General features: G+C 68.6%; 58 protein-coding genes, 8 tRNA genes and 3 pseudogenes (2 of these 69 running past the window's edge). 54 read left to right on the top strand and 15 right to left on the bottom strand.

Annotation, left to right across the window (positions count from 1 at the left end):
- The 7 genes in view from rsxC to RA210_RS05960 are tightly spaced (at most 50 nt apart) and all read left to right on the top strand, a layout consistent with a single transcriptional unit that may run on beyond the window.
- Positions 1-1,147: the 3' portion of an electron transport complex subunit RsxC gene (gene rsxC, locus RA210_RS05990; RefSeq protein WP_201485719.1), read on the top strand. It extends 320 nt beyond the left edge of the window; 1,147 of the gene's 1,467 nt are visible here — the last part of the coding sequence; its start codon lies beyond the left edge, outside the window; its stop codon occupies positions 1,145-1,147.
- Positions 1,144-2,235 carry an RnfABCDGE type electron transport complex subunit D gene (locus RA210_RS05985; protein ID WP_201485718.1) on the top strand — a complete coding sequence of 364 codons (1,092 nt, stop codon included), beginning with the start codon at positions 1,144-1,146 and terminating at the stop codon, positions 2,233-2,235. Before rsxC ends, RA210_RS05985 begins: the two co-directional genes overlap by 4 nt.
- Before the next feature lie 2 nt (positions 2,236-2,237).
- Positions 2,238-2,915 (top strand): electron transport complex subunit RsxG, encoded by a 678-nt coding sequence (gene rsxG, locus RA210_RS05980; protein ID WP_201485717.1) that lies wholly within the window; start codon positions 2,238-2,240, stop codon positions 2,913-2,915.
- Positions 2,912-3,625 (top strand): electron transport complex subunit E, encoded by a 714-nt coding sequence (locus RA210_RS05975; RefSeq protein ID WP_136489269.1) that lies wholly within the window; start codon positions 2,912-2,914, stop codon positions 3,623-3,625. The genes rsxG and RA210_RS05975 overlap by 4 nt, the downstream gene beginning before the upstream one ends.
- Before the next feature lie 22 nt (positions 3,626-3,647).
- On the top strand, positions 3,648-3,899 hold the full coding sequence (locus tag RA210_RS05970; RefSeq protein WP_201485716.1) for an RnfH family protein: 252 nt from the start codon (positions 3,648-3,650) through the stop codon (positions 3,897-3,899).
- A 50-nt stretch (positions 3,900-3,949) separates the two neighbouring features.
- Complete coding sequence (locus tag RA210_RS05965) at positions 3,950-4,354, top strand: NifB/NifX family molybdenum-iron cluster-binding protein (RefSeq protein ID WP_201485715.1); 405 nt, start codon at positions 3,950-3,952, stop codon at positions 4,352-4,354.
- 48 nt (positions 4,355-4,402) lie between these two features.
- Positions 4,403-5,122 carry a dinitrogenase iron-molybdenum cofactor biosynthesis protein gene (locus RA210_RS05960; RefSeq protein WP_201485714.1) on the top strand — a complete coding sequence of 240 codons (720 nt, stop codon included), beginning with the start codon at positions 4,403-4,405 and terminating at the stop codon, positions 5,120-5,122.
- Between the two features lie 68 nt (positions 5,123-5,190).
- Here RA210_RS05960 and RA210_RS22175 read toward each other — a convergent pair whose 3' ends face one another.
- The 3 genes and pseudogenes from RA210_RS22175 to RA210_RS05945 all read right to left on the bottom strand — a co-directional run bounded on the left by RA210_RS22175 (position 5,191) and on the right by RA210_RS05945 (position 9,915).
- The gene (locus RA210_RS22175; protein WP_201485713.1) at positions 5,191-7,068 is read right to left on the bottom strand and encodes an MFS transporter; all 1,878 of its coding nucleotides are present in this window, start codon (positions 7,066-7,068) and stop codon (positions 5,191-5,193) included.
- Between the two features lie 186 nt (positions 7,069-7,254).
- Positions 7,255-9,099 (bottom strand): annotated as a pseudogene (gene aas, locus RA210_RS22170) (bifunctional acyl-ACP--phospholipid O-acyltransferase/long-chain-fatty-acid--ACP ligase); the annotation flags it as partial.
- Between the two features lie 15 nt (positions 9,100-9,114).
- The gene (locus tag RA210_RS05945) at positions 9,115-9,915 is read right to left on the bottom strand and encodes a hypothetical protein (RefSeq protein WP_201485712.1); all 801 of its coding nucleotides are present in this window, start codon (positions 9,913-9,915) and stop codon (positions 9,115-9,117) included.
- Positions 9,916-10,037: 122 nt separating this feature from the next.
- Between RA210_RS05945 and RA210_RS05940 the strand changes: the two genes are divergently transcribed.
- The gene (locus tag RA210_RS05940; protein ID WP_201485711.1) at positions 10,038-10,778 is read left to right on the top strand and encodes a helix-turn-helix domain-containing protein; all 741 of its coding nucleotides are present in this window, start codon (positions 10,038-10,040) and stop codon (positions 10,776-10,778) included.
- 119 nt (positions 10,779-10,897) lie between these two features.
- On the opposite strand, the gene RA210_RS05935 is transcribed toward RA210_RS05940, so the two are convergent.
- Complete coding sequence (locus RA210_RS05935) at positions 10,898-11,464, bottom strand: hypothetical protein (RefSeq protein WP_201485710.1); 567 nt, start codon at positions 11,462-11,464, stop codon at positions 10,898-10,900.
- A 19-nt stretch (positions 11,465-11,483) separates the two neighbouring features.
- The gene (locus RA210_RS05930) at positions 11,484-12,371 is read right to left on the bottom strand and encodes an SIR2 family protein (RefSeq protein ID WP_201485709.1); all 888 of its coding nucleotides are present in this window, start codon (positions 12,369-12,371) and stop codon (positions 11,484-11,486) included.
- A gap of 439 nt (positions 12,372-12,810) precedes the next feature.
- Between RA210_RS05930 and nifH the strand changes: the two genes are divergently transcribed.
- The 8 genes from nifH to hisN all read left to right on the top strand — a co-directional run bounded on the left by nifH (position 12,811) and on the right by hisN (position 19,991).
- A complete protein-coding gene (gene nifH, locus RA210_RS05925; RefSeq protein ID WP_136489255.1) occupies positions 12,811-13,692 on the top strand; it encodes a nitrogenase iron protein in 882 nt (293 codons plus the stop codon).
- A 120-nt stretch (positions 13,693-13,812) separates the two neighbouring features.
- Positions 13,813-15,294: a nitrogenase molybdenum-iron protein alpha chain gene (nifD, locus tag RA210_RS05920; protein ID WP_201485708.1), complete on the top strand. Its 1,482-nt coding sequence runs from the start codon at positions 13,813-13,815 to the stop codon at positions 15,292-15,294.
- A gap of 110 nt (positions 15,295-15,404) precedes the next feature.
- A complete protein-coding gene (nifK, locus tag RA210_RS05915) occupies positions 15,405-16,976 on the top strand; it encodes a nitrogenase molybdenum-iron protein subunit beta (protein WP_201485707.1) in 1,572 nt (523 codons plus the stop codon).
- 128 nt (positions 16,977-17,104) lie between these two features.
- Positions 17,105-17,323: a putative nitrogen fixation protein NifT gene (gene nifT / locus RA210_RS05910; RefSeq protein ID WP_136489252.1), complete on the top strand. Its 219-nt coding sequence runs from the start codon at positions 17,105-17,107 to the stop codon at positions 17,321-17,323.
- A gap of 5 nt (positions 17,324-17,328) precedes the next feature.
- A complete protein-coding gene (locus tag RA210_RS05905) occupies positions 17,329-18,075 on the top strand; it encodes a dinitrogenase iron-molybdenum cofactor N-terminal domain-containing protein (RefSeq protein ID WP_201485706.1) in 747 nt (248 codons plus the stop codon).
- Between the two features lies 1 nt (position 18,076).
- Entirely contained in the window at positions 18,077-18,346 is a 270-nt protein-coding gene (locus tag RA210_RS05900) for a DUF6129 family protein (protein ID WP_201485705.1), read from the top strand.
- Between the two features lie 8 nt (positions 18,347-18,354).
- Positions 18,355-19,083 carry a 4Fe4S-binding leucine-rich repeat protein gene (locus RA210_RS05895; protein ID WP_201485704.1) on the top strand — a complete coding sequence of 243 codons (729 nt, stop codon included), beginning with the start codon at positions 18,355-18,357 and terminating at the stop codon, positions 19,081-19,083.
- A 116-nt stretch (positions 19,084-19,199) separates the two neighbouring features.
- Positions 19,200-19,991 (top strand): histidinol-phosphatase, encoded by a 792-nt coding sequence (gene hisN / locus RA210_RS05890; RefSeq protein WP_201485703.1) that lies wholly within the window; start codon positions 19,200-19,202, stop codon positions 19,989-19,991.
- Positions 19,992-20,300: 309 nt separating this feature from the next.
- Here the strand turns inward: hisN and RA210_RS05885 are convergent, their stop codons facing one another.
- Positions 20,301-21,197 carry a hypothetical protein gene (locus RA210_RS05885; RefSeq protein ID WP_201485702.1) on the bottom strand — a complete coding sequence of 299 codons (897 nt, stop codon included), beginning with the start codon at positions 21,195-21,197 and terminating at the stop codon, positions 20,301-20,303.
- Positions 21,198-21,456: 259 nt separating this feature from the next.
- On the opposite strand from RA210_RS05885, the gene nifE reads away from it, so the two are divergent.
- The 11 genes from nifE to RA210_RS05830 all read left to right on the top strand — a co-directional run bounded on the left by nifE (position 21,457) and on the right by RA210_RS05830 (position 28,388).
- Complete coding sequence (nifE, locus tag RA210_RS05880) at positions 21,457-22,890, top strand: nitrogenase iron-molybdenum cofactor biosynthesis protein NifE (RefSeq protein ID WP_201485701.1); 1,434 nt, start codon at positions 21,457-21,459, stop codon at positions 22,888-22,890.
- Positions 22,891-22,900: 10 nt separating this feature from the next.
- Positions 22,901-24,277: a nitrogenase iron-molybdenum cofactor biosynthesis protein NifN gene (gene nifN / locus RA210_RS05875; protein ID WP_201485700.1), complete on the top strand. Its 1,377-nt coding sequence runs from the start codon at positions 22,901-22,903 to the stop codon at positions 24,275-24,277.
- A 2-nt stretch (positions 24,278-24,279) separates the two neighbouring features.
- The gene (locus RA210_RS05870) at positions 24,280-24,756 is read left to right on the top strand and encodes a NifB/NifX family molybdenum-iron cluster-binding protein (RefSeq protein WP_201485699.1); all 477 of its coding nucleotides are present in this window, start codon (positions 24,280-24,282) and stop codon (positions 24,754-24,756) included.
- A 30-nt stretch (positions 24,757-24,786) separates the two neighbouring features.
- Positions 24,787-25,269: a NifX-associated nitrogen fixation protein gene (locus tag RA210_RS05865; RefSeq protein ID WP_201485698.1), complete on the top strand. Its 483-nt coding sequence runs from the start codon at positions 24,787-24,789 to the stop codon at positions 25,267-25,269.
- A 13-nt stretch (positions 25,270-25,282) separates the two neighbouring features.
- Positions 25,283-25,492 carry a CCE_0567 family metalloprotein gene (locus RA210_RS05860; RefSeq protein WP_201485697.1) on the top strand — a complete coding sequence of 70 codons (210 nt, stop codon included), beginning with the start codon at positions 25,283-25,285 and terminating at the stop codon, positions 25,490-25,492.
- A gap of 209 nt (positions 25,493-25,701) precedes the next feature.
- Positions 25,702-26,001 carry a ferredoxin III, nif-specific gene (gene fdxB / locus RA210_RS05855; RefSeq protein ID WP_201485696.1) on the top strand — a complete coding sequence of 100 codons (300 nt, stop codon included), beginning with the start codon at positions 25,702-25,704 and terminating at the stop codon, positions 25,999-26,001.
- Positions 26,002-26,013: 12 nt separating this feature from the next.
- A complete protein-coding gene (locus tag RA210_RS05850; RefSeq protein WP_201485695.1) occupies positions 26,014-26,337 on the top strand; it encodes a 2Fe-2S ferredoxin in 324 nt (107 codons plus the stop codon).
- A gap of 5 nt (positions 26,338-26,342) precedes the next feature.
- Entirely contained in the window at positions 26,343-26,843 is a 501-nt protein-coding gene (locus RA210_RS05845) for a hypothetical protein (protein ID WP_201485694.1), read from the top strand.
- Positions 26,843-27,217 (top strand): hypothetical protein, encoded by a 375-nt coding sequence (locus RA210_RS05840; RefSeq protein WP_201485693.1) that lies wholly within the window; start codon positions 26,843-26,845, stop codon positions 27,215-27,217. The genes RA210_RS05845 and RA210_RS05840 overlap by 1 nt, the downstream gene beginning before the upstream one ends.
- Entirely contained in the window at positions 27,214-27,963 is a 750-nt protein-coding gene (locus RA210_RS05835; RefSeq protein WP_201485692.1) for a DUF364 domain-containing protein, read from the top strand. Before RA210_RS05840 ends, RA210_RS05835 begins: the two co-directional genes overlap by 4 nt.
- Positions 27,960-28,388 (top strand): hypothetical protein, encoded by a 429-nt coding sequence (locus RA210_RS05830; protein ID WP_236574632.1) that lies wholly within the window; start codon positions 27,960-27,962, stop codon positions 28,386-28,388. Before RA210_RS05835 ends, RA210_RS05830 begins: the two co-directional genes overlap by 4 nt.
- Before the next feature lie 50 nt (positions 28,389-28,438).
- On the opposite strand, the gene RA210_RS05825 is transcribed toward RA210_RS05830, so the two are convergent.
- On the bottom strand, positions 28,439-28,657 hold the full coding sequence (locus RA210_RS05825) for a Nif11-like leader peptide family natural product precursor (protein ID WP_201485691.1): 219 nt from the start codon (positions 28,655-28,657) through the stop codon (positions 28,439-28,441).
- A 533-nt stretch (positions 28,658-29,190) separates the two neighbouring features.
- Here RA210_RS05825 and RA210_RS05820 point away from each other — a divergent pair.
- The 10 genes from RA210_RS05820 to RA210_RS05775 all read left to right on the top strand — a co-directional run bounded on the left by RA210_RS05820 (position 29,191) and on the right by RA210_RS05775 (position 37,514).
- Positions 29,191-29,514 carry a HesB/IscA family protein gene (locus RA210_RS05820; RefSeq protein ID WP_201485690.1) on the top strand — a complete coding sequence of 108 codons (324 nt, stop codon included), beginning with the start codon at positions 29,191-29,193 and terminating at the stop codon, positions 29,512-29,514.
- 57 nt (positions 29,515-29,571) lie between these two features.
- Positions 29,572-30,537 carry a Fe-S cluster assembly protein NifU gene (nifU, locus tag RA210_RS05815; protein ID WP_201485689.1) on the top strand — a complete coding sequence of 322 codons (966 nt, stop codon included), beginning with the start codon at positions 29,572-29,574 and terminating at the stop codon, positions 30,535-30,537.
- A 1-nt stretch (position 30,538) separates the two neighbouring features.
- A complete protein-coding gene (nifS, locus tag RA210_RS05810; protein ID WP_201485688.1) occupies positions 30,539-31,744 on the top strand; it encodes a cysteine desulfurase NifS in 1,206 nt (401 codons plus the stop codon).
- A 44-nt stretch (positions 31,745-31,788) separates the two neighbouring features.
- Entirely contained in the window at positions 31,789-32,946 is a 1,158-nt protein-coding gene (nifV, locus tag RA210_RS05805; RefSeq protein WP_201485687.1) for a homocitrate synthase, read from the top strand.
- Between the two features lie 2 nt (positions 32,947-32,948).
- Positions 32,949-33,692 carry a serine O-acetyltransferase gene (gene cysE, locus RA210_RS05800; protein WP_442963377.1) on the top strand — a complete coding sequence of 248 codons (744 nt, stop codon included), beginning with the start codon at positions 32,949-32,951 and terminating at the stop codon, positions 33,690-33,692.
- A gap of 36 nt (positions 33,693-33,728) precedes the next feature.
- Positions 33,729-34,076 carry a nitrogenase-stabilizing/protective protein NifW gene (gene nifW, locus RA210_RS05795; RefSeq protein ID WP_201485685.1) on the top strand — a complete coding sequence of 116 codons (348 nt, stop codon included), beginning with the start codon at positions 33,729-33,731 and terminating at the stop codon, positions 34,074-34,076.
- Positions 34,077-34,093: 17 nt separating this feature from the next.
- Positions 34,094-34,564, top strand: a complete 471-nt coding sequence (locus RA210_RS05790; RefSeq protein ID WP_201485684.1) for a nitrogen fixation protein NifZ — start codon at positions 34,094-34,096, stop codon at positions 34,562-34,564.
- Positions 34,554-35,420: a nitrogen fixation protein NifM gene (gene nifM / locus RA210_RS05785; protein WP_201485683.1), complete on the top strand. Its 867-nt coding sequence runs from the start codon at positions 34,554-34,556 to the stop codon at positions 35,418-35,420. Before RA210_RS05790 ends, nifM begins: the two co-directional genes overlap by 11 nt.
- Positions 35,413-36,744 (top strand): ATP-dependent Clp protease ATP-binding subunit ClpX, encoded by a 1,332-nt coding sequence (gene clpX, locus RA210_RS05780; protein WP_201485682.1) that lies wholly within the window; start codon positions 35,413-35,415, stop codon positions 36,742-36,744. Before nifM ends, clpX begins: the two co-directional genes overlap by 8 nt.
- A gap of 227 nt (positions 36,745-36,971) precedes the next feature.
- The gene (locus tag RA210_RS05775) at positions 36,972-37,514 is read left to right on the top strand and encodes a flavodoxin (protein ID WP_201485681.1); all 543 of its coding nucleotides are present in this window, start codon (positions 36,972-36,974) and stop codon (positions 37,512-37,514) included.
- Positions 37,515-37,743: 229 nt separating this feature from the next.
- On the opposite strand, the gene RA210_RS05770 is transcribed toward RA210_RS05775, so the two are convergent.
- Together RA210_RS05770 and RA210_RS05765 are read right to left on the bottom strand one after the other, a co-directional pair.
- Positions 37,744-37,820, bottom strand: a tRNA-Pro gene (locus RA210_RS05770).
- A 122-nt stretch (positions 37,821-37,942) separates the two neighbouring features.
- A tRNA-Pro gene (locus RA210_RS05765) sits at positions 37,943-38,019 on the bottom strand.
- A 173-nt stretch (positions 38,020-38,192) separates the two neighbouring features.
- On the opposite strand from RA210_RS05765, the gene moaB reads away from it, so the two are divergent.
- The 10 genes from moaB (at position 38,193) to RA210_RS05715 (ending at position 43,592) form a co-directional block, all read left to right on the top strand.
- Positions 38,193-38,732: a molybdenum cofactor biosynthesis protein B gene (gene moaB, locus RA210_RS05760; protein WP_201485680.1), complete on the top strand. Its 540-nt coding sequence runs from the start codon at positions 38,193-38,195 to the stop codon at positions 38,730-38,732.
- A complete protein-coding gene (locus RA210_RS05755; RefSeq protein ID WP_201485679.1) occupies positions 38,729-39,925 on the top strand; it encodes a molybdopterin molybdotransferase MoeA in 1,197 nt (398 codons plus the stop codon). The genes moaB and RA210_RS05755 overlap by 4 nt, the downstream gene beginning before the upstream one ends.
- A gap of 101 nt (positions 39,926-40,026) precedes the next feature.
- Positions 40,027-41,103 carry an NAD(P)-dependent alcohol dehydrogenase gene (locus RA210_RS05750; protein ID WP_201485678.1) on the top strand — a complete coding sequence of 359 codons (1,077 nt, stop codon included), beginning with the start codon at positions 40,027-40,029 and terminating at the stop codon, positions 41,101-41,103.
- A gap of 126 nt (positions 41,104-41,229) precedes the next feature.
- A complete protein-coding gene (gene gltX, locus RA210_RS05745) occupies positions 41,230-42,711 on the top strand; it encodes a glutamate--tRNA ligase (RefSeq protein WP_201485677.1) in 1,482 nt (493 codons plus the stop codon).
- A gap of 198 nt (positions 42,712-42,909) precedes the next feature.
- A tRNA-Ala gene (locus RA210_RS05740) sits at positions 42,910-42,985 on the top strand.
- Between the two features lie 50 nt (positions 42,986-43,035).
- Positions 43,036-43,111 (top strand) — tRNA-Glu (locus RA210_RS05735).
- A gap of 44 nt (positions 43,112-43,155) precedes the next feature.
- Positions 43,156-43,231 (top strand) — tRNA-Ala (locus tag RA210_RS05730).
- Positions 43,232-43,281: 50 nt separating this feature from the next.
- Positions 43,282-43,357 (top strand) — tRNA-Glu (locus RA210_RS05725).
- Positions 43,358-43,401: 44 nt separating this feature from the next.
- Positions 43,402-43,477, top strand: a tRNA-Ala gene (locus RA210_RS05720).
- Positions 43,478-43,516: 39 nt separating this feature from the next.
- Positions 43,517-43,592 (top strand) — tRNA-Glu (locus tag RA210_RS05715).
- 89 nt (positions 43,593-43,681) lie between these two features.
- Here the strand turns inward: RA210_RS05715 and RA210_RS05710 are convergent.
- Positions 43,682-44,815 (bottom strand): S1C family serine protease, encoded by a 1,134-nt coding sequence (locus tag RA210_RS05710; RefSeq protein ID WP_136491837.1) that lies wholly within the window; start codon positions 44,813-44,815, stop codon positions 43,682-43,684.
- A gap of 257 nt (positions 44,816-45,072) precedes the next feature.
- Between RA210_RS05710 and RA210_RS05705 the strand changes: the two genes are divergently transcribed.
- From RA210_RS05705 to RA210_RS05680, 6 genes and pseudogenes are all read left to right on the top strand, one after another.
- Complete coding sequence (locus RA210_RS05705; protein WP_136491838.1) at positions 45,073-45,480, top strand: bacteriohemerythrin; 408 nt, start codon at positions 45,073-45,075, stop codon at positions 45,478-45,480.
- Positions 45,481-45,550: 70 nt separating this feature from the next.
- Complete coding sequence (locus RA210_RS05700; RefSeq protein WP_201485676.1) at positions 45,551-46,234, top strand: 6-phosphogluconolactonase; 684 nt, start codon at positions 45,551-45,553, stop codon at positions 46,232-46,234.
- 122 nt (positions 46,235-46,356) lie between these two features.
- A complete protein-coding gene (edd, locus tag RA210_RS05695) occupies positions 46,357-48,168 on the top strand; it encodes a phosphogluconate dehydratase (protein WP_201485727.1) in 1,812 nt (603 codons plus the stop codon).
- A 2-nt stretch (positions 48,169-48,170) separates the two neighbouring features.
- On the top strand, positions 48,171-48,821 hold the full coding sequence (locus RA210_RS05690; RefSeq protein WP_201485726.1) for a bifunctional 4-hydroxy-2-oxoglutarate aldolase/2-dehydro-3-deoxy-phosphogluconate aldolase: 651 nt from the start codon (positions 48,171-48,173) through the stop codon (positions 48,819-48,821).
- Positions 48,818-49,261 (top strand): acyl-CoA thioesterase, encoded by a 444-nt coding sequence (locus RA210_RS05685; RefSeq protein WP_201485675.1) that lies wholly within the window; start codon positions 48,818-48,820, stop codon positions 49,259-49,261. Before RA210_RS05690 ends, RA210_RS05685 begins: the two co-directional genes overlap by 4 nt.
- 13 nt (positions 49,262-49,274) lie before the next feature.
- Positions 49,275-49,626: pseudogene (locus tag RA210_RS05680) on the top strand (bifunctional 4-hydroxy-2-oxoglutarate aldolase/2-dehydro-3-deoxy-phosphogluconate aldolase); the annotation flags it as partial.
- 21 nt (positions 49,627-49,647) lie between these two features.
- Here the strand turns inward: RA210_RS05680 and RA210_RS22165 are convergent.
- The 5 genes and pseudogenes from RA210_RS22165 to RA210_RS05660 all read right to left on the bottom strand — a co-directional run.
- A pseudogene (locus RA210_RS22165) lies at positions 49,648-49,794 on the bottom strand (calcium-binding protein); the annotation flags it as partial.
- Positions 49,749-50,045 carry a hypothetical protein gene (locus RA210_RS05675; RefSeq protein ID WP_136488766.1) on the bottom strand — a complete coding sequence of 99 codons (297 nt, stop codon included), beginning with the start codon at positions 50,043-50,045 and terminating at the stop codon, positions 49,749-49,751. The gene RA210_RS05675 and the pseudogene RA210_RS22165, both read right to left, overlap by 46 nt.
- 704 nt (positions 50,046-50,749) lie before the next feature.
- The gene (locus tag RA210_RS05670) at positions 50,750-51,055 is read right to left on the bottom strand and encodes a hypothetical protein (protein ID WP_136488765.1); all 306 of its coding nucleotides are present in this window, start codon (positions 51,053-51,055) and stop codon (positions 50,750-50,752) included.
- Complete coding sequence (locus RA210_RS05665) at positions 51,052-51,852, bottom strand: hypothetical protein (RefSeq protein ID WP_136488764.1); 801 nt, start codon at positions 51,850-51,852, stop codon at positions 51,052-51,054. The genes RA210_RS05670 and RA210_RS05665 overlap by 4 nt, the downstream gene beginning before the upstream one ends.
- Complete coding sequence (locus tag RA210_RS05660; protein WP_136488763.1) at positions 51,849-52,037, bottom strand: hypothetical protein; 189 nt, start codon at positions 52,035-52,037, stop codon at positions 51,849-51,851. The genes RA210_RS05665 and RA210_RS05660 overlap by 4 nt, the downstream gene beginning before the upstream one ends.
- A 407-nt stretch (positions 52,038-52,444) precedes the next feature.
- Between RA210_RS05660 and RA210_RS05655 the strand changes: the two genes are divergently transcribed.
- Positions 52,445-52,758 carry the 5' end (the start) of a tRNA dihydrouridine synthase gene (locus RA210_RS05655; protein WP_136488762.1) on the top strand. The gene runs 667 nt beyond the window's last position, so 314 of the gene's 981 nt are visible here — the first part of the coding sequence; it begins with the start codon at positions 52,445-52,447; its stop codon lies beyond the right edge, outside the window.

The raw sequence follows: 52,758 nt of genomic DNA, 5'->3' as shown, positions 1-52,758 counted from the left end.
GGACCGCTGGATCGAGCTGGACGTGCCGGCCAATCCCTTCGAGGAGAGCCCGCTGCTGCTCGCCGAGCGGGTGGCGCAGGCCGGCATCGTCGGCATGGGCGGGGCGATCTTCCCGGCGGCGGTCAAGCTCAGGCAGGGCACCCGCCACGAGATCAAGACCGTGCTGGTCAACGGCAGCGAGTGCGAGCCCTACCTGACCTGCGACGACCGCCTGATGCGCGAGCGCGCCGAGGCCATCGTCGACGGCGCGCGGCTGATCCAGCACATCCTGCGCGCCTACCGGGTGGTGATCGGCATCGAGGACAACAAGCCGGCGGCGCTGGCGGCGATGCGCGCGGCCAGCGAGCCCTACGGCGCCATCGAGGTCGAGGCGGTGCCGGCGCTGTACCCGATGGGCTCGGCCAAGCAACTGATCCAGGCGGTCACCGGCCGCGAGGTGCCGGCCGATGCGCGCAGCACCTCGGTCGGCGCGCTGGTGCACAACGTCGGCACCGTCTACGCCATCCAGCAGGCGCTGCGCCACGGCCGGCCGCTGATCTCGCGGGTGGTCACCGTGGCCGGCAGCTGCGTGGGCAACCCGCGCAACCTGGAGACCCTGATCGGCACCCCGGCGCAGGCGCTGATCGACGCCTGCGGCGGCCTGGTCCGCGAGCCGGCGCGCCTGCTGCTCGGCGGGCCGATGATGGGGGTGACCCTGCCGTCGCTGCAGGCGCCGGTGATCAAGGGCGCCACCGGCCTGCTGGCGCTGGCGCCGCACGAGCTGCGCAGCGACGAGGCCTCGCCGTGCATCCGCTGCGCCAGCTGCGTGGACGCCTGCCCGATGGGCCTGCTGCCGGTGGAGATGGCCGCCCGCGCGCGGGTCGACGACCTCGACGGCGCCAGCGACTACGGCCTGCGCGACTGCATCCTCTGCGGCTGCTGCTCCTACGTGTGCCCCTCGCACATCCCGCTGGTGCAGTACTTCCAGTACGCCATGGGCCGCCAGGACGAGCGCCGCCAGGGCGCGCGCAAGACCGAGCACATCAGGCAACTGACCGAGGCGCGCGCCGCGCGCCTGGCCGAGGAGGAGGCCGCCAGGGCCGCGGCCAAGGCGGCCAAGGCAGCCGCCAAAACAAAACCGGGCAAGACCAGCGAGGTGGAGTCATGAGCACCCCGAGCGCCATATCCGGGCCCTTCGCCCACGACCGCTCGTCGGTCAACCGCATCATGCTGCAGGTGTGCCTGGCGCTGACCCCGGCCACCCTGTTCGGCCTCTGGCTGTTCGGCTGGCCGGCGATCAACCTGTGGCTGCTGACCTGCGCCAGCGCGCTGGCCAGCGAGGCGCTGTGCCTGCACTGGCTCGGCCAGCCGCTCAGGCGCCTGCAGGACGGCTCGGCGCTGCTCACCGGCTGGCTGCTGGCGCTGTCGCTGCCGCCGTGGGCGCCCTGGTGGATCGGCGTCGGCGGCGCGGCCTTCGCCATCGGCATCGGCAAGCAGCTGTACGGCGGCATCGGCCAGAACATCTTCAACCCGGCGATGCTCGCCCGCGTCGCCCTGCTGATCGCCTTCCCGCTGCAGATGACCAGCTGGGCGCTGCCGGCGCCGCTGGGCTCGACGGCAGCGCCGGGCTTCGTCGAGGGGCTGGCGATCACCTTCGGCGGCGCCCTGCCCGACGGCATGAGCGGCGCCACCGCCCTCGGCAACCTGAAGACCGAACTGACCCTCGGGCGCAGCGCCGAGGCGATCCTCGCCGGCGACTTCGCGCTGGTCCCGGCGCTGCTCGGCAGCAGCGCCGGCAGCCTGGGCGAGACCTCCGAGCTGCTCCTGCTGCTCGGCGGCCTGTGGCTGCTCTTCCGCCGCGTCATCCACTGGGAGATCCCCCTGAGCATGCTGCTCGGCGTGCTGGTCCTGGCCGCCATCGCCCACCAGATCGACCCCGCGCGCTATCCCGGCGGCCTCTACCACCTGGCCAGCGGCGGGCTGCTGCTCGGCGCGCTGTTCATCGCCACCGACCCGGTGACCTCGCCGGTCAGCCGCAAGGGCCGGCTGATCTTCGGCGCCGGCTGCGGGGTGCTGGTCTACGTGATCCGCACCTGGGGCAGCTTCCCCGAGGCGGTGGCCTTCGCCGTGCTGTTCATGAACGCACTCAGCCCGCTGATCGACCGCTACTGGCGCCCGCGCGCCTACGGCCGCACGGCGGGCGGCAAGCCGCTGGCCATCGGCCGGCAAACCAGCCAGGTCAAGCAGGAGGGCTAGGCATGAGCGAGACCATTCCGATTCCGGCGGAGCCGGCAGCCACCCTGCCGTCGCTGCTCGCGCGCTGGCGCGGGCGCATCGAGTATCAGGGTCTGTCGCTGGCCGCGGTGTGCGCGCTGGTCGCCGTGCTGCTGCTGGTCGGCGACCGCCTGACCCACGGGCAGATCGCCGCCCAGCAGCTCGAGGACCGCCTGGCCGTGCTGCGCCAGGTGCTGCCGGCCGCGCTGTACGACAACAACCCCCTGCAGGATGCCTTCACCGTGCAGGACGCCGAGCTGGGTGCGGTCGAGGTCTACCCGGCGCGCCAGGACGGCCGGCTGACGGCGGTGGCCTTCCAGGTCAGCAACATCGGCTACGGCGGGCCGATCCTGCAGCTGATCGCCCTGGATGCCGAGGGCCGCATCCTCGGCGTACGCGTGCTGAGCCACAAGGAGACCCCGGGCCTGGCCGACAGGATCGAGGCCTCGCGCAGCGACTGGATCAGGGCCTTCGACGGCCTGTCGCTGGCCAGCACGCCGCTGGAGCAGTGGAAGGTGAAGAAGGACGGCGGCCGCTTCGACCAGTTCGCCGGCGCCACCATCACCCCGCGCGCGGTGGTCAGGAGCGTGCTGCAGGCCCTGCAGTTCCAGGTCCGCCAGGCCGAACGCCTGAGCGCCCGCCAACAGGAGAAGCGACCATGAGCAGCAGTTGCACAGCCGCCAGCGCGCCGGCCTCGGCCAGTCCCTGGAAGTACTTCACCAGCGCCCTGTGGGACTACAACGTCGCCCTGGTGCAGATGCTTGCCCTCTGCCCGGCGCTGGCGGTGACCACCACCGCCACCAACGGCCTGGGCATGGGCCTGGCCACCACCCTGGTGCTGATCTGCACCAACGCGATCATCTCGGCGCTGCGCCACACCATCGCCCCCGAGGTCCGCAACCCGGTGATGATCGCCATCATCGCCGGCGTGGTGACCCTGATCGACATGGCGATGAACGCCTGGATGCACGAGCTGTACAAGGTGCTCGGCCTGTTCATCGCCCTGATCGTCACCAACTGCGCGGTGCTCGGCCGCGCCGAGTCGTTCAGCCTCAAGCACCCGGTGATTCCCGCGATGCTCGACGGCGCCGGCATGGGTATCGGCTTCACCTGGGTGCTGGTGCTGATCGGCGGCATCCGCGAGATCCTCGGCAGCGGCACCCTGTTTTCCCAGGCCTCGTCGCTGCTGGGGCCGCACTTCCAGTGGCTGGAGATCACCGTGCTGCCCGGCTTCCAGGGCATCCTGCTGGCCATCCTGCCGCCCGGCGCCTTCATCGTCCTGGGCTTCCTGCTGGCCGCCAAGCGCGTGCTCGACCGCAGGCGCGCCGAGCGGCGCATCCGCTCCCACGGCGAGCTGATCGTCCTGCAATGAGCCCGGTACAGGAGTGAATGCCATGAAAGTTGCTGTGGTGTACGCCGCCCCCCGACCGCTGCTGCTGAGCTGCCAGGTCGCCGAGGGCAGCAGCGTGGCGCAGGCCATCGAGCAGTCCGGCCTGCTGCGCTACTGCCCGGAGATCGACCTGAACAAGCACAAGGTCGGCGTGTTCAGCAAGTTCGTGAAGCTGGACAGCCCGCTGAAGGAGGGCGACCGCGTGGAGGTCTACCAGCGCATCACCCGCGTACTGGATGACGATGACGATGACTGACCGCGCCCGTGTGGCCGCGTCTTTTCCCCTTGCTGCGAGGTGGTTTGAACATGAGTGAAAGCCGACGACTGATCGCCGTGGCCGTCGACCGCGACGGCCGGGTGGCCGGCCACGCCGGGCGGGCGCACCGCTGGCGGGTGTTCGACGTCTGGCCCGGTGCGGAGCCGGAGCAGGCCTACGACCTCGAGCTGGCCGAGCACGCCTGCCTGCACGAGTGGCATGTGTGTGCGCAGCCCGAACGCCACCCGCTGCACACGGTGGACGTGGCCATCGCCGGCAGCGCCGGCGATGGGGTGATCCGCCGCCTCGGCGAGCGCGGGGTGAGCCTGCTCACCACCGGCGAGGGCGACCCGCTGGCGGCGGTGCGCGCCTTCCTCGCCGATGCCCTGCCGCCCGGCGCACCGCACGACGAGCACGCCTGTGGGGGCGAAGGCCATCAGACCGCCCACGCCTGACCATTACCGATGAGCAGTGACGGCCCGCCGGCCGTCGAGGAGCCGCAGATGAACAGCCCCGCAACCCTGAACCGCGAAACCGCCCTGCGCATCGCCCTGGCGGCCCGCGCCCTGCCCGACACCGGCGTCTCCCAGCTGCTGGAGATCCTCCACCAGCAGGTCAACGGCCCGCTCACCGAGGAGAGCCTGCAGGGGGTGACGGTCACCGACCTGAAGATCGGCCTGGCCGGCTCCGAGGAGGACGTCGATCTGCTCGACACGCCGATGAGCGCGCTCAAGGAAGCGGTGCGCATCCTCTGGGGCGAGACGGTTGCCGACGACCTGCCGCAGCCGGTGGCGCTCGCCGAGCTGCCGGCCGGCTCGATCCGCGTCGCCGTCGCCTCCAACAACGGCGCACAGCTCGACGGCCACTTCGGCACCTGCCTGCGCTTCCTGGTCTACCAGGTCAGCGCCGACGCGCAGACCCTGGTCGACATCCGCTCGACGCTCGAAGCCGAGGAGGCCGAGGACAAGAACGCCTTCCGCAGCGAACTGATCGGCGACTGCCAGGTGCTCTACGTGGTCTCCATCGGCGGCCCGGCGGCGGCCAAGGTGGTGCGCGCCGGCATCCACCCGCTGAAGAAGCCGCAGGGCGGCGAGGCGGCGGCGGTGCTGGCCGAGCTGCAGCAGGTCATGGCCGGCTCGCCGCCGCCGTGGCTGGCCAAGCTGCTCGGCAAGAGCGCCGAGGAGCGGGTGCGGTTCGAGCTGAGTGAGGATGAGGTGGCCTGAGAAGCCTGCGCGATCTGCAAGGAGTGGAACATTCGGGCCGAAGCGGTGGGAGAGCCGCTTCGGCCGTCTTATTTCACCTTGCCGCGCAGTTCCTGCACCTGCTGACGCAGCAGCTCCGGCACCGCCGCCTGCGCCGCTACTGGCTCGCCGACGCGCAGGGTGACGCGGCGCAGCGGATGCAGCTGGCCGAGGCGCCGCAGCAGTGAAGTGGCCCGGCGCGAGAACGGGCTGTCCCACAGCCCGGACAGCGCCATGGGCAGCACGTCCACCGGGTTGCTTTCGAGGATGCGCTGGATGCCGGGGCGGAACGGGCCGACTTCGCCATCCGGAGTCAGGCGGCCTTCCGGGAAGATCGCCACCAGCTCGCCGGCCTCCAGCGCCGCGGCCACCTCGGCGTAGGCCCGCTCCAGCAGCGCGGCGTCCTCCTTGGCCGGGGCGATGGGGATGGCGCGGGCGTGGCGGAACACGAACGACAGCAGCGGCCAGCGGAAGATGCGGTGGTCCATGACGAAGCGGATCGGCCGGCGGCAGGCGGCGGCGATTACCAGGGCGTCGACGTAGCTGACGTGGTTGCACACCAGCAGCGCCGGGCCGGAGAAGGGGATGCGCTCGACGCCCTGCTTGTCCAGGCGGTAGACCGAGTGGATCAGCAGCCAGTCGAGGAAACGCAGCAGGAACTCGGGCACCAGGCGGTAGATGTACACGGCGACCAGTGCGTTGATGAGAGCCGCGGCGGCGAACAGCTCGGGAATCGACAGCCCGGCGGCGAGCAGCCCGGCCGCGGCGCCGGCGCCGACCACCATGAACAGCGCGTTGAGGATGTTGTTGGCGGCGACGATGCGTGCGCGGTGCGCGGCGGCCGAGCGCAGCTGCATCAGCGCGTACAGCGGCACGATGAAGAAGCCGCCGAACAGGCCCAGGCCGAACAGGTCGAACAGCACGCGCAGGGTGCCCGGCGCCTGCAGCAGTTCGGCCAGCACCAGCGGCTCCGGCGGCGGGCTGGCCGGCGAGGCGAAGGCGAGGTCGAGGCCGAAGACGGTCAGGCCGATCGAGCCGAGCGGTACCAGGCCGATCTCCACCAGCTTGCCGGACAGCCGCTCGCAGAGCATGGAGCCGGCGCCGATGCCGAGGGTGAAGATGCCGAGCAAGAGGGTCACGCCGCTCTCGGTGCCGCCCAGCACGTCCTTGGCGTAGGCCGGGAACTGGGCGAGCAGCAGTGCGCCGTACAGCCAGAACCAGGAGATGCCGAGGATCGACAGGAACACCGTGCGGTTCTCGCGGGCGAAGCCGATGTTGCGCCAGGTTTCGCTCAGCGGGTTGGGGTTGACCTTCAGTTGCGGTTCGGGGGCCGGGGCGGCGGGGATGGCCAGGCTGCTCCAGTAGCCGACCACGGCGACCGCCAGGCAGGCGGCGGTGATCCACAGGCTGCCGCCCTCGACGGCGGCGAGCAGGCCGCCGGCCAGGGTGCCGATGAGGATGGCGACGAAGGTGCCGGCCTCGATCAGCGCGTTGCCGCCGACCAGCTCGTCCTCGTGCAGGTGCTGCGGCAGGATGGCGTACTTCACCGGGCCGAACAGGGTCGACTGCAGGCCGAGCAGGAACAGCGCGCCGAGCAGCAGCTGCAGGCTGTGCGCCCAGAAGCCGGCGCCGGCGAGCAGGACGATGACGATCTCCAGCAGCTTGGTCCAGCGCGCCAGGGTGGCCTTGTCGTACTTGTCGGCGAGCTGCCCGGCGGTGGCGGAGAACAGGAAGAACGGCAGGATGAACAGCCCGGCCGCCAGGTTGGCCAGCAGGCCGATGGACAGGTCGGTCCACTGCGCGGCCTGGAAGGTCAGCAGCACCACCAGGGCGTTCTTGTACAGGTTGTCGTTGAAGGCGCCGAGGAACTGGGTGACGAACAGCGGGGCGAAGCGGCGTGCCCTGAGCAGGTCGAGCGGCGAACTCATGACGGTTGCTCCGTGGCGGTGACGGTTTCGGCCAGGCGCTTGAGGGCGACGTGGTCGGTCTTGCCGGTGCCGAGCAGCGGCAGGGCGTCGAGATGGCGGATGTCGCGCGGTACCGCCAGCTCGCTGGCGCCCAGGCGGCGCGGCCTCGGCGGCGATCTGCTCGACCACCTCCAGCGAGACCATCTCGCCGGCCAGCTTGGCGAAGCGCTTGAGGCGGCCGCGGATGTGCAGGAAGCCGTCGGCGTCGAGCTCGACGATGTCGCCGGTGGCGTACCAGCCGGGGCGCAGCGCCGGCGGGGCCTGGATCACCCCGGGCTGGTCGAACAGCAGGTAGCCCTTGAGCAGGTTCGGGCCGTGCAGGTGCAGGGCGCCGCCGTGCTCGATGCCCGGCACCGGCTCCAGCTCATGCTGGATGCCCGGCAGCAGCTGGCCGACGCTGCCGCGCCGGCAGGCCATCGGCACGTTGACCGCCACCACCGGCGCGCACTCGGTGATGCCGTAGCCTTCGAGGATGCGGATGCCGAACTTGTCGAGCCAGGTCTGCCGTACTTCCTCGTTGAGCCGTTCGGCGCCGGCCACCACGTAGCGCAGGCGGCCGAAGTCGTAGGGATGGGCGTACTTGGCGTAGTTGCCGAGGAAGGTCGAGGTGCCGAACAGCACGCTGCAGTCGCGGTCGTAGACCAGCTCGGGGACGATGCGGTAGTGCAGCGGGCTGGGGTAGAGGAACACCTTGCAGCCCGACACCAGCGGCAGCAGCACGCCGCAGGTCAGGCCGAAGGAGTGGAACAGCGGCAGCGCCATCATGAACTTGTCGAGCGGGGTGAAGTCGGCCACCGCGCGTACCTGGGCGACGTTGGCGAGCAGCGAGTCGTGCGAGTGCACCACGCCCTTGGGCTTGCCCTCCGAACCCGAAGTGAACAGTACCAGCGCCGGATCGTCGGGCTGTTGGGGCACGGCGGCGCGCCGCGGCATGAGCAGGTGGGCGAGCAGCCACAGGCGGTCGGCGAGAGTCAGGTCGGCCTTGAGGTCCTCCAGGTAGAGCACGCGGACGCCCTCGAGCCCGTCGAGCAGGCCGCCGAGGCGTGCCTTGTCGACGAAGGTGCGCGAGGCGACCACGGTGCGGATGGCGGCGGCGGTGCAGGCGGCCTGCAGGCCGTCTTTGCCTGCGGTGTAGTTGAGCATCGCCGGGATGCGCGCATTCAGCGACAGGCCGAGCACCAGGCCGAGGGTCGGCGCGGCGTTGGGGGTGAGCACGCCGACGATCTCGCCGGGCGCGGTGTGGCGGCTGAGCAGGCGACCGAGGCCCAGCGCCATCTTCAGCAGCGAGCCGTAGGACTCCTCGACCATGCGCACGTCCTCGACCAGCTGGTAGTCGCTGCCGAACACTGCCTTGGCGTCGAGGAAGGCTTCGAACAGGGTGCGCCGCGGCCGGCTGGCCACCAGCATGTCGAGCAGGATGTGGCGCATCAGCTCGCCGGCGCGGCGGCGGCGCTGCTTGGCCGAGGGCAGCGCCGGCATGGCGATCTGCCGCGGCGGCTGCACGTACAGGTCGACCTGCGGCAGCAGGCGGCGCGGATAGACCCCGGCCAGGCGGCCGAAGTAGCTGCGCGCGGCGCCGTCGATGCGCACCGGCACCACGGTGGCGCCGGTCTTGGCGGCGACGAAGCCGGCGCCGTCGTAGACCTTCATCAGCGAGCCGGTGCGGGTGATGCGCCCCTCGGGGAAGATCACCACCGGCCGGCCGCTCTCCACCAGGCGGACGATCTGCTTCATCGCCAGCGGGCTGGTCGAGTCGACCGCCAGGTGCGGCACGAAGCGCAGCAGGAAACCCAGCAGCGGCCGGCTGGCGATCTGCGAGTGCACCACGAAGGTGGCGTCCACCGGCAGGAACAGGCCGAGCAGCAGGCCGTCGAGGAAGGATTCGTGGTTGGCGACGATCAGCGTGCGCGGGTTGGCGAACACGTCGGTATCGCCGTGCACCCGGACGCGCAGCAGGCGCTGCAGCAGGTTGCGCAGGAGGAGCTTGAGCATGATCGGTCCCTGAGCTCAGGAGTGGTGGAGGGAATGGCGCGATGGTGCCACCGCGTCCGTGTCGCTGGCCAGCGGCGCGCGCCGCGCCAGCTGGGCGACCACCACCGCGGTGGCGGCGGCGGACAGCAGGTGCTTGAGGGTATGGCCGGTCAGCGGGGCGAACAGGGCGGCCAGCTGGTGGTCGAGCAGCTCGGCGAGCTTGGCCAGCAGGTACAGGCCCATGGCAGCGGCGAAGGCCAAGCGCTCGCCGCGCGGGCGGCCATGCAGCCACTGCCACAGCGGGATCAGCACGATGGTCAGCAGCTGCAGCAGCAGGTAGGGGCGCAGGTCGCCGACGCCGGTCAGCTCGGTGACGTACCACCAGACCACGCCGGCCAGCGCGAAGGCTCCGAGCAGGGCGGCGAAGGCGCGGCCATCGCGTTGCCGACAATCGGCCCACACCCCGGCCAGCAGCCCGGCGCTGGCCAGGGCGATCGGCAGGCGGTCCCACAGCAGGCGGTGGTCGTCGGGGGCCAGGTGGTACCAGCTCGAACCCGCGGCGGTGAGCAGCAGGCCGGCGAGGAACAGCGCGTAGCCCGGCCAGCTGTGCGCGAAGTGGCTGCGGCGGCGCGGCGCCAGGCGCCACAGCCCCCACAGGGCGACCACGGCGAAGCCGAGGTTGGACAGCACGTCGCAGAAGTGGGGGATGCCGAACAGGGTCAGGCGGTCGGCGAAGGCGTGGTAGTTCTCGAACTGGGCGATGGGCCCGTGCAGCAGGGCGGCGGCCGACAGCAGCAGGGTGAGCAGCAGCGGCAGGTGGCGGGAGCAGCGATCCATGGCGGTCTCCAGGGGATAGGTGAGCCGAGCATGGCCTCGGGAAGCGTGATGCGAAACTCCGGCGGAAAAGGTCGCGTCGCGTACACTACAAGGTATCGAAAAACGCTACTTTCCCGTGTCCCATGAGTGAACTCGACCAGCTGCTGTCCACCCTCAAGCGCCAGCTCAAGGCGCGCGGCATGACCTACCGCGACCTCGCCGGCCAGCTCGACCTCTCCGAGGCCAGCGTCAAGCGCCTGTTCGCCAGCGGCAGCTTCACCCTGGAACGCCTGCTGCAGATCGCCAATCTGCTCGGCTTCACCCTCGCCGAGCTGAGCCAGGAGGCGGCCGCCAGCGGCCAGCGCCTGCACACCCTGAGCGAGGCCCAGGAGCGCGAGCTGGTCTCCGACGACCAGCTGCTGCTGGTGGCGGTGTGCGTGCTCAACCAGTGGAGCCTGGCCGACATCCTCAGCGTATACCGCCTCAGCGAGGCCGAGGCGATCCGCTGCCTGGCGCGCCTCGACCGCCTGCGCCTGATCGAGCTGCTGCCCGGCAACCGCGTGCGCCTCAACGTGGCGCGCGACTTCGACTGGCGGCCGGACGGGCCGATCCAGCGCTTCTTCCGCCGCCAGGGCCTCGGCGAATTCCTCGCCAGCGACTTCGCCGGCGCCGACCAGACCCTCGGCTTCGCCCACGGCATGCTCACCGAGGCGGCGCTGGCCCAGCTGCAGGGCGAGGTGCGCCGCCTGCGCCAGCGCTTCGCCGAGCTGCACGCGGAGAGCCTGGCCGCGCCGCTGGGCAAGCGCCGCGGCTGCGGCCTGCTGCTGGCGCTGCGCGAGTGGGAGCTGGGCGCGTTCACCGCGCTGCGCCGCCACCAGGAGTAGGGTGCGCCGCGCGCACCGCCGTGCCTGCTCCTGCGGGGCGGACGCCGAAAACAAGACTCCCCCAGGAGCGGGGGAGTGGCTTAGCTGCCGAAAGGGACTCTGGAGAAGTGGTGCAGGACTCAGACCGGACCGCGGTGCTCGCGCTTGATGGTGCTGACGAAGGCCAGGCACTGTTCGAAGCTCAGGCTGTCGAGCTTCGGCTTGTAGTCGGCCAGGCCCGCGGCCATGGTGATCACCTTGTCCTCGGCGCTCTGGCCCTTGAAGTCGTCCTTGTCCAGGCGCAGGTCGTCCATCAGGGTCTGCCAGGCGGCGCCGCCGTCGAGGTGCGGCAGCAGGAAGATGCCGACGCCGTCGAGGTCGGTGACCAGCGGCTTGCTCAGGTCCTCGACGTAGAACAGCACGTGGATGTCGGCGGCCAGGTCGTGGCGGTAGCGCTCGACGAACAGCGGCACCTCGGCCAGGTGGGCGACGATGCCGCTGACCATGGCGAGCTTGTCGCTCCTGACCAGCACGGTGGCCTGCTTGACCACCGCGGTCGGCGGCAGGCGGCGGCCGGCGTCGTCGGCGATCTCGCCCTCGGCCAGCACCAGGTCGCCGCGGTAGGCGTAGGTGTCGGCCTGGCTGGTGGCGCCGTTGACGCTCAGGTTGCAGAGGAGGTTCTTCTCTTCGTAGGTTTTCAGCAGCATGGTGAGGCTCTCTTGTCGATCAAGGGATTCGGGCCACGAGCGTGGCGGTGGGGTTGCCGGCCGGGATGGCGGGTGCGGCTGCCGCGAGCAGCTCGCTCCAGTCGGCCTCGACCAGCTGAAGGTTCTTGCGCGCGCAGACCTTGCGTTCCTTGTCGGTCGGCTCGGCGATCAGCACCCAGCCGGCCGGTTCGGCGGCGTCGTGGATCAGGTCGCTCATCACCATGCGCTCGGTGTCGCGGTTGAAGCGCATGCCGAGGAACAGGTAGCGCTTGTTCTTGCGGCGCAGCTTGAGCCAGGCCGGCACGGCGAAGCCGCCCATCAGCTCGGTGATGTAGTCGACGAAGTCGGCGTCCGAGGCGACAAAGCTCGGCCTGGGCAGCGGCGTGCCTAGCGGCTTGAACAGCACCGGCAGGGCGGTGTCGACCTCGGCCAGTTCGAGCGGGCGGTAGTGGCCGGCCTCGCCCTGGTAGAGGTCGAAGCGGTAGGGGGTGGCGGCGATGCGTGCGGCGCCGACCACCAGGGTGTGCGGGCGCTCGGCGTAGCGGCGCTGCAGCAGGTTGTCGCGGTTGCAGTCGATGAGGTAGGGCAGCTCCAGGTCGGCCAGCCACTGGTGCACGGGCGACGCCGTCCAGTTGTCGCCGGCGTAGGCCTGGGTCAGGAAGCGCTCGATGAAGCTGCGGCCCTTCTTGTTCTCCAGGTGCATGGCGGCGCGCGGGAACTCGTACATCAGCCGCGGCGACATCGGCTGGCCGCCGGTCATGGCGAGGATCAGGCTGTCGCTGTCGGCCGGCATCGGTCGGCCGCTGTCGCGGTCGGCCACCCCGCGCAGCACCTCGGGCCCCAGGTAGGGCACCACATGGCCCGTACGGAGCTCGGCGAGGATTTCGTTGATCAGGCTGCTGTTCACAGGGTTCTCCTGCTGGATGGTGCGTGATGGCGCGTTGAGCTACGCAATATCCGCACCACTCCCGCATGAGAGAGGCAAGTCATTGATATTCAATGATTAATCAATTTCGCCCGGAATCCTGGGTAATTATCCGGCCCGACAATAGGAAGCGCGCGGCCGACAATTGTCATGTTTGCCACAGGGATTTACGGCCAACTTTTCCGGCAATAAGGAGGGAGCGTGAAGTTTGTCGGGTTGTCGCCATTGCCACAGGTTGCGAGGGGGATTTGTTGCGTGTCGAACCGTTCGCGATATTTCGCTTTTCAATTGAAAGTCTTTTGAAAACAATGAGTTGAAGTTGTTTTACGGCGCTGGCACAGACGCTGCATTGACCAGGTTGCGCAGGCTTGTTCGGGCCTACAGCCCACGACAGTGGAAACGAAACCTGAGGAACTCAATTATGGCAATGCGTCAATGCGCTATCTACGGCAAGGGTGGGATCGGCAAGTCCACGACCACCCAGAACCTGGTCGCCGCCCTGGCCGAAATGGGCAATAAGGTGATGATCGTCGGCTGCGACCCGAAGGCCGACTCCACTCGCCTGATCCTGCACTCCAAGGCCCAGAACACCATCATGGAGATGGCCGCCGAGGCCGGCACCGTGGAAGACCTCGAGCTGGAGGACGTGCTCAAGGTCGGCTTCGGTGGCGTCAAGTGCGTCGAGTCGGGCGGCCCGGAGCCGGGCGTCGGCTGCGCCGGCCGTGGCGTGATCACCGCGATCAACTTCCTCGAGGAGGAAGGCGCCTATGACGACGATCTCGACTTCGTGTTCTACGACGTGCTCGGCGACGTGGTGTGCGGCGGCTTCGCCATGCCCATCCGCGAGAACAAGGCCCAGGAAATCTACATCGTCTGCTCCGGCGAGATGATGGCCATGTACGCCGCCAACAACATCTCCAAGGGCATCGTGAAGTACGCCAACTCCGGTGGCGTGCGTCTGGCCGGGCTGATCTGCAACAGCCGCAACACCGACCGCGAAGACGAGCTGATCATCGCCCTGGCCGAGAAACTGGGCACCCAGATGATCCACTTCGTGCCGCGCGACAACGTGGTGCAGCGCGCCGAAATCCGCCGCATGACCGTCATCGAGTACGACCCGCAGGCCAAGCAGGCCGACGAGTACCGCGCCCTGGCCAGCAAGATCGTCAGCAACAAGAAGCTGATCATCCCGACCCCGATCACCATGGACGAGCTGGAAGCGCTGCTGATGGAGTTCGGCATCATGGAAGAAGAGGACATGAGCATCGTCGGCAAGACCGCTGCCGAGGAAGTCAGCGCCTGAGCGCATCGCTCGTAGGACGGGGCAGGGCAGATGGGCCCTGCCGGAGCGTCGCACTGCGCCTGGCGCAGTGCGGCCCATCCGTTACCCGCACATGAACGCAAGGCAAGAGGAGTCATACCCATGTCCGGTATGTCGCGCGAAGAGGTCGAATCCCTCATCCAGGAAGTCCTGGAAGTTTATCCCGAGAAAGCCCGCAAGGACCGCGCCAAGCACCTGGCCGTCAACGACCAGTCGGTCGCCCAGTCGAAGAAGTGCATCACCTCCAACAAGAAGTCGCTGCCCGGTCTGATGACCATCCGCGGCTGCGCCTACGCCGGCTCCAAGGGCGTGGTCTGGGGGCCGATCAAGGACATGATCCACATCTCCCACGGTCCGGTGGGCTGCGGCCAGTATTCGCGTGCCGGCCGCCGCAACTACTACATCGGCACCACCGGCGTGAACGCCTTCGTCACCATGAACTTCACCTCGGACTTCCAGGAGAAGGACATCGTCTTCGGCGGCGACAAGAAGCTCGGCAAGCTGATCGACGAGGTGGAAACCCTGTTCCCGCTGAACAAGGGCATCTCCGTGCAGTCCGAGTGCCCGATCGGCCTGATCGGCGACGACATCGAGGCGGTGTCGAAGAAGAAGGCCGCCGAGCACGACACCACCGTGGTGCCGGTGCGCTGCGAGGGCTTCCGCGGCGTGTCGCAGTCCCTCGGTCACCACATCGCCAACGACGCCGTGCGCGACTGGGTGCTGGGCGCCCGCGACGAGGACAACTCCTTCCAGACCACCCCCTACGACGTGGCGATCATCGGCGACTACAACATCGGCGGCGACGCCTGGTCCTCGCGCATCCTGCTCGAGGAAATGGGCCTGCGCGTGGTCGCCCAGTGGTCCGGCGACGGTTCCATCTCCGAGATCGAGCTGACCCCCAAGGTCAAGCTGAACCTGGTGCACTGCTACCGCTCGATGAACTACATCTCCCGGCACATGGAAGAGAAGTACGGCATCCCATGGATGGAGTACAACTTCTTCGGCCCGACCAAGACCATCGAGTCGCTGCGCGCCATCGCCGCCCAGTTCGACGAGGCGATCCAGGCCAAGTGCGAAGAAGTCATCGCCAAGTACCAGCCGGAGTGGGAAGCCATCGTCGCCAAGTACCGCCCGCGCCTGGAAGGCAAGCGCGTCATGCTGTACATCGGCGGCCTGCGTCCGCGCCACGTGATCGGCGCCTACGAGGACCTGGGCATGGAAGTGGTCGGCACCGGCTACGAGTTCGCCCACAACGACGACTACGACCGCACCATCAAGGAAATGGGCAACGCGACCCTGCTCTACGACGACGTCACCGGCTACGAATTCGAGGAATTCGTCAAGAAGGTCAAGCCCGACCTGATCGGCTCCGGTATCAAGGAGAAGTTCATCTTCCAGAAGATGGGCATCCCCTTCCGCCAGATGCACTCCTGGGACTACTCCGGCCCGTACCACGGCTTCGACGGCTTCGCCATCTTCGCCCGCGACATGGACATGACCCTCAACAACCCGTGCTGGAAGAAGCTGCAGGCTCCCTGGCAGAAGGCCGCAGAGGCCGAGCTGAAAGTCGCCGCCAGCGCCTGATAGTCCGCAATCGTACGAGCCGTCCGCTGCGGCCGGCCCACCCCCCGGGGCCGCCCGCAGCCGACATCCGCCATCGCCAGCACAGATGAGTGCGGCGCAGGAGAAGAGTCATGAGCCAGCAAGTCGACAACATCAAACCCAGCTACCCGCTGTTCCGCGACCAGGAATACAAGGACATGCTTGCCCGCAAGCGCGATGACTTCGAGGAGAAGCATCCGCAGGACAAGATCGACGAAGTGTTCCAGTGGACCACCACCAGGGAATACCAGGAACTCAACTTCCAGCGCGAAGCGCTGACCATCAACCCGGCCAAGGCCTGCCAGCCGCTCGGCGCCGTGCTCTGTGCCCTCGGCTTCGAGAAGACCATGCCCTACGTGCATGGCTCGCAGGGTTGCGTGGCCTACTTCCGCACCTACTTCAACCGCCACTTCCGCGAGCCGGTGTCCTGCGTCTCCGACTCGATGACCGAGGACGCGGCGGTGTTCGGCGGCCAGCAGAACATGAAGGACGGCCTGCAGAACTGCAAGGCCACCTACAAGCCCGACATGATCGCGGTGTCCACCACCTGCATGGCCGAGGTGATCGGCGACGACCTCAACGCCTTCATCAACAACTCGAAGAAGGAAGGCTTCATCCCCGACGAGTACCCGGTGCCGTTCGCCCACACCCCGAGCTTCGTCGGCAGCCACGTCACCGGCTGGGACAACATGTTCGAGGGCATCGCCCGCTACTTCACCCTCAACCACATGGAAGACAAGGTGGTCGGCAGCAACCACAAGGTCAACGTGGTGCCGGGCTTCGAGACCTACCTGGGCAACTTCCGCGTGATCAAGCGCATGCTCAAGGAGATGGACGTCGGCTACAGCTTCCTCTCCGACCCGGAAGAGGTGCTGGATACCCCGGCCGACGGCCAGTTCCGCATGTACGCCGGCGGCACCACCCAGGACGAGATCAAGGACGCGCCGAACGCCATCACCACCCTGCTGCTGCAGCCCTGGCAGCTGGAAAAGACCAGGAAGCTGGTCGAGAACACCTGGAAGCACGAGGTTCCCAAGCTCAACATCCCGATGGGCCTGGACTGGACCGACGAGTTCCTGATGAAGATCAGCGAAGCCACCGGCCAGCCGATCCCGGCCAGCCTGGAAAAGGAGCGCGGTCGCCTGGTCGACATGATCACCGACTCGCACACCTGGCTGCACGGCAAGAAGTTCGCCATCTGGGGCGACCCGGACTTTGTCATGGGCCTGGCCAAGTTCCTGCTGGAGCTGGGTTGCGAGCCGACCCACATCCTCTGCAACAACGGCAACAAGCGCTGGAAGAAGGCCATGGACGCGATCCTGGAGTCCTCGCCGTACGGCAAGGACTGCACCGTGTACATCGGCAAGGACCTCTGGCACCTGCGCTCGCTGGTGTTCACCGACAAGCCGGACTTCATGATCGGCAACAGCTACGGCAAGTTCATCCAGCGCGACACCCTGCACAAGGGCAAGGAGTTCGAGGTGCCGCTGATCCGCATCGGCTTCCCGATCTTCGACCGCCACCACCTGCACCGCTCCACCACCCTCGGCTACGAGGGCGCCATGCAGATGCTCACCACCATCGTCAACGCGGTGCTCGAGCGTCTCGACGAGGAAACCCGTGGCATGCAGGTCACCGACTACAACTACGACCTGGTTCGCTGAGTCGCAGCCCGTAGCGGTACCGGCCGGGGCGGCTGCGCCGCTCCGGCCCGCTTCACCACACTGTCCGCCGGCGCCGGGTCCAGGCCCCCGGCGCCGGCGGACAGCCCATCCCGAACCGGAGAGCCGCCATGCCCAGCGTCATGATCCGCCGCAACCCCCAAGGTCAGCTGACCTTCTACATCGCCAAGAAGGACCAGGAAGAGATCGTCGTCGCCCTCGAGCACGACAGCGCCGAACTGTGGGGCGGCGAGGTCACCCTCGGCGACGGCTCGAGCTACTGGATCGAGCCGATCCCCCAGCCGAAGCTGCCGATCACCCTGCGCGCCAAGCGGGCCGGCGAGGCCTGACGGTCATGAGCGCGCATCCCCCCCGGCATGCGCCGCTGCCCGCCCACCTGGCCCTGCGCATCGCCCTGGCCGCCCGCGCGCTGAGGGGCATCGACACCGCCCACCTGCTGCGCGCGCTGATCGCCGCGGTCGGCGAACCCATCACCGAGGCCCGCCTGCGCAAGCTGCGCGCCGCGCGCCTGCAGGCCCGCCTGCAGGACACCGCGCCGCCCGGCGCCGCGGCGGAGATCGGCGAGCGCGCGCTGCACAGCGCCCTCGGCCTGCTCAAGGGCCGCGGCGTCAGCCTGCCCAGCGAACCGCCACCGCCGCCCGAGGCCTACCGCGACGGCGAGTTCGCCGGCTCGGTGCGCATCGCCTGCGCCTCCGACAACGGCGCGCGCATGGACGCCAGCTTCGGCCACTGCGCGCGCTTCCTGATCTACCAGATCTCGCCGCGCGCCAGCCGCCTGGTCGACGTGCGCGAGGCCGCCGCCTGCGCTCCCGACGAGGACCGTAATGCGCGGCGCGCCGAGCAGCTGCACGACTGCCAGCTGCTCTACACCCTGAGCATCGGCGGCCCGGCCGCCGCCAAGGTGATCCGCGCCGGCGTGCACCCGATCCGCCAGGCCGAGGCCGTGCCGGCCGCCGAGATCGTCGCCGAACTGCAGCGCGTGCTGGCCGCCGCCCCGCCGCCCTGGCTGGCCAAGGCGATGGGCGCCGGCGCCGACCTGCGCGTGCGCTTCACCAGTGACAGCCCCGAACGAGGACAGTGAGATGATCAGCCAGGAACTGCTCGACGACGTCATCCGCCAGGCCGAGGAAAGCATCCTCGACGACGCCCTGATCGCCCGCCTGCGCGCCGCCCACCCCGGCGTGCACTTCACCTGGTGCATGGACGACGACATCGCGGTCAACGCCCGGCCGGTGGCCGCGCGCGCCGCCTTCAACCTCTACCTGGTCAACTCCAGCGAGCACTGCTCGGTGCTGACCAACGACGGCGACGCGGCTTCCGGCATCGTGCTGGCGGAAATCCTTCCCGACTGAGGTGCGGCATGCTCGAGCAAGGTCCGGACAACACCCCCATCGGCGACTGCAGCGGCTGCGCATTCCGCCGCAACCTGCTGCTCACCGGCCGCTGCACCCCGGGCGACGCCTGCGTGGCGGTGCAGAGCGGCCGGCAGATCGACCGCTTCTTCCGCAACAACCCGCAGCTGGCGGTGCAGTACCTGGCCGACCCGTTCTGGGAGCGCCGCGCCATCGCCGTGCGCTACGCGCCGCTGGAGGCGCTGCCGGCCATGGTCCGCGACGTCGACGAGGCGGTGCGCCGCGCGGTGGCCTACCGCCTGCCGCGCGAGCAGCTGCACCTGCTGATGCAGGACGAGGACCGCGAGGTGCGCATCACCGTGGCCGACCGCCTGCCGCTGGAACAGCTCGAGCAGATGGCCGCCGACCGCGACTACCTGGTGCGCGCCTACGTGGTGCAGCGCATCGCCCCGGGCCGGCTGTTCCGCTTCATCCGCGACGAGGACCGCCAGGTGCGCAAGCTGGTGGCCAAGCGCCTGCCGGAGATCAGCCTCGGCCTGATGGCCCAGGACCCCGAACCGGAAATCCGCCGCATCGTCGCCTCGCGCCTGCACGGCGACGACGTGCTGCCCATGCTCCACGACCCCGACTGGACCGTGCGCCTGGCGGCAGTGGAGAACGCCCCGCTGGAGGCGCTGCGCACGCTGGACGAGCAGGACCCGGAGGTGCGGGCGGCGATCGGGGAGCGGTTGGGGTAGGGGGCCCCGGGCGCAGCTTTGCCTTGCCGCAGGCCCGCAGCCTGCCTGAGCACTGAGCGCGCTGGCACGCTGGCGGCTATCATCGACACCTTCACGACCAACCTAGGTGATATCCGATGCCCCTGAGCGCAGAGCAACTCGCCGAGTACCAGGCCTTCGCCGAGCAACTGGCCGATGCCGCGGCCGCCGCCATCGCCCCTCACTTCCGCGCCCCGCTGGCGGTGGAGGACAAGGGCGGCCGGTTGTACGACCCGGTCACCGCGGCCGACAAGGCCGCCGAGCGGGCCATGCGCGAGCTGATCCTCGCCCGCTATCCCGAGCACGGCATCCTCGGCGAGGAAGAAGACGCCGTGGTCGGCAGCAGCCCGCTGACCTGGGTGCTCGATCCCATCGACGGCACCCGCGCCTTCATCACCGGCCTGCCGCTGTGGGGCACGCTGATCGCCCTCAACGACGGCCAGCGCCCGCTGCTCGGGGTGATGAACCAGCCGTTCACCGGCGAGCGCTACGTCGGCACGCCGGCCGGCGCCTGGCGCAACGGCGCGCCGCTGAAGACCCGTGCCTGCGCCAGCCTGTCCAGCGCCCGGCTGATGTGCACCACCCCGGACATGTTCGACACCCCGGCGCGCCGCCAGGCCTTCGACACGGTGGCCGCCCAGGCCCAGCTGCTGCGCTTCGGCGGCGACTGCTACGCCTACTGCATGCTCGCCTCGGGCTTCGTCGACGCCATCGTCGAGGCCAGCCTGCAGCCCTACGACATCCAGGCGCTGATGCCCATCGTCGAGGGCGCCGGCGGCGTGGTGACCGCCTGGGACGGTGGCCCGGCGCAGAACGGCGGTGCGGTGATCGCCTGCGGCGACCCGCAGCTGCACGCCCAACTGGTCGAGCTGCTGCGCCACGCCGCCTGAGGCGCGTGGCCGCCACCACCCCACGAGGCCGCCTGCGGGCGGCCTCGTCGCAAAGCTGACATGCCGGCGCTTTGCGCCTGCACGGCGGCGGCGTGCTGCCCATGCTCCACGACCCCGACTGAACCGTGCGCCTGGCGGCGGTGGGGAAAGCGCGCCGCTGGCGGCGCTGCGGGCGCAGGGCGAGCAGGATCCGTAGGTGAGCAGGGCGATTGGGTAGCGGTTGGGGTGAAGAAGCCTTGGCCCAATAGTTGGGGCACTGGTGCCGCCACGGCAGTGTATTGCCACGTGCGGCTGGCACCAGCGGTAAAATCAGCTAAGCCCCTGCTTTTTCCATCGATCAAAGTGGCTGCCAGGGTAGGTCAGGTAGGACGGCTTTAGTTCAATTCCCATCTCGCGTGCTGCTTGTGCAATAGCATCACGCTGCGATACTCCAGTATTTCTTATGGAAATAGCTCGCATCTTGAACTCTTTCGAATCGGTTCCCAGCGTCGGTTCCAAATTTTCAAGAAGCGGTTGCTCGTCCTTGTCAGGTTGACTATCGGGCAGGGACGAAGCAGCCGCAAGTCTTTTGCCAAGTACCCAGATGCCGGCATCGATCTTCTTGAGTTGACTAAGTTGGGAAGAAAATGCTCCAAGACCAGCCTCTCCCAGCAACCGCAGCCACCATTCCTGATAACGGGCATAGACGTCGAGGGTGATCCTCATTGCCATCGAGGAAGAGAAGTCCATGTTCGAATCAAAAAAGCTATACGTGGTAATAACCCAGCGATCGACAATAGGGAATACTCTCGGGTTAAGGCTATGTAGAACGAAGACCGGGATCACCACGCTGGACCAAAGTCCGAACTTGCGCTCCATCTCGCGGATTAGGGCGATATCGAATGCTTCGGTTTGGCGAACGCTATTTGCCCACTCAAAAAATTCGGAAGACTCCAGCACTTGCCGATGTTTGGCGTCGAGAGTGTTGGGTTTCGTCTGTTCAATCCGATATTTGGTGGCGAACGGATGCGCAACAAAAGGCCCGCTGATGTCGCGGCGGACTTTGCCATCCTTCCAAGCGAGAGCCTGTGCTAGAGATTCGCCCAAGGCGGCGGGCGTCTCGGCCGACCGAACAGCAGAGAGTAGATGGAAATAAACGTCCGCAGGGTAGGTCTTGTCATCGAAGCTTTTGGCGGCGGAGTGGATCAGATCCGTGAGAATCGTCATTGCAGGCTCCCTTTTCTTGAGGTGGTCAAATATTACTTGTTAATTCATTGATGAGTCAAATGGTGAATGATGTTTTCGGGGAATGCTATGGCTGAGCGTCCAGTTCACGCTTCCCTCCCCTTGTCGCAAACCCGACACCCCGCCATCTTTCCGACAACGCCATTCCAGGCAAAAGATCGATAAATCAATTAGTTAGCGTCTGGCACCACCCTTGCAACACCCCCGTCACCACCCAGCGACGCACCCACGGGGGTCAGCGATGAAAGCCAAGGACATTGCCGAGCTGCTCGACGAGCCTTCCTGCGAGCACAACAAGAAGGAGAAGTCCGGCTGTGCCAAGCCCAAGCCGGGCGCCACCGACGGTGGCTGTGCCTTCGACGGCGCGCAGATCGCCCTGCTGCCGATCGCCGACGTGGCGCACATCGTCCACGGGCCGATCGCCTGCGCCGGCAGCTCCTGGGACAACCGCGGCACCCGCTCCAGCGGCCCGGACCTGTACCGCATCGGCATGACCACCGATCTCAGCGAGCAGGACGTGATCATGGGCCGCGCCGAGAAGCGCCTGTTCCATGCCATCCGCCAGGCGGTGGAGAGCCACGCGCCGCCGGCGGTGTTCGTCTACAACACCTGCGTGCCGGCGCTGATCGGTGACGACCTCGACGCGGTGTGCAAGGCCGCCAGCGAGCACTTCAAGACCCCGGTGGTGCCCATCGACTCGGCCGGCTTCTACGGCACCAAGAACCTCGGCAACCGCATCGCCGGCGAGGCGATGCTCAAGCACGTGATAGGCAGCCGCGAGCCCGATCCGCTGCCGGCGGGCAGCGAACGCCCCGGCATCCGCGTCCACGACGTCAACCTGATCGGCGAATACAACATCGCCGGCGAGTTCTGGCACGTGCTGCCGCTGCTCGACGAGCTGGGCCTGCGCGTGCTGTGCACGCTGTCCGGCGATGCGCGCTTTCGCGAGGTGCAGACCATGCACCGTGCCGCGGTGAACATGATGGTCTGCTCCAAGGCCATGCTCAACGTCGCCCGCAAGCTGCAGGAGCGCTATGGCACGCCCTGGTTCGAGGGCAGCTTCTACGGCATCACCGACACCTCGCAGGCGCTGCGCGACTTCGCCCGGCTGATCGGCGACGCCGACCTCAGTGCGCGCACCGAGGCGCTGATCGAGCGCGAGGAGACGCGCATCCGCGCCGCGCTGGAGCCCTGGCGCGCACGCCTGGAGGGCAAGCGCGTGCTGCTCTACACCGGCGGGGTGAAGTCCTGGTCGGTGATCTCCTGCCTGCAGGACCTGGGCATGAAGGTGGTCGCCACCGGCACCAAGAAGTCCACCGAGGAGGACAAGGCGCGCATCCGCGAGCTGATGGGCGACGAGGTGAAGATGCTCGACGAGGGCAACCCGCGTGCGCTGCTCAGGACGGTGGAGGAGTACCAGGCCGACATCCTGATCGCCGGCGGCCGCAACATGTACACCGCGCTCAAGGCGCGCATTCCCTTCCTCGACATCAACCAGGAGCGCGAATTCGGCTATGCCGGCTACGACGGCATGCTCGAACTGGTGCGCCAGCTGTGCCTGACCCTGGAGAGCCCGGTGTGGGAGGCGGTGCGCCGCCCGGCGCCCTGGAGCGACGCTGGTGGCTCGCCACTAGGCGCCCCGCTGTCCGCCCCGTCCCTGACCGCCACCGCCTGAGGAGATCGCCATGGCCGAGATCGTCAATCGCAAGAAGGCCCTCGCGGTCAGCCCGCTGAAGGCCAGCCAGACCATGGGCGGCGCCCTGGCCATCCTCGGCCTCGCGCGCAGCATGCCGCTGCTGCACGGCTCGGCCGGCTGCACGGCGTTCGCCAAGGTGTTCTTCGTCCGCCACTTCCGCGAGCCGGTGCCGCTGCAGACCACGGCGATGGACCAGGTCAGCTCGGTGATGGGCGCCGACGACAACGTGGTCGAGGCGCTGAAAACCATCTGCGAGAAGCAGAACCCGGCGGTGATCGGCCTGCTCTCCACCGCGCTGGCCGAGACCCAGGGCTGCGACCTCAACAGTGCGCTGCACGAGTTCCGCAGCCAGTATCCCGAGTTCGCCCGGGTGGCGGTGGTGGCGGTGAACACCCCGGATTTCGCCGGCAGCTTCGAGAGCGGCTTCGCCGCCACGGTGAAGGCGCTGATCGAGACCCTGGTGCCGGAGCGCCGCGACCAGGTCGGCAGGCGCCCGCGCCAGGTCAACGTGCTGTGCTCGGCGAGCCTGACCCCGGGCGACCTGGAGTTCGTCGCCGAGAGCATCGAGAGCTTCGGCCTGCGCCCGCTGCTGATCCCCGACCTGTCCGGCTCGCTGGACGGCCATCTCGACGACGCCCAGTTCAACCCGCTGACCACCGGCGGCCTGACCCTCGACGAGCTGGCCACGGCAGGGCAGAGCGTCGCCACCCTGGTGGTCGGCCCGAGCCTGGACGCCGCCGCCGACGCCCTGGCCGCGCGCAGCGGCGTGCCGGAGCATCGCTTCGGCCTGCTGATGGGCCTCGACGCCGTGGACGCCTGGCTGCTGGCGCTCAGCCGGATCAGCGGCAATCCGGTGCCGCAGCGCTGGCAGAAGCAGCGTCGCCAGCTGCAGGACGCCATGCTCGATACCCACTTCATGCTCGGTGACGCGCGCATCGCCATCGCCGCCGACCCCGACCTGCTGCTCGGCTTCGACGCTCTGCTGCGCGGCATGGGCGCGCGCACCGTGGCCGCGGTGGTGCCGGCGCGGGCGCCGGCGCTGGCCGCCTCGCCCCTGGCGAGCATCCAGGTCGGCGATCTGGAGGATCTCGAGCGCGCCGCCGCCGCGCAGGGCGCGCAGCTGATCCTCGGCAACAGCCACGCGCTGGCCAGCGCCGGGCGCCTCGGCGTGCCGCTGCTGCGCGTCGGCTTCCCGCAGTACGACCTGCTCGGCGGCTTCCAGCGCTGCTGGAGCGGCTACCGGGCGACCGCCCAGACGCTGTTCGATCTGGCCAACCTGCTGGTCGAGCACCACCAGGGCCTGGCGCCCTACCACTCGATCTACGCGCAGAAGTCGGCCGCCGAGCGGCCGCAATGGAGGCACTGAGCATGGCCAGCCCGACCCGGCAGTTGCAGGTACTCGACGGCGAGGACGACGGCACCCTGCTGAAGGTGGCGTTCGCCTCCGCCGATCGCGAGACGGTCGACCAGCATTTCGGCTCGTCGCGCGCCTTCGTCATCTACGGCGTCAATCCCGAGCGCGCCCAGCTGCTCAAGGTCATCGAGTTCGGCGACCTGGAGCAGGACGGCAACGAGGACAAGCTGGTCAGCAAGCTCGAGCTGCTCGACGGCTGCATCGCTGTGTACTGCCGAGCCTGCGGTGCCTCGGCGGTGCGCCAGCTGCTGAGCATCGGCGTGCAGCCGGTCAAGGTCGCCGAGGCGGCGCGCATCGACGAGCTGCTCGAAAGCCTGCAGGACGAGCTGCGCGAAGGCCCCTCGGCCTGGCTGGCCAAGGCCATCCAGCGCACCCGCGGCGCCGATCTCCAGCGCTTCGACGCCATGGCCGGCGAGGCCTGGGACGAGTAGCGCCACCCCTTATCCAGAGAGGAAAGCCCCATGTTCGACGTCGAGGAACAACCCGCGGTGGTGCAGGACGGCGATGCCGCCCTGCAGGAGCCGATCATCCGGCAGATGGTGGTGCAGCTGCGCGCCATGGACAGCTACGGCACCTACGACACCTGGAGCGATGCCCGCGTGCTCGATCCGCTGGTACTGACCAAGGCGCGGCGCAAGGCCATCCCGGTGGTGGGCGATCCAGACGAGACCACCATCTCGCGGATCAAGGCCTACTACAACGCGCTGGCCCAACTGCTCGAGGCCGAGACCGGCCTGCTCGCCGTGCCGGTGATCAACCTGACCCACGAGGGCTTCGGCCGGGCGCTGATCCTGGTCGGCAAGCTGGTGGCGCTGGACAAGACCCTGCGCGACGTCCACCGCTTCGGCTTCGACTCGCTGGAGGCGCTGGTCGCCGAGGCGCAGAAGCAGCTGGACAAGGCCAGCTCGCTGGTCGGCGCGCACCGTGTGGTAGCCGAACTCTGAGGCGGAGGCCGTGATGACCGAGGAAGAACTCAAGGCGCTGAAGAAGGACGTCAGCCACAAGAAGCGCATCGCCAGCGACTGGGCCTCGCAGATCCATGATCTGGTCGAGGATCGCCTGCTCACCGACTACGACGCGCTGCCCGAGCTGGCTCGCCAGGCCCACCAGGCCTGCGTCGACTGGGCCGCTGCCAAGGCGCGCCTGGACGCCTGCGAAGGGGCCTGAGCCCCGCCCACGGCGGCGGCTCACGAGGCCGCCGGCCGACATTGCCCGCGGGTCGCTGCGGCCCGCATCAGACCTCCGCCTGCGGCGGACTCCGCGCGGCCCACCAGGCTGCGCCGCCCCTGTGGGGGCAACAGCACGAGAGCGGCTGCCAGCCGCCGATCGACAACCGTTGGCCGCGCCACCGCCGGTGGCGGCGAGGAGAGTGAAGCATGGCTGAGACAACGATTACCGGGCGTACCCGCGGTGGCGCCGAGTGGACTCCGCAGTTCGTCACCGCGCTGGACGCGCAGAAGTGCATCGGCTGCGGCCGCTGCTATAAGGTCTGCCCGCGCGACGTGTTCGACCTGGTCGACCGCGCCGAGCTGATGGGCGAGGACGACGACCTGTTCGACGAGGACGACGAGATGAAGGTGATGGTGGTCAAGGACGCCATGGACTGCATCGGCTGCCAGGCCTGCGCCGCGGTCTGTCCCAAGCAGTGCCACAGCCACGCCGCCGCCGCGGCCTGAGGAGAGCGGATCATGGCCAAGCCCGAGTTCCACATCTTCGTCTGCGCCCAGCGCCGCGCCGACGGCCACCCGCGCGGCAGCTGCGGCGCCAAGGGCGCCGAGGCGGTGTACAACGCCTTCGCCCAGGTGCTGATCCAGCACAACCTCAGCAATCGCATCGCCCTGACCAGCACCGGCTGCATGGGCCCCTGCCAGGCCGGGGCCAACGTGCTGGTCTACCCCGGGGCGGTCATGTACAGCTGGGTCGAGCCGCAGGATGCGGCGCTCATCGTCGAGCAGCATCTGCTGGGCGGAGAGCCCTGGGCGGACAAGCTGACCCCCGCCGAACTCTGGTGACGCCCATGGCCGAAGTGCTGCTGTTCGCCCCGGAGCGGGCGTTCTTTTCCGCCAGTACGCCGCAGAAACTGCGCTTCCTGCTCAACCATGCGCTGTGCGCCGCCACCCCCGACGGGGTCGAGGCCCTGCTGCTGGAGGCGCGAAGGCGCTGGCCGGAGGAGCCGGACGCGCACATCGGCCTGTACAAGTTCTACTTCGTCAGCCAGCGCTACCGCGAGGCCGAGGCGGCGGTCTGGCAGGCGCTGCACGAGGCCGCGCGCGGTGCCGGCATCGACCGCAACTACCGGCGCCAGCAGCCGGCCAGCGCCGACTGGACGCAGCGCCACGGGCTGGTGCGCCTGTACCTGTTCAGCCTCAAGGCGCTCGGTGTGATCCGCCTGCGCCGCGGCCGGGTGGCGCAGGCCGAGCGGGTGCTGGCCAAGCTGCTGGAACTCGACCCGTACGACGAGATCGGCGGCGGCGCCTTCCTGCAGATTGCCCGCTCGTTCGACGAGGAGGCGGCCTGATGGCGGGCAGCCTGGAACAGCGGCTCGAAGCCGCCGCGCCGCTGCTCGCCGAGCTGTGGCCGGCGCTGGCCGCCTGCCTGCAGCGTGCCGGCATCGAGGAAGCGCTGGCGGTGGCCGGCACGCCGCCGGCGCGCGGCGAGCTGCGCGAGGATCCCTACGACCACAGCCAGGCGCTGTACGCCGAGTGGCGCAGCGCCGGCGGCGCGCTGCTCGGCAGCCTGCTGGTGCACGCCGACGGCCAGGCCTTCGCCGAGTTCGACGTGCTGCTGGCGCATCCGCGCCGGCCGCAGTGGGTCATCGAGGCGGTCACCGCCTGGGGCCGCGTCGGCGCGCTGAAGAGCGAGCTGCGCCTGCTGCCGGCGCTCGGCTCATGAGCGCCGTCTACGACTGGCTGCTGGCCAGCGCCAGCAGTCACGAGCCGGTACAGGGCGTGCTGCTCGGCCTGAACTGGACCCTGGCCGAGAGCGCCGGCGGTTGCGGCTTCGCCTTCAGCCCGCGGCAGGTGCCGCGCACCCTCGGCTGGGCCGGCACCTTGGCCGGCCGCCCCGCCGGCGAGCTGCGGCCCTGGCTGCGCTCCTGGGATGCCGCCGAGGCGGCAGTGGGGCTGGCGGTGCTCAATGCCGGAATCAACGCGCGTTCGCCCTGCCTGGGCGAGGCCATGCCGCTGCGCGGCGCGGCGCCCGGCCACCTGCGGGTGTTCGAGCACTTCCGCGCGCAGCTGGACGGGCAGCGGGTGGCGGTGATCGGCCACTATCCGGGCCTCGAACGGCTGTGGCACGACCTCGATTACCAGTGCCTGGAGCGCAACCCGCAGGACGGCGACCTGCCGGACAGCGCCGCCGAGTTCGTCCTGCCGCAGGCCGACTGGGTGTTCGTCACCGCCAGCAGCCTGGCCAACCAGACCCTGCCGCGCCTGCTGGAGCTGTCGCGGCAGGCGCGCGTGGTGCTGATGGGGCCGAGCCTACCGTGGCTGGAGGGTTGGCGCGACTTCGGCGTCGACTACCTGGCCGGCGTGCGCGTGCTGGATGCCGCCGCGGCGTACCGGGTGGTGGCCGAGGGCGGCGGCACCCGGCTGTTCGCCGGCCCGGTGGAATACGCCCTGCTGGCGCTGAACCCATGAGCGCCGAACAGAAAGGCTACGGTCTGCCATGGCGCCTGCTGGTCTGCCACAAGCATCCGGTCAGCGCGCGCCTGCGCTTCCTGATCCCCGAGCAGGGCGGGGTGGTGCTGCCGCAGCCGTTGCCGCAGCTCGCCGTGCTCGCCGAGCCGGGCGCCGAGGCACCGGTGCAGTGCCACCCGGCCAGCGCCCTGCGCCAGCTGCAGGAGCTCCTCGGCATCCAGCCGGCGCTGGAGCTGGTCGGCGAATTCCATCTGCATCTGGAGGTGCCGGGACTGCTGCTGCCGGTCTACCTGGCCGCGCTGCCCGGCCATGAGCTGTGCCCGCCACCGCCCGGCACGCGCTGGATCGAGCTGCCGCAGAGCATCGGCATGCCCTGGCTGGACCGCGAGCTGCTGCGCCGGGTCTACGAGGTGCTGCTCGGCTGAGTCCCGGCCCGGCGGGGCGCTGTCGGCTCCCCGCCGGGCCGTCTGGCGCCTCAGGCGCGCAGCAGCGCCTTGGCCAGCTTGGCCGACAGCTGGTCCTCGGTGAACTGCGGCTCGTTCGGCGGGTAAAGGGCGTCCTCGACGATGGTGAAGCCGGCCTCCTTGGCCAGGCCGATCATCTCGCGCACTTTTTCGCAGGCTTTCAGCTTCTCGCCCAGGCTGGGGTCGGCCTTGGTCTGCGCCGAGAAGGCTTGGATTTCCTTGATGGACATGGGGCTCTCTCTGTCACGGTGGAAGGGATGGCCAGGGCCGCGGCGCCGGGCCATGGGATGCCCGTGCCGGACTGTCGGCACGCCGCCGCGGACCTTGCCGAGTCTCCTTGGTGCAACCCGGATGCCAAGAAAAAAGACATTGGATATCAATGACTTGAATAACGCGCATTGTCGCGTTGGCGCCAATCGCACAGGTCGGGGTTGCAGCATTGCGCACAGCTTCAGCGCGGCATGGCCGGGCTGAAGCTGTAGAAGCCGTGGCCTTCGCCCTGTTCGTCGTTGCACACCCGCCGATGCACCAGCCAGCGGCCGTCGCGTCTTGCCGTCTGGCCATCAGCCGGAGCTGTCGCACTCCTTGTCGCAAACCCGACAACGCCTCCTGCAGGTGTCGTTCGCGACAGCCGCCAGCTTCGTGGGCTTCTCTCAACTGATTGAATTAAAAGAATTTATTGTCCGGAAAGGCGCTGGCATGTGGCTTGCACCTGCCTTGGCAACGGTTGGCCAGACCACCGCACAGCTGAGGAGACAAGCCGATGATCATCATGACCGACAGCGCCAAGACCGCCGTCAACCGTTTCATCAGCAGCAGCGCCAAGCCGATTGCCGGCCTGCGCATTCGCGTCGAGGGTGGCGGCTGCTCCGGACTCAAGTACAGCCTCAAGCTGGAGGAGGCCGGCAGCGACGGCGACCAGGCCGTCGACTGCGGCGGCATCACCCTGCTGGTCGACGAGACCAGCGCCCCGCTGCTCGAGGGCGTGACCATGGACTTCGTCGAGAGCATGGAAGGCAGCGGCTTCACCTTCGTCAATCCGAACGCCAGCAGCAGCTGCAGCTGCGGCAAATCCTTCGCCTGCTAAGACATCGAAGTCGCCGGCGAAGACCGGCGGCTCAGGAATCACCGGAGATCAGCCGTCATGTGGGATTACTCGGAAAAGGTCAAAGAACACTTCTACAACCCGAAGAACGCCGGGGCGGTGGCCGAGGCCAACGCCATCGGCGACGTCGGCTCGCTCAGCTGCGGCGACGCGCTGCGCCTGACCCTCAAGGTCGATCCGGACACCGACGTCATCCTCGACGCCGGCTTCCAGACCTTCGGCTGTGGCTCGGCCATCGCCTCGAGCTCGGCGCTCACCGAGATGATCAAGGGCCTGACCGTCGACCAGGCGCTCAAGATCAGCAACCAGGACATCGCCGACTTCCTCGACGGCCTGCCGCCGGAAAAGATGCACTGCTCGGTGATGGGCCGCGAGGCGCTGCAGGCCGCGGTGGCCAACTACCGTGGCGAGGCGCTGGAGGACGACCACGAGGAGGGCGCGCTGGTCTGCAAGTGCTTCGCCGTCGACGAGGTGATGGTGCGCGAGACCATCCGCGCCAACCAGCTGTCCAGCGTCGAGGACGTCACCAACTACACCAAGGCCGGCGGCGGCTGCTCGGCCTGCCACGAGGGCATCGAGCGCCTGCTCGGCGAGGAGCTGGCGGCCCGCGGCGAGGTGTTCGTCGCCGCGCCGACCAAGGCCAAGGGCAAGTCCAAATCCGGGCTGGTCAACCTCAACGCACCGGCCCCGGCCCCGGCAGCCGAAGCGGCGCCGGCCGCGCCGGCGCCGAAGATGACCAACCTGCAGCGCATCCGCCGCATCGAGACGGTGCTGGAGTCGATCCGCCCGACCCTGCAGCGCGACCACGGCGACGTCGAGCTGCTCGAGGTCGACGGCAGGAACGTCTACGTCAAGCTGACCGGCGCCTGCACCGGCTGCCAGATGGCCAGCATGACCCTGTCCGGCATCCAGCAGCGGCTGATCGAGGAACTCGGCGAGTTCGTCAAGGTGATCCCGGTCAGCGCCGCCGGCGCCGCGGCCGCCCACGCGCAACTGGAGGTGTGACATGGCCGACGTCTATCTCGACAACAACGCCACCACCCGCGTCGACGACGAGGTGGTGCAGGCCATGCTGCCGTTCTTCACCGAGCAGTTCGGCAACCCCTCGTCGCTGCACAGCTTCGGCAACCGCGTGGGCCTGGCGCTGAAGCAGGCCCGCCAGCGCGTGCAGCAGCTGCTCGGCGCCGAGCACGACTCGGAGATCGTCTTCACCTCCTGCGGCACCGAGGCCGACTCCACGGCGATCCTCTCCGCGCTCAAGGCGCAGCCCGAGCGCCGGACCATCATCACCACGGTGGTCGAGCACCCGGCCATCCTCAGCCTGTGCGATTACCTGGCCACTGAAGGCTACACGGTGCACAAGCTCAAGGTGGACAAGCAGGGCCGCCTGGATCTGGCCGAGTACGCCAGCCTGCTGACCGACGACGTGGCCATCGTCTCGGTGATGTGGGCCAACAACGAGACCGGCACCCTGTTCCCGGTGCTGGAGATGGCGCAGATGGCCGACGATGCCGGCATCATGTTCCACACCGACGCCGTGCAGGCGGTCGGCAAGGTGCCGATGAACCTGCAGGACAGCGCCATCCACATGCTCTCGCTGTCCGGCCACAAGCTGCACGCGCCCAAGGGCATCGGTGTGCTCTACCTGCGCCGCGGCACCCGCTTCCGTCCGCTGCTGCGCGGCGGCCACCAGGAACGCGGTCGCCGCGCCGGCACCGAGAACGCCGCCTCCATCGTCGGCCTGGGCGTCGCCGCCGAGCGCGCGCTGGCCTTCATGGAACACGAGAACACCGAGGTGGCGCGCCTGCGCGACCGGCTGGAGGCCGGCATCCTCGCCGCGGTGCCCTACGCCTTCGTCACCGGCGATCCGGGCAACCGTCTGCCCAACACCGCCAACATCGCCTTCGAGTACATCGAGGGCGAGGCGATCCTGCTGCTGCTCAACAAGGTCGGCATCGCCGCCTCCAGCGGCTCGGCCTGCACCTCCGGCTCGCTGGAGCCCTCCCACGTGATGCGCGCCATGGACATCCCGTACACCGCCGCCCACGGCACGGTGCGCTTCTCGCTGTCGCGCTACACCACCGAGGCGGAGATCGACCGGGTGATCGAGGCGGTGCCGCCGATCGTCGCCCAGCTGCGCAAGCTGTCGCCGTATTGGAGCGGCAACGGCCCGGTGGAAGCCGACCAGGCGTTCGCCCCGGTCTACGCCTGAGCGACGCCAACCGCGAGCAGGCCCATCCGCACAGGAGAGCAGTCATGGCCAGCGTGATCATCGACGACACCACCCTGCGCGACGGCGAGCAGAGCGCCGGCGTGGCCTTCACCCCCGAGGAGAAGATCGCCATCGCCCGCGCGCTGGCCGAACTGGGCGTGCCCGAGCTGGAGATCGGCATTCCCAGCATGGGCGAGGAGGAGCGCGAGGTGATGCGCGCCATCGCCGGCCTCAAGCTGCCGGCGCGGCTGCTGGCCTGGTGCCGGTTGTGCGATGTCGATCTAGCCGCCGCGCGGCACACCGGGGTGGGCATGGTCGACCTGTCGCTGCCGGTCTCCGACCTGATGCTCCAGCACAAGCTCGGCCGCGACCGCGACCGCGACTGGGCGCTGGCCGAGGTGGCGCGGCTGGTCGGCGCGGCGCGCCTGGCCGGGCTGGAGGTGTGCCTGGGCTGCGAGGATGCCTCGCGCGCCGATATGGACTTCGTGGTGCGCGTCGCCCAGGTCGCCCAGGCCGCCGGCGCCCGGCGCCTGCGCTTCGCCGACACCGTGGGGATCATGGAGCCGTTCGGCATGCTTGAGCGCTTCCGCTTCCTGCGCGCGCGCCTCGACCTGGAGCTGGAGGTACACGCCCACGACGACTTCGGCCTGGCCACCGCCAACACGGTGGCGGCGGTGCTGGGCGGCGCCAGCCACCTCAACACCACGGTCAACGGCCTCGGCGAGCGCGCCGGAAACGCCGCGCTGGAGGAGTGCGCGCTGGCCCTCAAGCATCTCTACGACATCGACTGCGGCATCGACACCCGCGGCATCCCGGCGATCTCGGCGCTGGTCGAGCAGGCCTCCGGGCGCCAGGTGGCCTGGCAGAAGAGCGTGGTCGGCGCCGGGGTGTTCACCCACGAGGCGGGCATCCACGTCGACGGCCTGCTCAAGCACCGGCGCACCTACGAGGGGCTCAATCCCGACGAGCTGGGCCGCAGCCACAGCCTGGTGCTGGGCAAGCATTCCGGGGCGCACCTGGTGCGCACCCGCTACCGCGAGCTGGGCATCGAGCTGGACGAGGTGCAGTGCCAGCTGCTGCTCGGCCGCATCCGCGCCTTCTCCACCCGCAGCAAGCGCGAGCCGCAGGCCACCGAGCTGCTGGAGTTCCACCGCCAACTGGGAGAGGCGGTCGCGGTATGCGCCGCAGGAGGCCGGGCATGAGCCTGCTGCGCGAATGGCGCGACGACGTGCGCTGCGTGTTCCAGCGCGATCCGGCGGCGCGCACCACCTTCGAGGTGCTCACCACCTATCCCGGCGTGCACGCCATCCTCATCTACCGCCTGGCCCATCGCCTGTGGCGCTCCGGCTGGCGCTATCCGGCGCGGCTGCTGGCGTTCGTGGCGCGGCTGGTCAGCAACGTCGACATCCATCCCGGCGCGGTGATCGGCCCGCGCCTGTTCATCGATCACGGCGCCGGCGTGGTGATCGGCGAGACCGCCGAGATCGGCCAGGACGTGACCCTCTACCACGGCGTCACCCTCGGCGGCACCAGCTGGCGCAAGGGCAAGCGCCATCCGACCCTGGGCGACGGCGTGCTGGTCGGCGCCGGGGCGAAGATCCTCGGCCCGATCACAGTCGGCAACCACGCGCGGGTCGGCGCCAACTCGGTGGTGGTGCAGGACGTGCCGGACGGCTGCACGGTGGTCGGCATCCCCGGCAAGGTGGTCAGGCTGCGCGAGGCCGGCCAGCCCAACCCCTATGGCATCGACCTCGACCATCACCTGATTCCCGACCCGGTCGGCAAGGCCATCGCCTGCCTGCTCGAGCGCATCGACAGCCTGGAGCAGCAGGTGGAGCAGGCCGGCCTGGTCGCCGCCGGCCGCCAGCAGCAGTTCTACCAGGGCTGCGCCCCCGACAACGAAATCTGCGACAGCGACTGCGCCGGCGGTGCGCGGGCGCGCTGCTGACCCTTTCCCCACTACGGCCACCGCGGAGACACGACCATGACCGTACAGCGCTATTCCCCGGATTCCGACCTGCCTCTGGACGAGGCCATGGAAGAACTGGTGTCGGCCGAGGACTTCCTCGAGTTCTTCGCCGTGCCCTTCGAGCAGAGCGTGGTGCACATCAACCGCCTGCACATCATGCAGCGCTACCACGACTACCTGAAGCAGGCCGGCGACCTGGAGACGCTCGCCGACGAGGTGCGCGCCGCGGTCTACCGCCAGCTGCTGGCGCGCGCCTACCAGGACTTCGTCGACTCCGACGCTCAGACCGAGAAGGTGTTCAAGGTGTTCCGCATGCACGAGCCGCAGACCACCTTCGTCCCGCTCGACCAGTTGCTGGGCTGACCCCGAGGAGAGCCGCCATGAGCCTGCCGCAGTTCGAGTACGGCGACGAGGTGCGGGTGATCCGCAACGTGCGCAACGACGGCACCTATCCGGGCATGGACACCGGCAGCCTGCTGATCCGCCGCGGTTCGGTGGGCTGCGTCTACGACGTCGGCACCTACCTGCAGGACCAGCTGATCTACCGGGTGCACTTCCTCGACTCGGGGCGCACGGTCGGCTGTCGCGAGGAGGAGCTGATCCCGGCCAGTGAACCCTGGGTGCCCAGCCTGTTCGAGTTCCGCGACAACGTGATGGCCACCCGCAGCTTCGCGGTGGGCGGCGAGGTGGTGGTGGAGCAGGGCCAGGTCGGCAGCGTGATGAAGGTGCTGCGCGACCTGCCGGATGGCGTGCACTACCACGTGCACTTCGGCAACGGCCGGGTGCTGCAGATTCCCGAGGCGAGCCTGGGCCCGGCCGCGCCGCAGGCGGAGGTGAGCGATGAACACTGAACCCGGCAGTCGCTACCACCTGCTGCGGGTGGCCCATGAGCAGTTCGGCTGCGAACCGGCCCGCCTCGGCGCCGAACAGCGCCGGCAGGCCGAGCGCATCGTCGGCCGCCAGCTGCGCATCGAGGCGGCGGTGCTGGCCAGCGCCGAGGCGCGCGGCGTGGTGATTCCCGACGGCCAGGTCGAGCAGGCGCTGGCGCGCATCGCCGAACGCTACGCGGACGCGGCGGCGCTGGGCCAGGCGCTGGCCGCCAACGAGCTCGACGAGGCGCTGCTGCGTGACATGCTCGGCCGCGAGCTGAAGGTGGAGGCGATCCTCGAACGGGTCTGCGCCGCGCTGCCGCCGCTGGGCGACACCGAGCTCTCCCTCTACTACTTCAACCACCCCGAGCAGTTCGCCCGCCCCGAGGCGCGCACGGCGCGGCACATCCTGATCACCATCAACCCGGACTTTCCGGAGAACACCCGCGATGCCGCGCGGGCGCGCCTGGAGGCGATCGGCAAGCGCCTGCGCAGCAAGCCCGAGCGCTTCGCCGAGCAGGCGCTCAAGCATTCCGAGTGCCCCACCGCGCTGAACGGCGGCCAGCTCGGCCAGGTCGTCCCCGGCACCCTGTATGCCGAGCTGGAGGCTAGCCTGTACGCCCTGCGCGAGGGCGAGCTGAGCGGCGTGGTGGAGTCGCCGCTGGGCTTCCACCTGCTGCGCTGCGAGGCCATCGTGCCGGCGCGGCGTATCGCCCTCGAGGACGCCCTGCCGCGTCTGCGCGAGCGGCTCGAGAAACGCCAGCGCAAGGCCTTCCAGCGCCAGTGGCTGGAGCGCCTGCTGCATTCCAACGCCTGCGTGGAGAAAGCCCATGGCTGATACCGAGACCCCCTGCTGCTCCTTCTGCGGCGCGGCCAAGAGTCCGACGCTGCCGCTGATCGCCGGCAACGAGGGCTGCATCTGCGAGGCCTGCGTCAACCTCGCCCACCAGGTGGTGAGCAGCTGGGGCCAGCGCCGCAAGCTGCAGCAGCTGGCCCCGCAGCTGCGCACCCCGGCCGAGTACAAGCGCCACCTCGACGAGTCGGTGATCGGCCAGGAGGCGGCCAAGGAAACCCTCTCGGTGGCGGTCTACAACCACTACCTGCGCCTGCTCAACTGCGACCGCGAGCCGTTCTGCCAGCTCGGCGAGCAGGTCGAGCTGGAGAAGTCCAACATCCTCATGGCCGGCCCCTCGGGCACCGGCAAGACCCTGCTGGTGCGCACCCTGGCGCGCATCCTCGGCGTGCCCTTCGCCTCGGCCGACGCCACCACCCTGACCCAGGCCGGCTACGTCGGCGACGACGTCGACAGCATCATCGCCCGCCTGCTCGAGGCGGCCGGCGGCGACGTGCAGCAGGCGCAGTGGGGCATCGTCTACATCGACGAGGTGGACAAGCTGGCCAGGCGCAGCGGCGGCGGCACCGCGGTGCGCGACATCTCCGGCGAAGGCGTGCAGCAGGCGCTGCTGAAGATGGTCGAGGGCACCGAGGTGCGCATCGCCAAGTCGGGACGGCGCAGCGAGCACAGCGAGGAGCAGGTGGTCGACACCCGCAACATCCTGTTCATCGCCGGCGGCGCCTTCCCCGGTCTCGAGGAACTGGTGCGCGGCCGTCTGCAGCCCAGGAGCGGCGGCATCGGCTTCCACGCCCAGCCGCCGCGCCAGGAAAAGGCCAGCATCAACCAGCTGCTCGCCGCGCTGCTGCCGGACGACCTCCACGAGTTCGGCCTGATCCCCGAGTTCATCGGCCGCTTCCCGATCATCACCTTCCTCCAGGAGCTCGATCACGCCACCCTGCTGCGCATCCTCAGCGAGCCGCGCAACGCGCTGGTCAAGCAGTACAAGCAGCTGTTCGCCTACCAGGGAGTGAAGCTGGAAATCAGCGCGGCGGCGCTCGGCCATATCGCCGACCAGGCGCTGATCCGCAGGACCGGCGCACGCGGCCTGCGCGCGGTGCTCGAGGCCGCCCTGCAGCAGACCATGTTCGACATGCCGTCGCTGCCGCGCCTGCGCACCTGCACCCTGGACCTGGTGGCGGACGGGGAGGGCGAGCGCCTCACCGTGTGCCAGACCCTGGCCGAGGAGGGCGAGGTGAAGGTGGCGGACGGCGAGGCCGCGGCCAGCGATGCGCAGGCGGCGCCGTCGCGGGCGGCCCTCGACCTGTGACTGTGGCAAAGCCGACAGGGTCGCCCGGCTGTGCGTCGGCGGCCTGTCGGCTTTGCCACAAGCGTCCCAGGCTGGAATTAAAAGTTCTTTCAGATCAACGAGTTAGCGGTTGTCTGCCAAGGCGCGGGGCTGGCCTGCTTCCTGCAACGACCCAAGGGCCAGCCTGGCCCGCGCCGAGGCCGGCAGCCCGCACGACGGATCCCACGTACGCAGCAATGAGGTGAGTTATGGCCAGGATTGGACTGTTCTTCGGCAGCAACACCGGCAAGACCCGCAAGGTCGCCAAGATGATCAAGAAACGCTTCGACGACGACACCATGGCCGATGCGCTCAACGTCAACCGCGCCTCGGCCGAGGATGTCGCCCAGTACCAGTACCTGATCATCGGCACCCCGACCCTGGGCGACGGCGAACTGCCCGGCCTGTCGGCCGACTGCGAGAACGAGAGCTGGGAGGAGTTCCTGCCCAAGCTGGAGGGCGTCGACTTCAGCGGCAAGACCGTGGCGCTGTTCGGCCTCGGCGACCAGGTCGGCTACCCCAAGGAGTTCCTCAACGCCATGGGCATCCTCTACGACTTCGTCGTCGAGCGCGGCGCAACTGTGGTCGGCGCCTGGCCGACCGAGGGCTACGAGTTCGAGGAGTCGGAAGCAGTGCGCGACGGCCAGTTCGTCGGCCTGGCCCTCGACCTGGACAACCAGAGCGGCCTCACCGAGGAGCGCCTGAACGTCTGGCTGAAGACCATCGCCCCGGCCTTCGAGCTGCCGCTGTAGTCCCGCCTGCCGTCCGGCCGTGGCCGGACGGATCTCCCCGGCGCGTCTGCCGCCGCTCCCTGCATCCTCCTTGCCGTCATCCTGCCCCGCAACGGGGCAGGCCAGTGCCCGTGTCTGGAGCACGTGCTGCGCCAGTGGGCAGGGAGGAGGGGATAATTTGAATGACGCAGAAACGACAAGGCCCGCACTGGGCGGGCCTTGTGTTGATCAGTCATGCTGATCGGGAATTTGGTCGGAGCGACTGGATTCGAACCAGCGACCTTCTCGTCCCGAACGAGACGCGCTACCAAGCTGCGCTACGCTCCGTTTTGGTGGCCCGCATTGTACCGAAAAATTCAGCCAGCACAAGGGGTTAGCAGAAACATAAAAGCCCGCGAGGGGCGGGCTTCCTGTTCGATTCAGCGAATCGCTTCGCTGCTTCGGGAATCTGGTCGGAGCGACTGGATTCGAACCAGCGACCTTCTCGTCCCGAACGAGACGCGCTACCAAGCTGCGCTACGCTCCGTTTTGGTGGGGCGCATTCTACAGAAAAACCGTGAGAGCACAAGGGGTTAGCTTGAAAAAAATGAGAATTGCGCTGGCGGGAGGGGGCGGCGCGCAACCGCGTGCACCTGGCCCGGTTGGTGCTATAAAGCCGGTCAGCCGTTTTTCATCCCGACCCCCTGCGCGGAGCCTTCCATGAGCCAGCACGCCGATAGCGTTTTCGTCCCCCTCAACGTCGCCGTCCTCACCGTCAGCGACACCCGCAGCCTGGACACCGACACCTCCGGCGGCCTGCTGGTCGAGCGCCTGCAGGCCGCGGGGCACCACCTGGCGGCGCGCGTGTTGCTCAGGGACGACCTCTACCGCATCCGCGCCCAGGTGGCGCAGTGGATTTCCGAGGACGCGGTGCAGGTGGTGCTGATCACCGGCGGCACCGGCTTCACCGGCCGCGACAGCACCCCGGAGGCGGTGGCCTGCCTGCTCGACAAGCAGGTGGACGGCTTCGGCGAGCTGTTCCGGCAGATCTCCTTCGACGACATCGGCACCTCGACCATCCAGTCGCGCGCCCTCGCGGGACTGGCCAACGGCACCCTGGTGTGCTGCCTGCCGGGTTCGACCAACGCCTGCCGCACCGCCTGGGACGGCATCCTCGCCAGCCAGCTGGACGCCCGACACCGCCCGTGCAACTTCGTCGCCCACCTCAAGCAGGCGCCGGCCTGCGGGACCCGCGGATGAGCGCGCTGCTGCCGCTGGAGCAGGCGCTGGAGCGCCTGCTGGCCCAGGCCGCGGCCGAGCCGCTCCGCGACACGGAAAGCATCGCCGCCGGCGAGGCCGCCGGCCGGGTGCTGGCCGAGGCGCTGGTCAGCGCTATCGACCTGCCGCCCTGGCCGAACAGCGCCATGGACGGCTACGCCCTGCGCCTGTCCGACTGGACCGGCCAACCGCTGGCGGTGAGCCAGCAGGTGTTCGCCGGTCAGGCGCCGGGTCCGCTGGCACCCGGCAGCTGCGCGCGGATCTTCACCGGCGCGCCGCTGCCGCAAGGCGCCGACACCGTGGAGATGCAGGAGAACGTCGAGGTGCTGGCCGACGGCCGGGTGCGCTTCCTCGAGCCGCTGCGCGAAGGGCGCAACGTGCGCCCGCAGGGCCAGGAGGTGTGCGCCGGCGAGACGCTGCTGGAAGCCGGCACCCTTTTGGGGCCGGTGGAGCTGGGGCTGATCGCCTCCATCGGCGCCGCCCAGGTGGCGGTGCGCCGCCGGCCGCGGGTGGCGCTGCTGTCCACCGGCGACGAGCTCATCGAGCCGGGGCGGCCGCTGGGTGCCGGGCAGATCTACAACAGCAACCGCGCCTTCCTCGCCGCCGCCCTCGAACGCCTCGGCTGCGAGGTGCAGGACGCCGGCATCCTGCCCGACGACCTGGAGCGCACCCGCACGCAACTGGCCGCGCTGGGCGCCGCCGACCTGATCCTCTCCACCGGCGGCGTGTCGGTGGGCGAGGCGGACTGCCTCGGCCGGGTGCTGCGCGAGGAAGGCGAGCTGACCCTGTGGAAGCTGGCGCTCAAGCCCGGCAAGCCGCTGACCTGCGGCCGCTACCGCGGCACGCCGCTGATCGGCCTGCCCGGCAACCCGGCGGCGACCCTGGTGACCTTCGCCCTGCTGGTGCGCCCCTACCTGCTGCGTCGCCTCGGCGTGACGCGCCTGGAGCCGTTGCGCTTCGCCGTGCCGGCCGGCTTCGCCTGGCCGAAGGTCGGCGGGCGCCGCGAGTTCCTGCGCGCGCGCCTGGAGCAGGGCAGGGCGCTGCTCTATCCGAACCAGAGCTCCGGGGTGCTGCGCAGCGCCGCCTGGGCCGACGGTCTGGTGGAGGTGCGCGAGGGCACCACCCTGGCCGAAGGCGAGGCGGTGACCTTCATTCCGCTGGCGGGGCTGATCTGAGCCGGCCATGACCTCGCGCATGCCGCTGTCACCATCGTTCGACTAGAGTGAAGGACTGTTGGCCGGGCTGACCGGCGCCATTCTCAGCAAGGAGTGTTGCGATGACCATGATGAAAGCCGCCGTCTTCGTCGAACCCGGACGCATCGAGCTGGTCGACAAGCCGATCCCGCCGGTGGGCCCCAACGACGCGCTGGTGCGCATCACCACCACCACCATCTGCGGCACCGACGTGCACATCCTCAAGGGCGAGTATCCGGTAGAGAAGGGGCTGACCATCGGCCACGAGCCGGTGGGCATCATCGAGAAGCTCGGCAGCAACGTGCAGGGCTACCGGGAGGGCCAGCGGGTGATCGCCGGGGCGATCTGCCCGAGCTTCACCTCCTACGCCTGCCAGGACGGCTACCCGGCCCAGGACGGCGGCTGCTCCTGCCACGGCTACAAGCCGATGGGCGGCTGGCGCTTCGGCAACACCATCGACGGCACCCAGGCCGAGTACGTGCTGGTGCCGGACGCCCAGGCCAACCTGGCGCCGGTGCCGGACGGCCTCACCGACGAGCAGGTGCTGATGTGTCCGGACATCATGTCCACCGGCTTCGCCGGCGCCGAGGCGGCCAACATCAAGATCGGCGACGTGGTCGCGGTGTTCGCCCAGGGGCCGATCGGCCTGTGCGCCACCGCCGGCGCCAAGCTGCGCGGGGCGAGCCTGATCATCGCCGTCGACGGGGTCAACGAGCGCCTGGAGATCGCCCGCAAGCTGGGCGCCGACGTGACCCTCAACTTCCGCGAGGTGGACGTGGTCGAGGAGATCCTCAAGTTGACCGGCGGTCGCGGCGTCGACGCGGCCATCGAGGCGCTCGGCCTGCAGTCGACCTTCGAGAACGCCCTGCGCGTGCTCAAGCCGGGCGGCACCCTGTCCAGCCTCGGCGTCTACTCCAGCGACCTGACCATCCCGCTGGGCGCCTTCCACGCCGGCCTCGGCGACAACAAGATCGTCACCTCACTGTGCCCGGGCGGCAAGGAGCGCATGCGCCGCCTGCTCAACGTGGTGGCTTCCGGTCGTGTCGACCTCGGCGCGCTGGTCACCCACGAGTACAAGCTGGAGCAGATCGTCGACGCCTACGACCTGTTCGCGAACCAGCGCGACGGCGTGCTCAAGGTGGCGATCAAGCCGTTCTGAGGCCGTTGTCCTGCGTGCGGAGCCCGGCGCTGCCGGGCTTCGCCGTTTCCGGGGGATGGCTGGAGCGGCGGGCGCCGTGGCTGCTACCATTTCGCCTTTGCTCAACCGCTCATTCCGAGAGTCTCCATGACCACCGTCCGTACCCGCATCGCGCCGTCGCCCACCGGCGATCCGCACGTTGGCACCGCCTACATCGCCCTGTTCAACCTGTGCTTCGCCCGTCAGCACGGCGGCCAGTTCATCCTGCGCATCGAGGACACCGACCAGCTGCGTTCCAGCCGCGAGTCGGAGCAGCAGATCTTCGACGCCCTGCGCTGGCTGGGCATCGAGTGGGACGAGGGCCCGGACGTCGGCGGCCCGCACGGCCCGTACCGGCAGAGCGAGCGCGGCCACATCTACAAGCAGTACGCCGACGAGCTGGTGGGCAAGGGCCACGCCTTCCACTGCTTCTGCACCGCCGAGCGCCTCGACGCGGTGCGCGCCGAGCAGATGGCCAACAAGGAAACCCCGCGCTACGACGGCCACTGCATGCACCTCTCCAAGGAGGAAGTGCAGCAGCGCCTGGCCGCCGGCGAGCCCAACGTGATCCGCATGAAGGTGCCGACCGAGGGCGTCTGCGTGGTGCCCGACCTGCTGCGCGGCGACGTGGAGATCCCGTGGGACCGCATGGACATGCAGGTGCTGATGAAGACCGACGGCCTGCCCACCTACTTCCTCGCCAACGTGGTCGACGACTACCTGATGGGCATCACCCACGTGCTGCGCGGCGAGGAGTGGCTGCCGTCGGCGCCCAAGCTGATCAAGCTGTACGAGTACTTCGGCTGGGAGCAGCCCAAGCTGGTGTACATGCCGCTGCTGCGCAATCCGGACAAGTCCAAGCTGTCCAAGCGCAAGAACCCGACCTCGATCACCTTCTACCAGCGCATGGGCTTCCTGCCCGAGGCGATGCTCAACTACCTGGGCCGCATGGGCTGGTCGATGCCGGACGAGCGCGAGAAGTTCTCCCTGGCCGAGATGATCGAGCACTTCGACGTCAGCCGCGTGTCCCTCGGCGGGCCGATCTTCGACATCGAGAAGCTGTCCTGGCTGAACGGCCAGTGGCTGCGCGAGCTGTCGGTCGAGCAGTTCGCCGCCGAGGTGCAGAAGTGGGCGCTCAACCCCGAGTACCTGATGCGGATCGCCCCGCACGCGCAGAGCCGGGTGGAGACCTTCAGCCAGCTGGCGCCGCTGGCCGGCTTCTTCTTCATGGGCGGGGTCAACCCGGACGCCAAGCTGTTCGAACACAAGAAGCTGTCGCCCGAGCAGGTGCGCCAGGTGCTGCAGCTGATCCTGTGGAAGCTGGAAGCGCTGCGCCAGTGGAACAAGGACAACATCACCGCGATCATCCAGAAGGTCGCCGAGCACCTCGGCTTCAAGCTGCGCGACGTGATGCCGCTGATCTTCCCGGCGATCACCGGCCAGGCCAGCTCGGTGTCGGTGCTCGACGCCATGGAGATCCTCGGTCCCGACCTGTCGCGTTTCCGCCTGCGCCAGGCGGTCGAGCTGCTCGGCGGCGTGTCGAAGAAGGAAACCAAGGAGTGGGAGAAGCTGCTGGCGGCGATCGCCTGACCGGCCGTACCTGGCTGGCCGCACCTGACCGGCAGGGGGCGGCGGGCCCGATCCGCCGCCCTGCGCATAAGTGTTTGTTCTGCCAGCGAAAAAAAACCGAAAAAAAACGGGGCAGGTGTTGACGAGTTCTCAAAGGGCCTTTAACATTCGCCCCGCTTCACGACGAGCTGGTCTCGAAAGCGAAGCGACCACGAAAGTGGGGCTATAGCTCAGCTGGGAGAGCGCTTGCATGGCATGCAAGAGGTCGACGGTTCGATCCCGTCTAGCTCCACCAAATTTCCAGCAACACGCCAGGCGGTAGCGGCGGGTTGCACGAAGGATTGCGTCCCCTTCGTCTAGTGGCCTAGGACACCGCCCTTTCACGGCGGTAACAGGGGTTCGAGTCCCCTAGGGGACGCCACTATTCCAGCGCACCGCCAAGGCGGTGCAGCTCGATGCAGTATCGGGGCTATAGCTCAGCTGGGAGAGCGCTTGCATGGCATGCAAGAGGTCGACGGTTCGATCCCGTCTAGCTCCACCAAATTTCCAGCAACACGCCAGGCGGTAGCGGCGGGTTGCACGAAGGATTGCGTCCCCTTCGTCTAGTGGCCTAGGACACCGCCCTTTCACGGCGGTAACAGGGGTTCGAGTCCCCTAGGGGACGCCACTATTCCAGCGCACCGCCAAGGTGGTGCAGCTCGATGCAGTATCGGGGCTATAGCTCAGCTGGGAGAGCGCTTGCATGGCATGCAAGAGGTCGACGGTTCGATCCCGTCTAGCTCCACCAATTTCCAGCGGTCCGCCAGCGGATCGTACGAAGGTTTACGTCCCCTTCGTCTAGTGGCCTAGGACACCGCCCTTTCACGGCGGTAACAGGGGTTCGAGTCCCCTAGGGGACGCCAATTTTCCCGCTCTGGGATCAAGAGGGTCGCACCGATTTTTGGTGCGACCCTTTTTGTTTTCCGGGGTCGCCACGCGACCCCGTCCTGCCTCAGTTGCCCGGCTGCAGGGTGATGGCCAGCGTCTCCCGCCGCTCGCCGCGCAGCACCTCGACGCTCACCGTGTCGCCGACCCGATGGTCGTCCAGGCGCGCCAGCAGGCGCTCCACCGAATCCACCGTCTCGCCCTCCAGCGCCACTATCACGTCGCCCGGTACCAGGCTGCCGTCGCGGGCCTGACGCAGGCCGCGCAGGCCGGCCTGCTGCGCCGCCGAACCCGGCAGCACGCGCAGCACCACCACGCCCTCGACGCCGAGGCTCTCGCTCAGCCGGCGGTTGAGTCCTTCGTCGATCTCGATGCCCAGCGCCGGGCGGATGTAGCGGCCGCTGCGGATCAGCTGCGGCACCACGCGCATCACGGTGTCCACCGGCACCGAGAAGCCGATGCCGGCCGAGGCGCCCGACGGGCTGTAGATGGCGGTGTTGATGCCGATCAGCCGCCCGGCCGAGTCGAGCAGCGGGCCGCCCGAGTTGCCGGGGTTGATCGCCGCGTCGCTCTGGATCAGGTGCTCGATCGGCGGGCGGCCGTTCTCGCCGGGCAGCGAGCGGTCCAGCGCCGAGACGATGCCGGTGGTCAGCGTCCAGTCGAGACCGAACGGGTTGCCGATGGCGAACACCTTCTGACCGACCTTCAGGTCGCTGCTGGTGCCGATCGGCACCGGCGGCGGGCGCTTGAAGCCGACGCCGATCTTCAGCACCGCGATGTCGTGCGCCGGGCTGGCGCCGACCAGCGCCGCCGGGTAATCGCGGCCGTCGGCCAGGCGCACGGTGGCCTGGGCGGCGCCCTGGATCACGTGGAAGTTGGTGATCACGTGGCCGGCGTCGTCCCAGATGAAGCCCGAGCCGGTGCCGCGCGGCACCGCCGTGACGTTGCGGGTCCACAGGTCGCGCACCAGCTCGGCGGTGCTGATGAACACCACCGAGTCGCGCGCCTGCTCGAACAGCGCGATGGTGGCCTGCTCGTCGGCGGCCAGATCGCCGCGCGGGGTGACCGTGCGTTCGCTGGCCTGCTGCGGCGCCAGCCAGCCTTCGAGGCGCGGCAGCAACTGCCAGAGCAGGACCAGGGCGACGGCGATGAGGGCGATGCGGCGCCAGCGGCGGACGGGGGAGTAGGGGGCGCTGCTCATGCGGGACTCCGTGTGCGGTCGTTGATCGCCGGTCGCCCGGATCCGGGCGCCGCGGCGGACAGGAATGCGTTACAGGATAACCAACCCGCCGGGGCATCGTCGTCGCTCCGGTGGGCGGCAGTTGCGTCCGTCATCACTCGGTCAAAGGTAGCGGGTACGTTGTCCGTATTTTTCGTGTGGGATAAGCTGCCCCTGCCGCGATGTCTGGCAGCCACTCTCATAACAAGACAACAACTAATCCGGGACGGACAGAAGACATGACTTTCATGCCATGGAGCAGCGAGCTCGAAGTCGGTATCGAGCTGATCGACGAGCAGCACCGCTGGCTGGTGGACAAGACCAACCAGCTGTACGACCGCGTGGCCGGCGCCGATGCCGATCGCGACGAGATCGGCGCGGTGCTGGAGGGCTTGATGGACTACACCATGAATCACTTCATCGCCGAGGAAGACATCTTCCATCGCCTCGGTTACCCGGAAACCGCGGCGCACAAGGCACAGCACGACAGGTTCACCGCGCAGATCATGGACCTGCTGCACCGCCACGACGACGGCGAGCTGTCCGGCAGCGAGACCCTCGAGCTGCTCGCCGACTGGCTGACCCACCACATCCTCAAGGTCGACAAGGCCTACGTCGAGTTCTTCCGCAGCAACGGCGTGCACTGAAGCGCCTGTCCTTGCACTGGTGGATGAATGCCGCATGATGCTCGGCATTCGTCCTGCCGGAGCCGTTGCCATGGATTCCCCCCGTTTCATCGTCCACCCCGACCGCGCCAGCTGCGCGCGCAGCCTGGCCGCGGAGCTGGGCGCGCGCCTGGGTGCGGCCCGGCAGGCCGGGGCGCCGGCGCGTCTGCTGCTGCCCGGCGGACAGAGCCCGCTGCCGCTGCTCGAGCAACTGGCCGGCGAGGCGCTGGACTGGACGCGCATCGAGCTGTCGCCAAGCGACGAGCGCTGGGTGGCGGCCGACGACCCGGCCAGCAACCTGCGCCTGCTGCACGGCACCCTGCCGCAGGCGCGCGCTCTCGACCCGCGCCAGGGCGACAGCCCGGAGGCGGCGGCCTGCGCCTGGGGTCAGCGACTGGCTGGCTGGCTGCCGCTGACCGCGACCCTGCTGGGCATGGGCGAGGACGGCCACATCGCCTCGCTGTTTCCCGGCATGCCGGGCCTGGCTGCCGCGCTGGATGCCCAGGCCGCGCCGGCCGCGCTGGTCGGCCTGGCGCCGGTCGAGCCGCGGACGCGCCTCACCCCGAACCTGGCGCTGCTGCTGGCCAGCGACTGGCTGGGCCTGCTGGTGTTCGGCGCGGCCAAGCGTGCGTTGCTCGAGGCGGTGCTGACCGATGCGCCCGCCGTGCGCGAGCTGCCGGTGGCCGCGCTGGCGCGCGCAGCCGGCGCCCGCCTGCAGATCCACTGGGCGCCCTGAGCCGGCAAGCACGACGAGCGCACTCGGGTATTCGCGCTGCTGGTAAACTGGCGGCCTGACCGGACGAAGCCTGTTGCGCCGCAGCAGGCCCGTCCCCGCAACCCTGTCGAGGAGTCGCCATGCTGCATCCCGTTGTCGAGGCGGTCACCGCGCGCATCGAGGCGCGTTCGGCCGTGCGCCGTGCGCGCTATCTGGCGCGGGTCGACGAGGCCGCCGCCCGCGAGCCGCGCCGGCAGATCGGCTGCTCCAACCTGGCCCACGCACTGGCCGCGCAGCCCCGCGACGCGCAACTGATCATGCGCCAGGGCGGCTCGCCGCACATCGCCATCGTCTCCAGCTACAACGACCTGCTCTCCGCCCACCAGCCGCTGCACGACTATCCCGGGCAGCTCAAGGTCGCCCTGGCGCGGGTCGGCGCCACCGCACAGTTCGCCGCCGGGGTGCCGGCCATGTGCGACGGCATCACCCAGGGCGAGGCAGGGATGCAGCTGTCGCTGTTCTCCCGCGACCTGATCGCCCAGGCCGCCGCCATCGGCCTGACCCACGGCATCTTCGACGGCGGCCTGTACCTGGGCGTGTGCGACAAGATCGTCCCGGGCCTGTTGATCGGCGCGCTGCGCTTCGGCCACCTGCCGGCGGTGTTCGTTCCCGCCGGCCCGATGCCTTCGGGGCTGTCCAACAGCGAGAAGGCCGCGGTGCGCCAGCGCTATGCGCGCGGCGCGGCCAGCCGCGAGGAGCTGCTCGAGGCCGAGCTGGGCGCCTACCACGCGCCGGGCACCTGCACCTTCTACGGCACCGCCAACACCAACCAGCTGCTGATGGAGGCCATGGGCCTGCACGTGCCGGGCAGCGCCTTCGCCTCGCCGGAGTCGGCGCTGCGCCCGCATCTCACCGCCGAGGCGGCGCGTCTGGTGGCGCGCAACAGCCGCCAGGGCGAGCGCTGGCTGCCGCTCGGCCGCCAGGTGGACGCGCGGGTGCTGGTCAACGCCGTGGCGGCGCTGCTGGCCAGCGGCGGCTCGACCAACCACGGCCTGCACCTGCCGGCCATCGCCCGCGCGGCCGGCTACGAGCTGCTCTGGGAGGACTTCGCCGAGCTATCGAAGGTGGTGCCGCTGCTCGCCCGCGTCTATCCCAACGGCAAGGCCGACGTGAACCAGTTCCAGGCCGCCGGCGGCCCGGCGTGGATCATCCGCGAGCTGCTCGGCGGCGGCCTGATGCACGGCGAGGTGGCCACCGTGGCCGGCGAGTCGCTGGCCGACTACGCCCGCGAGCCCTGGCTGGACGCCGGCCGGCTGGCCTGGCGCGAGCTGCCGGTGCAGAGTCCGGCGCCGGACATCGTCCGCCCGCTGGCCGCGCCCTTCGCCCCCGAAGGCGGCCTGGTGCTGCTCTCCGGCAACCTCGGCCGCGCCCAGCTGAAGACCTCGGCGGTCGATCCGGCGCACTGGCGGGTGCGCGCGCCGGCGCGGGTGTTCGACAGCGAGGCGGCGGTGCAGCGGGCCTACCAGGCCGGAGAGTTGCAGGGCGATCTGGTGCTGGTGGTGCGCTTCCAGGGCCCGCGGGCCAACGGCATGCCCGAGCTGCACAAGCTGATGCCGCTGCTGGCCAACCTGCAGGCGGCCGGCCAGCAGGTCGCGCTGGTCACCGACGGTCGCCTGTCCGGCGCCTCCGGCCAGGTGCCGGCGGCGCTGCACCTGACCCCCGAGGCGGCGGCCGGCGGGCCGCTGGCCCGGCTGCGCGACGGCGATCTGGTCGAGGTCGACGCCGTGCGCGGCGTGCTGGCCGTCGAGGCGAATGAAGAAGAGTGGGCGGCGCGTGCGCCCGCCGTGCCGAGCCAGCCGCAGGCGGCCGGCTACGGCCTGGAGTTGTTCAATCTGCAGCGGCGGCTGGCGGGGCCGGCCGACCGCGGCGCATCGATCCTGGACTGGGAGGAATGAAGATGGTGTTGACGATGGATGACGTGCTCAAGCGGGCACGCCCGGTCCTGCCGGTGCTGGTGATCGAGGATGCGGGCCTGGCGGTCGATCTGGCCCGCGCGCTGTATGCCGGCGGCATCGAGGTGCTGGAAGTGACCCTGCGCACGCCGCGCGCGCTGGAGGCGCTGGCGGCGATCCGCCGCGAACTGCCGCAGCTGCTGGTCGGCGCCGGCACCCTGATCCATGCCGCGCAGTTCGCCGAGGCGCGCGATGCCGGTGCGCAGTTCGCGGTCAGCCCGGGCCTTACCGAGCGCCTGGCCGATGCCGCCGAGGACGCCGGCCTGCCGTACCTGCCGGGGGTGATGACGCCCTCGGAGGTGCTGTTCGCCATCGAGAAGGGCTACCGCTCGCTCAAGCTGTTCCCGGCCAACGGCGATGTCAGCGTGAAGATGCTGAAGAGCTTCAAGGAGCCGTTCAACGGCATCCGCTTCTGCCCGACCGGCGGGATCAACCAGGACAACCTGCTGACCTTCCTGCGTCTGCCCAACGTCGCCTGCGTCGGCGGCACCTGGGTGGCGCCGAGCAGCCTGGTGCGCGCGCGCGCCTGGGACCAGATCACCCAGCTGGCCCAGGAGGCCTGCGATCTGGCTGCCAGCCTGGAGCGCGGTGCGTGAGCTGGGAGCGGCCGGCGCCGTTCGTGCTGGACATCAAGGTCGGCACCGAACACATCGACGAGTTCGCCCACGTCAACAACGCGGTCTACGTCGGCTGGCTGGAGCAGTGCGCCTGGGCGCACTCGCGCTCGCTCGGCCTGACCCTCGACGACTACCGGCGCCTGGACCGCGGCATGCTGGTGGTGCGCCACGAGATCGACTACCTGGCCGCCGCCCGCGAGGGCGAGCGCCTCGAGCTGGGCACCTGGATCGTCGAGTGCGACGGCCGGCTGAGCATCGCCCGGCAGTTCCAGCTGCGCCGTCCGGCCGACGGCGTCACCCTGCTGCGCGCGCGGACCCGCTTCGTCTGCGCCGAGCTGTCCAGCGGCAGACCGCGGCGCATGCCGGCGGAGTTCGTCGAGCGTTACGGGCGGGCGCTGGTGGTGCCGGCCGCAGAGTGATCGGCGTTGCCGGCGACGGGGCGCGGCGGCAGAGGCGGTCGGCTTGCCCTACCTGCCGGGAGCGATGACGCCGTCCGAGGTGCTATTCGCCATCGAGAAGGGCTACCGCTCGCTCAAACTGTTCCCGGCCAACGGCGCCACCAGCGTGAAGATGCTGAAAAGCTTCAAGGAGCCGTTCAACGGCATCCGCTTCTGCCCCGAGCGGGTACAACCTGTCGACCTTCCTGCGCCTGCCCAACGTCGCCTGCGTGGGCGGCACCTGGGTGGCGCCGAGCAGCCTGATGCGCGCCCGCGGCTGGGATCAGATCACCCAGCTGGCCCAGGAGGCCTGCGCGCTGTCGGCCAGCCTGGAGCGCGGTGCATGAGCTGGGCGTGCTCGCCGACGATCATTGCCAGTTGGCGGCGATGACCGGAGCGAGCGCCTCCCGGTAGTTTTCGGGCAGGGTGTTTTCCCCCGGCCTTGGCGATGCGAAGGCCGCCATTGCATCTACCAGCGCTTGCACCTGGCTGTCCAGCAGTACGGCGCCGTTGCTGGTTGATCATTCAGCCGACCAGTGTAGTGAGTATCACGTTGGTCAAAGAGGCTTTTCCAGATCAGCATTTCTGCACGGGCCTGGAGCCACGATTCGGTGACTTTGCCGGTATCAGCGCTGACATCGTAGAGATCGAGTTCGCCGTTGGTGTTGTGCTGAGAGTAGTCTGCGCCAATGAGTGAGAAGGGATTAAGCTCGGCAATGGCGTAACGCCAAGAGATGCCTTCGGTATCAGTCTGTCTTGAGTTCATCTACTGACGGCGTTCCTAATCCCAAGTTTGCATAGGGGGCAAAAGAGAATTTGGCTTGCTTGTAGTATTCGGCTGAGTTGCTCATTTTTTACTCTTCGTTGGATTGAAGAAAAACTCTCTTAAAGAGAGCGGTTTCGGAGCTTTCAGATGTTGGTGGGCAGTGAAGATTTGACGGCTCCCATGGGCCTGGAATGTCGCCGCCGCCTCTCCCGTATGATGTCGTTTCGCCTAGTTTCTTGTTGTCTATGCGTCGAATTACTTCATGGTGGTACCGGATGAGACTTGGATTTCCTGTGCGATAGAATTTTTCTTCTGACCGAAAAATATACTCCGTCCCCAATGCGCGCTCTCCTTGGTCAGGTCTGTAGAAGTTAACTTGTCCCCACTGGTTGAATTTTTCCGTCGGCAGTTTTATCGCTTCATAAATCTTGACTCCCCCGTCGACGGCGCACAGTCGCCGGACTTCGGCGTCAGTTGTAATTTGGTCTTGGGTTGGGCATCCCGCCAACACTGGTAGCAGTGCAAGAGAAGCAAGAGAAAACTTCATTTGAAGAAGTCCCAATGATTGTTATAAGGCCGGCCTTCGCGATAGGGTTTCGCAGTCTGTAGCAATAAGTCAGTGCTAAAGAACTGGTCATTACCGTTTGGTGCTGATGCCGCCGAAGATGAAGTAGCTATCTTGGTGATTTTTGAAAAAGATCTGTTCATTTCCAGCATGGATGAGAAAATCCCGCCTTGGCGCCCATGGAGGGGCTGGTCGATGAAGTGCTCACCGGCCTGCCCCGCAGGAGCCCCTGGCGCTGGTTGTAGGCTTTGACGAGTGCGGCGAAGGGGCCTTCACCACGATTGATGTCGGCCGCGCCCAACAGCCAGGTATGCACGAGTTGCACGTCCGGATCGGCGGAATCCCGGGTCCAGATTTCCATCAGTTCGTACGCTCCAGCGTATTGTCCGGCTGAACGCAGGGCTTGCAGTTGGGCCGTTTGGGCAGGAGTCAGGGCAAGGCTCATGGTTTCACCTCCAGTGTGCGTAGAAATTCAATCAGCTTGGGAAAGTGGGTGAGGATGTCGATGGCCAGCGCCTCGTCGGGTGTATCAATCTCGATGTGAAAATCGGTGTTATAGGAGAAATTGCTGCCACAAAGGCTGAAGTAGGTGCCGTCCGGCTTGCCAACAACGTAACAGTAGAAGCGCGGCGGATTCTTGTACCAAGGCGTGCGGATCGCCTCGTCGAGGGGCCAGTAGTGGGTCCTACGCTGGCCGGGCATGTTATGGAAGTGGTTCTCGTTGCAATATTTCACGCCACGGCCTTCATCGCGGACCAGCGGTGTGCATTCGATAACAGGCTTGGTTCCGGCCTTATCTGTCCCCCAGAACGCTGTACCGGTTTCCGAGAACGTCAGCCTGAAGGTTTTCAGTCCCGTGGTGGGCAGGCCATTTTTCTTCCGTATTTCGATTTCTTCATCAACGCTGCGCAGGCTGGGCCAGACGATGTTGGCTTCCACATACTCGCCGTGGTACGGAGGCAAGCCAGCTATGTAATCGCTGGCGATGCGCAGATGGGTGGTGTCGAACTTGCCGTCGCGCTTGCCGAACCACAGGTCCACGGGAATGTTGTCGAAGCGAGAAAAGTCGGAGATGTGACCACGCTGCTCGTACTTCTTTCGATTCTCATAGCCCGGAGGTGGCGAGCCGGGAGGGCGGCTGGCCCGAATTTCCGCGATGTGCTGCTGCCAGCGCACAACGCCGAACACCAGCAGCCCGGCGATGACCGCCAGAACCAGGAGACGAACGCGGCGGCTGCTCATGGCAATGTCCTTGCCGGAATGGCGGTATGCCTGGTCATGCGGAGGGACTTGGCGAGCGCGGTCACCACTGTCCATGTCCAGCCCCGGCGGCCGTTCCGCCTGGCCCACCAGGCGGCGAGCTTGATCGTCCGCAGGCTGGCAAGCAGGAAGGCCCCGATGAAGAACAGGACGGCCAGACCGAGCATTCAGGCGTGCTCCTGTCGTCTGGCGGCGGGACGCGCGGCCGGAGGCCGGATGACACGAAGGTATTGGGACGGGAAGGCGACGGTCGGACCGGCAAAGAGCGTTTCGACCCTGTAGGAGGCAGCATGCTGGAAAGCACGCGCGGAGTCGGGGCCTGCGAGTTTGCGCGTCATGTGAACCATCCTTGTTCATCCCGACTCGGAGGTCGTCGGGGCGCATGCACTTGGTGCGAACCTACGCCATGATGGCGGCATGTTCAAGGCAGCGGAAAGTCGTTGTCGATTGAGCGCTCAAGCCCAGGGTCTGCGCTTGTCGCCTCGCGGCGAGGCTCTGCGAACGGCTGGATGCTTTCGTGCCCGCTCCGTCTTGCTAGAATCCGCGGCCCTGCCTTTCTCCGAGAGCTTCCCCTGTGCAGATTGCCCTGGCGCCCATGGAGGGGCTGGTCGATGAAATCCTCCGCGAGCTGCTGACCGAGGTCGGCGGCGTCGACTGGTGTGTCAGCGAGTTCGTGCGTGTCTGCGACCGCCTGCTGCCGCTGGCGAGCTTCCGCAAGCTGGCGCCGGAGCTGGACTGCGGCTGGCGCACCGCCGGCGGCACGCCGATGCGCCTGCAGCTGCTCGGCTCCGATCCCGTGTGTCTGGCCGACAACGCGGCCTTCGCCGCCAGCCTGGGTGCGCCGGTGGTCGACCTTAACTTCGGCTGCCCGGCCAAGACGGTCAACAA

Source organism: Pseudomonas sp. OF001, from assembly GCF_904426495.1.
Lineage (GTDB): Bacteria > Pseudomonadota > Gammaproteobacteria > Pseudomonadales > Pseudomonadaceae > Geopseudomonas.
The sequence above is the reverse complement of the archived record's forward strand: the minus strand, read 5'-3'. Positions and strand labels throughout refer to the sequence as shown.

What these genes read in the sequence shown, in the direction of transcription:
- RA210_RS05705 (WP_136491838.1), top strand. Translation starts at nt 45,073, where the DNA reads ATGACTTTCATGCCATGGAGCAGCGAGCTCGAAGTCGGTATCGAGCTG.
- nifV (WP_201485687.1), top strand. Translation starts at nt 31,789, where the DNA reads ATGGCCAGCGTGATCATCGACGACACCACCCTGCGCGACGGCGAGCAG.
- nifM (WP_201485683.1), top strand. Translation starts at nt 34,554, where the DNA reads ATGAACACTGAACCCGGCAGTCGCTACCACCTGCTGCGGGTGGCCCAT.
- nifT (WP_136489252.1), top strand. Translation starts at nt 17,105, where the DNA reads ATGCCCAGCGTCATGATCCGCCGCAACCCCCAAGGTCAGCTGACCTTC.
- RA210_RS05670 (WP_136488765.1), bottom strand. Translation starts at nt 51,055, where the DNA reads ATGAGCCTTGCCCTGACTCCTGCCCAAACGGCCCAACTGCAAGCCCTG.
- fdxB (WP_201485696.1), top strand. Translation starts at nt 25,702, where the DNA reads ATGGCTGAGACAACGATTACCGGGCGTACCCGCGGTGGCGCCGAGTGG.
- RA210_RS05840 (WP_201485693.1), top strand. Translation starts at nt 26,843, where the DNA reads ATGGCGGGCAGCCTGGAACAGCGGCTCGAAGCCGCCGCGCCGCTGCTC.
- RA210_RS05940 (WP_201485711.1), top strand. Translation starts at nt 10,038, where the DNA reads ATGAGTGAACTCGACCAGCTGCTGTCCACCCTCAAGCGCCAGCTCAAG.
- RA210_RS05895 (WP_201485704.1), top strand. Translation starts at nt 18,355, where the DNA reads ATGCTCGAGCAAGGTCCGGACAACACCCCCATCGGCGACTGCAGCGGC.
- RA210_RS05835 (WP_201485692.1), top strand. Translation starts at nt 27,214, where the DNA reads ATGAGCGCCGTCTACGACTGGCTGCTGGCCAGCGCCAGCAGTCACGAG.
- RA210_RS05790 (WP_201485684.1), top strand. Translation starts at nt 34,094, where the DNA reads ATGAGCCTGCCGCAGTTCGAGTACGGCGACGAGGTGCGGGTGATCCGC.
- RA210_RS05960 (WP_201485714.1), top strand. Translation starts at nt 4,403, where the DNA reads ATGAACAGCCCCGCAACCCTGAACCGCGAAACCGCCCTGCGCATCGCC.
- RA210_RS05660 (WP_136488763.1), bottom strand. Translation starts at nt 52,037, where the DNA reads ATGCTCGGTCTGGCCGTCCTGTTCTTCATCGGGGCCTTCCTGCTTGCC.
- RA210_RS05865 (WP_201485698.1), top strand. Translation starts at nt 24,787, where the DNA reads ATGTTCGACGTCGAGGAACAACCCGCGGTGGTGCAGGACGGCGATGCC.
- RA210_RS05750 (WP_201485678.1), top strand. Translation starts at nt 40,027, where the DNA reads ATGACCATGATGAAAGCCGCCGTCTTCGTCGAACCCGGACGCATCGAG.
- nifK (WP_201485707.1), top strand. Translation starts at nt 15,405, where the DNA reads ATGAGCCAGCAAGTCGACAACATCAAACCCAGCTACCCGCTGTTCCGC.
- RA210_RS05965 (WP_201485715.1), top strand. Translation starts at nt 3,950, where the DNA reads ATGAGTGAAAGCCGACGACTGATCGCCGTGGCCGTCGACCGCGACGGC.
- RA210_RS05970 (WP_201485716.1), top strand. Translation starts at nt 3,648, where the DNA reads ATGAAAGTTGCTGTGGTGTACGCCGCCCCCCGACCGCTGCTGCTGAGC.
- RA210_RS05675 (WP_136488766.1), bottom strand. Translation starts at nt 50,045, where the DNA reads ATGAACTCAAGACAGACTGATACCGAAGGCATCTCTTGGCGTTACGCC.
- nifN (WP_201485700.1), top strand. Translation starts at nt 22,901, where the DNA reads ATGGCCGAGATCGTCAATCGCAAGAAGGCCCTCGCGGTCAGCCCGCTG.
- RA210_RS05945 (WP_201485712.1), bottom strand. Translation starts at nt 9,915, where the DNA reads ATGGATCGCTGCTCCCGCCACCTGCCGCTGCTGCTCACCCTGCTGCTG.
- nifE (WP_201485701.1), top strand. Translation starts at nt 21,457, where the DNA reads ATGAAAGCCAAGGACATTGCCGAGCTGCTCGACGAGCCTTCCTGCGAG.
- nifD (WP_201485708.1), top strand. Translation starts at nt 13,813, where the DNA reads ATGTCCGGTATGTCGCGCGAAGAGGTCGAATCCCTCATCCAGGAAGTC.
- nifS (WP_201485688.1), top strand. Translation starts at nt 30,539, where the DNA reads ATGGCCGACGTCTATCTCGACAACAACGCCACCACCCGCGTCGACGAC.
- moaB (WP_201485680.1), top strand. Translation starts at nt 38,193, where the DNA reads ATGAGCCAGCACGCCGATAGCGTTTTCGTCCCCCTCAACGTCGCCGTC.
- RA210_RS05900 (WP_201485705.1), top strand. Translation starts at nt 18,077, where the DNA reads ATGATCAGCCAGGAACTGCTCGACGACGTCATCCGCCAGGCCGAGGAA.
- RA210_RS05860 (WP_201485697.1), top strand. Translation starts at nt 25,283, where the DNA reads ATGACCGAGGAAGAACTCAAGGCGCTGAAGAAGGACGTCAGCCACAAG.
- RA210_RS05710 (WP_136491837.1), bottom strand. Translation starts at nt 44,815, where the DNA reads ATGAGCAGCGCCCCCTACTCCCCCGTCCGCCGCTGGCGCCGCATCGCC.
- RA210_RS05905 (WP_201485706.1), top strand. Translation starts at nt 17,329, where the DNA reads ATGAGCGCGCATCCCCCCCGGCATGCGCCGCTGCCCGCCCACCTGGCC.
- RA210_RS05975 (WP_136489269.1), top strand. Translation starts at nt 2,912, where the DNA reads ATGAGCAGCAGTTGCACAGCCGCCAGCGCGCCGGCCTCGGCCAGTCCC.
- RA210_RS05700 (WP_201485676.1), top strand. Translation starts at nt 45,551, where the DNA reads ATGGATTCCCCCCGTTTCATCGTCCACCCCGACCGCGCCAGCTGCGCG.
- rsxG (WP_201485717.1), top strand. Translation starts at nt 2,238, where the DNA reads ATGAGCGAGACCATTCCGATTCCGGCGGAGCCGGCAGCCACCCTGCCG.
- clpX (WP_201485682.1), top strand. Translation starts at nt 35,413, where the DNA reads ATGGCTGATACCGAGACCCCCTGCTGCTCCTTCTGCGGCGCGGCCAAG.
- nifW (WP_201485685.1), top strand. Translation starts at nt 33,729, where the DNA reads ATGACCGTACAGCGCTATTCCCCGGATTCCGACCTGCCTCTGGACGAG.
- RA210_RS05885 (WP_201485702.1), bottom strand. Translation starts at nt 21,197, where the DNA reads ATGACGATTCTCACGGATCTGATCCACTCCGCCGCCAAAAGCTTCGAT.
- RA210_RS05825 (WP_201485691.1), bottom strand. Translation starts at nt 28,657, where the DNA reads ATGTCCATCAAGGAAATCCAAGCCTTCTCGGCGCAGACCAAGGCCGAC.
- RA210_RS05850 (WP_201485695.1), top strand. Translation starts at nt 26,014, where the DNA reads ATGGCCAAGCCCGAGTTCCACATCTTCGTCTGCGCCCAGCGCCGCGCC.
- RA210_RS05845 (WP_201485694.1), top strand. Translation starts at nt 26,343, where the DNA reads ATGGCCGAAGTGCTGCTGTTCGCCCCGGAGCGGGCGTTCTTTTCCGCC.
- RA210_RS05870 (WP_201485699.1), top strand. Translation starts at nt 24,280, where the DNA reads ATGGCCAGCCCGACCCGGCAGTTGCAGGTACTCGACGGCGAGGACGAC.
- nifH (WP_136489255.1), top strand. Translation starts at nt 12,811, where the DNA reads ATGGCAATGCGTCAATGCGCTATCTACGGCAAGGGTGGGATCGGCAAG.
- RA210_RS05690 (WP_201485726.1), top strand. Translation starts at nt 48,171, where the DNA reads ATGGTGTTGACGATGGATGACGTGCTCAAGCGGGCACGCCCGGTCCTG.
- RA210_RS05985 (WP_201485718.1), top strand. Translation starts at nt 1,144, where the DNA reads ATGAGCACCCCGAGCGCCATATCCGGGCCCTTCGCCCACGACCGCTCG.
- hisN (WP_201485703.1), top strand. Translation starts at nt 19,200, where the DNA reads ATGCCCCTGAGCGCAGAGCAACTCGCCGAGTACCAGGCCTTCGCCGAG.
- RA210_RS05665 (WP_136488764.1), bottom strand. Translation starts at nt 51,852, where the DNA reads ATGAGCAGCCGCCGCGTTCGTCTCCTGGTTCTGGCGGTCATCGCCGGG.
- RA210_RS22175 (WP_201485713.1), bottom strand. Translation starts at nt 7,068, where the DNA reads ATGAGTTCGCCGCTCGACCTGCTCAGGGCACGCCGCTTCGCCCCGCTG.
- nifU (WP_201485689.1), top strand. Translation starts at nt 29,572, where the DNA reads ATGTGGGATTACTCGGAAAAGGTCAAAGAACACTTCTACAACCCGAAG.
- RA210_RS05935 (WP_201485710.1), bottom strand. Translation starts at nt 11,464, where the DNA reads ATGCTGCTGAAAACCTACGAAGAGAAGAACCTCCTCTGCAACCTGAGC.
- RA210_RS05830 (WP_236574632.1), top strand. Translation starts at nt 27,960, where the DNA reads ATGAGCGCCGAACAGAAAGGCTACGGTCTGCCATGGCGCCTGCTGGTC.
- RA210_RS05820 (WP_201485690.1), top strand. Translation starts at nt 29,191, where the DNA reads ATGATCATCATGACCGACAGCGCCAAGACCGCCGTCAACCGTTTCATC.
- RA210_RS05755 (WP_201485679.1), top strand. Translation starts at nt 38,729, where the DNA reads ATGAGCGCGCTGCTGCCGCTGGAGCAGGCGCTGGAGCGCCTGCTGGCC.
- RA210_RS05775 (WP_201485681.1), top strand. Translation starts at nt 36,972, where the DNA reads ATGGCCAGGATTGGACTGTTCTTCGGCAGCAACACCGGCAAGACCCGC.
- gltX (WP_201485677.1), top strand. Translation starts at nt 41,230, where the DNA reads ATGACCACCGTCCGTACCCGCATCGCGCCGTCGCCCACCGGCGATCCG.